This window comes from Variovorax sp. Soil_C_19 (genome assembly GCF_057657255.1).
Window position 1 is genome coordinate 55,207 of sequence record NZ_JBDGIV010000005.1, and the last position, 54,205, is coordinate 109,411.

Sequence of the window (54,205 nt, forward strand, 5' to 3'; positions counted from 1 at the left end):
GTACTTCATCATGGTGACGCTCGCCTTCGCGCAGATGGCTTTCTTCGTGTTCCACGACACCGCAGTCGGCGGCGGCAGCGACGGCATCTACCTGTACGTGCGGCCCGCCATCGGCCCGCTCGACATGGAGAACCGCACGGTGCTGTTCTATGTGGTGCTCGGCGCGCTGGTGTTCACCTACGGGCTGCTCGCGCTCTTGAAGCGCTCGCGCTTCGGCGCGGCGCTCGCGGGCATCCGCGTGAACGAGCAGCGCATGCGCGCGGCGGGCTTTCCGGTCTATGGCTACAAGCTCGCGGCTTTCGTGCTCGCGGGCGCGCTGGCCGGGCTCGCGGGCTTTTTGCTCGCGTCGCGCGACGGCGTGGTCAACCCCGAACTCATGGCGTGGCACAACTCCGGCGAGGTGCTGCTGATGGTGATCCTCGGCGGCCTGGGCCACCTGCGCGGCGCGGTGATCGGCGCGGTGGCCTTCACGCTGCTCAAGGAGGTCTTCTCCACCCATGCAGTGATGGGTCCGCTCGCGGACCACTGGCAGCTCACGCTGGGCATCGCCATCATCGTGTTCGTCGCGCTGCTGCCCAAGGGGCTGATCGGGCTGGCGAAGCGGCTGTCGCCGAAGGGGGGCGCATGACACGCGTTCTGACTTCGACTTTGACTTTCTCCCTCCCCTTCCGGGGGAGGGCCGGGGTGGGGGCAAGCGGCGTGTCCGTCGAGCGCCCTGCCCGCCCCCATCCCAGCCTTCCCCCGAAAGGGGAAGGAGCCAGACCATGAGCAACACCCACGCACTGCTTTCGGTCGAAGGACTGACCCGCCGCTTTGGCGGCCTCACCGCCGTGAACGCCGTCACGCTCGACCTGCACGTCGGCGAGGTGCATGCCGTGATCGGCACCAACGGTGCCGGCAAGTCGACGCTGATCAACATGCTCTCGGGCGAGATCGAGGCCTCCGAAGGGCGCATCGCACTCGACGGCCACGACATCACACGGCGTGCGCAGTGGCGCCGCGCGCGCGCCGGCGTGGGCCGCAGCTACCAGCGCACGACCATCTTCCCGGAGTTCAGCGTGCACGAGAACTGCCGCCTCGCGGCGCAGGCCGCCACCGCGCGGCCGTGGACGCTGTGGGAATCCTTCGGGCGCTGCGCGGCCAGCAATGCCGCCGCCGACGCGGCGCTCGAGGCCGCGGGCCTCACGGCCGAGGCGTCGCGCATCGCGGGCACGCTGAGCCATGGCGCGCAGCGTCAACTCGAAGTGGCCATGTGCCTGGCCACCCGGCCGCGCGTGCTGCTGCTCGACGAGCCGCTCGCCGGCATGGGCGCCGAGGAAACCGACCGCATGCTCACGCTGCTCGCGCGGCTCAAGGCCACGCATGCGATCCTGCTCGTCGAGCACGACATGGATGCGGTGTTCCGCATTGCCGACCGCATCACCGTGATGGTGAACGGCACCGTCATCGCCACGGGCGAACCCGCGTCGATCCGCGAGAACCCTGAAGTGCGCACCGCGTACCTCGGCGAGGAACACTGATGCCCCCACGCTCATCACTTCGTGTATTCGCTGCCCCCCGAGGGGGCGCTGGCCTCCCTTGGGGCGGCCCGGCGGAAGGCCACTGAGATGCTCACCGTCCGCGACATCAACACCTACTACGGCAACAGCCACATCCTGCGTGGCGTGCATGCCGCCATTCCCAAGGCCGCCTCGGTCGGCCTGCTGGGGCGCAACGGCATGGGCAAGACCACGCTGATCCGCACCGTCATGGGTTACGTGCGCCCCGCCTCGGGCGAGGTGCAGATCGACGGCCGCACCGTCACCGGGCTGCCGCCCGAGAAGATCGCACGGCTCGGCATCGGCTACGTGCCCGAGGGCCGCGGCATCTTCCCGAACCTCTCAGTGCGCGAGAACCTCGTGATGAGCGAGCGTGCCGGCATCGACGGCAGCCGCGCCTGGACCTTCGAGCGCGTGATGGCGACCTTCCCCAGGCTCGCCGAACGGCTTTCGCACGGCGGCCAGCAGCTCTCGGGCGGCGAGCAGCAGATGCTCTCGATCGGCCGCGCGCTCATGACCAACCCGCGCCTGCTGATCCTCGACGAGGCCACCGAAGGGCTCGCCCCGCTGATCGTGGCCGAGATCTGGCGCGTGATCGCCGAGATCCGCACCACCGGCATCGCCACGCTGATCGTCGACCGCGACTACCGCAAGGTGCTCGCACATACCGACCTGGCCGTGGTGATGGAGAAGGGGCGCATCGTGCGGCACGGGGCCTCGGCGGATCTGCTGGCGGAGCCGGGGGTGCTCGAAGAGCTGCTGGGGGTGTGAGCGCGCTGCAGCGCGGCGCCACGGTCAGCGCTGCGCCCTGACCCGCTCAAGCTCGGCCTGCGCCTCGCGCAGCTTGTCTTCGCGGCGCGCGATCTTGTCGGCATCGCCTTTTCGCTGGGCCTCGCGCAGGTCGCGCTCGCGCTGCGCCACCTTTTGCTCGTGGCTGCGCACGCGCTGCCGGTGCTCGGCGGCCAGCTTCTCGTCGGTGCAGTTGCGGCGCACCTCGGCAAGCGCACGTTCCAACCCGCGCACGCGTCGGGGCTGGCCTTCGGCCTTGGCCGCTTCGATGTCGGCCGCGATGGCCTCGCGCTTGTCCGCGCAGGTCGCGCCGGCGCCCGGTTGTGCGACGGCCACGCTCGATGCCAGTGCGGCGATGACGGCGGCAAGGGCCAGTGGTGACAGCTTCATGGGGACTCCTGCGTGAGTGGTGATTCGATGATGATGCCGGTGAACGCAAGCTCCACTCTAGGCGCTTCGGCGCGCGATACCTGCTGTTGGCCCTGATTCGCGCAACCGCCAGCACCGGCACACTCGAGCGCCATGACCGACCACGACTTCCTCCTCGACCCGGACCAGATCGCCCCGCCCCGCACGGTGCGCATCGACTTCGACGATGGCTCGTTCGCGCTGCGTTCGCCGATGGCGCTGCAGCCGTATGCGCGCTGCGTGGGCGAATGGCTCGAGCGCTGGGCGCTCGAGACGCCCGATGCGCTCGCGCTGGCCGAGCGCGACGAGGCGGGCGAAGGCGGCTGGCGCCGGCTCGACTATCGCGCGCTGCGGCAGGCCGTGGGCGCGGTGGCGCAGGGCCTGCTCGACCTCGCGCTGCCCGACGACCGGCCGATCGTGATTCTCTCGGACAACGCGATCGACCACGCGGTGCTGATGCTCGCGGCGATGCACATCGGGCGCACCGCCTGTTCGCTGTCGAGCGCCTACTCGCGCATGGCGAAAGATCCGTCTCGGCTGCACGGCGTGCTGCAGGCGCTCGGTCCGTCGCTGGTCTATGCGTCCGATGCCGAAGTCTATGGCGCGGCACTCGCGGGGTGCGGCGTCGAGGCGGTCGCGGTGTTCAGCCGCCATGCCGAGGCCCATCCGGGCGCCATCGCGTTCGACCGCCTGCTGGCCAGCGCTGAAACGCCTGCGGTGATGCAGGCCTTCGAGGCCATCCAGCCCGACACGCACGCCAAGTACCTGCTCACCTCGGGTTCCACGGGGCGGCCCAAGGTGGTGATCAACACGCACCGCATGCTCTGCGCCAACCAGCAGATGATGGCGCAGACCTGGCGCTTCCTCGCAAAGGAGCCGCCGGTGCTGGTCGACTGGCTGCCCTGGAGCCACACCTTCGGCGCCAACCACAACCTGAACATGGTGCTGTGCCACGGCGGCGCGCTCTACATCGACGAGGGCCGGCCCGCGCCGGGCCTCGTCGACAGGACCGTGCGCAACCTGCGCGAGGTGAAGCCCACGCTGCTGTTCAACGTGCCGCGCGGCTTCGACATGCTGCTGCCCTTTCTCGAGGCCGACGACGCGCTCGCGGCCGAGGTGTTCTCCCGGCTGCGGCTCGCGTTCTATGCCGCTGCGGCGCTGGCACCGTCGACCTGGCAGCGGCTCGAAGCGGTGGCACGGCGCGTGCGGCCCGAGCGCCCGCTCTGGCTCACCACCTCGTGGGGCGCCACCGAGACCTCGCCGGCCATTACCTCCGCGCACTGGAAGCTGGACGGTGCCGGCTGCATCGGCGCGCCGCTGCCGGGGCTCGAGCTGAAGTTCGTGCCCAACGGGCAGAAGCTCGAGATGCGCGTGAAGGGCGTGTCGGTGTTCCCGGGCTACCGCGGCGCGCCGCGCGAGACGGCCGAGGCCTTCGACGGCGAAGGCTACTACCGCATCGGCGACGCAGGCTTCCTGGCCGACCCGGCGGCGCCTTCGCGCGGCGTGGTCTTCAACGGCCGCGTGGCCGAGGACTTCAAGCTCTCGAGCGGCACCTGGGTTTCGGTGGGCACGCTGCGCGTGCGGCTGGTTTCGCTGCTCGCGCCGCATGTGCAGGACGTGGTGCTCACGGGCCACGACCGCGACGAGATCGGCATGCTGGTGTTCCCTGCGCCACAAGCCGCATCGCTCGAACATGGCGCGCTGCAGGCGCGCATTGCCAAGGTGCTGCGCGCGCTGCGCAACGAAGGCGCGGGCTCGTCCCAATGCCCGGCACGCGCGCTGGTGCTGGCCGAGCCGCCGAGCCTCGATGCGGGCGAGATCACCGACAAGGGCTACATCAACCAGCGCGCGGTGCTCGCGCGCCGTGCGGCCGAGGTGGCACGGCTGCATGCGGCGGGCGACGGCGATGCCGAGGTGGTGCGACGCGACGCCTAGCGCCGCGGTGCGGCGGGCGCCTTTTTCTCCGCCTTCGGCGCCTCGGTGCCGAACAGCTTTTCGACCTGCTGCCCCAGGCGTGCACCGATCGCGGTGCCCACGCCCGGCAGCACCGCGGAGCCGACCGCCGCGCCGGCCAGCGCGCCGCCGGTCAGCGAAACCTCCGGGTCGCTCGCGGTGCCGCCGATCTTGAGCGGCACGCCGACCACGCCGTCGACGATGTCGACCGCGACCGCACCGTCGAGCTTGCGGTTGAAGAAGCGCAGTTGGCCGCTCGCGGTGAGCACGCCGGACCGCGCCTTGAGGTTGGTGTAGCGCAGCACGGTGCCGTCCTCGCCGCCCTGGGTGTCGAGCGTGCCGGTCAGTTCGTCGAGCGGCGTGGTGCCGCCGCGGCTGACGCCGGCTGTGCTCACCGCCTTGGCGAGATCGAGCCCGACGAGCGTCGCGGGCCGCACCGCGAAAGTGGTGCGTGTGTGCAGGCTGCGCAGCAGCGCACCGAGTTCGCCCGCCTCGGCCTCGAGCATGGAGCGGCCGTAGACCTTGCCGGCGACGGCCGCGCGGCGGTCGAAGGCCTTCAGCAGGCCCTCGAGGTCGATGTCGCTCGCCTCGAGATCGGCCGACACGCGCAGTGCGTCGTTCGGGCGCACCTCGAACACCGAGACGCCGTTCCAGCTTCCGCCGCCCGCGTCGATGCGGGTGCGCCAGCGGTCCTGCCCGGGCTCGCGCTCGAGCTGCAGGCGCGCGGGCGGCGACGCGCCGGCGCGTTCGACGCGCGCCTCGCGCGGGCGCCACTGGCCGTCGAACGCGATCTCGCCGTCGTAGGCCAATGCGATGCCGCGCCGGTCGATCCAGACCACGTCGCGCCAGCGGACCTTCTCGATCGGAAGCGGCGCGAGCGTCCAGGGCGCAGGCAGCGTGAAGGCGCCGCCGCCCTCGCTCGGCCTCGGCCCCTTGCCTCGGAACGCATAAAGCGATTCACGCGGCAGCACCAGGCTTTCGACCTCGAGCGCGTCGACGGCGACCACCCGCTGCAGCAGCTCGCGCAGCCTCAGTTGCAGCGTGACACGGCGCAGCGTGACCGGGCGCGGCTGCACCGTGGCCACATCCGAAAGCACCAGCACGGGGCTGGGCCAGAGCGACCAGTGCGCACCGCCCACCTGAAGGCCGACGCCGAACCGCTTTTCGAACGCCTCGGCGATACGCTCGGCGGCTTGTTCGTCGCTCGGCAGGCGCGAGGCGACGAGCCACACCAGCGCCCCGGCGCCGAGCAGCAGGGCCGCGGCGATGCCGAGCAGCCAGGGGCGAACTGAGCGTTTCATCGCGGCAACTTAGCACGCCAAGGCGACACGCCTTGTCAGCCGCCGTCGCTATAGTTTTGCGATTCCCCGTAGCCGAAAGAACCGAATGCGCATCTGGAAGAAAGACATCTCCGTCGAGGCACTGACCCGCAACCATGTCGGCACCGCCGTGGCGGCCCTCGGCATCGAGTTCCTGGAGGTGGGCGACGACTTCATCCGCGCCCGCGTGCCGGTGGACGAACGCACCCGCCAGCCCTACGGCATCCTGCACGGCGGGGTGTCGGTGGTGCTTGCCGAGACGCTGGGCTCGTGCGGCGCGCACTACAGCGCGCCCGAGGGCGACCGCGCCGTGGGCCTGGACATCAACGCCAACCACATCCGCTCGGCCACCAGCGGCTGGGTCACGGGCACGGCCCGGCCGGTGCACCGCGGGCGCTCCACCCAGGTGTGGCAGATCGACCTGACGAACGAGGCGGGCGAACTGACCTGCGTGTCGCGGATCACGATGGCGGTGCTGCAGCCGCGCTGAGCCCGCGGGCACGCGCCCGGCGGCCGCGCGGCGTCCTTCTTGCTTCTGCTTGTCTGCCCCACAATCACGCCCCATCGACAAGAGGAGAAGAAGCAATGTCAATGTTCAACTGGACTGAAAAGCCGGTGTCCACACTGGCCGAGGGCGCGGTCATCGCGCCCGACGAACGCCTGCCCTGGCTGCAGACCGGCGCCATGGGCGTGCAGCACGTCATCGCGATGTTCGGCGCCACGGTGCTGGCGCCGATCCTGATGGGCTTCAACCCCAACATCGCGATCCTGATGAGCGGCATCGGCACGCTGATCTTCTATTTCGTGACCGGCGGCAAAGTGCCCAGCTACCTGGGCTCGAGCTTCGCGTTCATCGGCGTGGTGATCGCGGCGAGCGGCTACGCGGGCAAGGCCCCGAACGCCAACATCGCGGTGGCGCTCGGCGGCATCGTGGCTTGCGGGGTGGTCTACATCGCGATCGGCGCGATCGTGCAGGCCATCGGCACGGGCTGGATCGAGCGCTTCATGCCGCCGGTGGTGACCGGCGCGGTGGTGGCTGTGATCGGGCTCAACCTGGCCAACGTGCCGATCAAGAATATGGCGGCCGGCAACTTCGACGCCTGGATGCAGGCCGTCACCTTCCTTTGCGTGGGCCTGGTGGCGGTGTTCGCGCGCGGCATGCTGCAGCGGCTGCTGATCCTGGTCGGGCTGATCCTCGCGACCGTGGTTTACGCGGTGCTGACCAACGGCATGGGCCTCGGCAAGCCGGTCGACCTCAGCGGCATCGCCAATGCGGCCTGGTTCGGCCTGCCGACCTTCACCGCGCCGGTGTTCACCGCCAACGCGATGCTGCTGATCGCGCCGGTGGCGATCATCCTGGTGGCCGAGAACCTCGGGCACCTGAAAGCGGTCACCGCCATGACCGGCCGCAACCTCGACCCCTACATGGGCCGCGCGTTCATCGGCGACGGCATCGCGACGGTGGTGAGCGGCGCCGCTGGCGGCACGGGCGTGACCACCTATGCCGAGAACATCGGCGTGATGGCGGCCACGCGCATCTACTCGACGGCGGTGTTCGTGGTGGCGGCGCTGATCGCGCTGGTGCTGGGCTTCAGCCCCAAGTTCGGCGCGCTGATCCAGGCGATCCCGCTGCCGGTGATGGGCGGCGTGAGCATCGTGGTGTTCGGCCTGATCGCCATTGCGGGCGCCAAGATCTGGGTCGACAACAAGGTCGACTTCTCGCAGAACAAGAACCTGATCGTGGCCGCGATCACGCTGATCATCGGCACTGGCGACTTCACGCTGAAGTTCGGCGACTTCGCGCTTGGCGGCATCGGAACCGCTACCTTCGGCGCGATCATCCTCTACGCACTCCTCGGGCGATCGCGCAACGCCTGAATGTGGAAGCCCCCCCGAAGCGCCTGCGGCGCCGCCCCCCACTGGGGGGCGCACCCAGCGGCCGGGCAAAGCCCGATCCGCGGGTGCCCGCGCGGGGGCCGCTGCTCCCTTTGCGCCGCGAAAGAAAGTGCAACGCGGTGCAAGAGATGTTGTCCGGGCGGCCCCATGAAGGCCTGGGCGATGGGCCGGAAGCCTTCGCCCGTTAGACTTCAACGCTTTTCGCACCGACGTTTTCCAATGGCCGATGTCTCCGCCGCGCGCACCAAGGCGGTTTTCGAATTCAAGAGCGCCACGCTGCCGCTCATCGCAGTGATCCTCAAGACGTCCGACCTGGGCGTGCTGGCCGAGGCGCTCGATGCGCAGCTGGCGGATTCCCCCGACTTCTTCGACCAGGAGCCGGTGGTCATCGACCTTTCGCTGCTCCAGGAAGAGGAACAAGGCGGCGCCCCGGCGCACGTCATCGACTTTGCCGCGCTGCGCAACCTGCTGGCACGCCACCAGACGCAGCCGATCGCAGTGCGCGGCGGTAGCGACGCGCACAACGCGGCCGCACGTGCCGCCGGCCTCTCGCTGACCACCATGCCGGTGGCGCCGGCGCCGCGCAGCCCTGCACCGCCTGCCCCCGCCAATGCCCCCGCGAGCGCGGCGCCGCAGATCGTGCGCGAAGTGCCGGTGCCCGCCAACGGCACGCTGCTGATCGACAAGCCGCTGCGCTCGGGCCAGCAGGTGTACGCGCGCGGCGGCGACGTGGTGGTCACGGCAGTCGTGAGCTTCGGCGCGGAAGTCATTGCGGACGGCAACGTGCACGTCTATGCGCCCCTGCGCGGCAAGGCCATTGCGGGTGCGCGCGGCAACACCGAGGCGCGGATCTTCTCGACCTGCATGGAGGCGCAGCTCGTCGCCATTGCGGGCATTTACCGCACCAACGAAGTGCCGCTGCCCGAGTCGGTGCTCGGCAAGCCGGCGCAGGTGCGGCTGGACGGCAAGAAGCTGGCGATCGACGCGATTCCGTAAACCGGACACGCGCGCCGACAATCGACAAGCAAACGAACGAACAACCGAATCGAAATAGAAGGAATGGGAATGGCCAAAATTGTGGTGGTGACCTCGGGCAAGGGCGGCGTCGGCAAGACCACGACGAGCGCCAGCTTCGCGTCGGGCTTGGCGCTCGCAGGCAAGAAGACGGCCGTGATCGACTTCGACGTGGGCCTGCGCAACCTCGACCTGATCATGGGCTGCGAGCGGCGCGTGGTGTACGACCTCATCAACGTGATCCAGGGCGAGGCCAACCTGAGCCAGGCGCTGATCAAGGACAAGCAGTGCGACAACCTGTTCGTGCTCGCGGCCTCGCAGACGCGCGACAAGGAAGCGCTCACGCAGGAAGGCGTCGAGAAGGTGCTGACCGATCTGGCCGCGATGGACTTCGACTACATCGTCTGCGATTCACCCGCGGGCATCGAGACCGGCGCCATGATGGCCATGCACTTCGCCGACGAGGCGCTCGTGGTGACCAACCCCGAGGTTTCCTCGGTGCGCGACTCCGACCGCATTCTGGGCATGCTCAGCAGCAAGACCAAGCGCGCGAAGGACGGCGGCGATCCCATCAAGGAGCACCTGCTGATCACCCGCTACAACCCCAACCGCGTGGCCGGCGGCCAGATGCTCTCGCTCGAGGACATCCAGGACATCCTGCGCATCAAGCTGATCGGCGTCATTCCCGAGTCGGAAAGCGTGCTGCAGGCCTCGAATCAGGGCGTGCCCGCGATCCACGACAAGGACACCGACGTGGCCCAGGCCTACAGCGACGTGGTGGCGCGCTTCCTCGGCGAGGACCGCCCGATGCGCTTCATCGATGCGGAAAAGCCGGGCTTCTTCAAGCGAATTTTCGGAGGCAAGTAGGCCATGTCCTTTTTCTCGTTCCTGCTCGGCGAAAAGAAGAAGACGGCCAGCGTCGCCAAGGAGCGGCTGCAGATCATCCTCGCGCACGAGCGGTCCAGCCTCAGCGGCAAGCGGCGCCCCGACTACCTGCCCGACCTCCAGCGCGAGCTGATGGCGGTGATCTCGAAGTACGTGTCGATCAATGCCGAAGACATCAAGGTCCACCTGGAGAAGCAGGACGACCTCGAAGTGCTCGACATCAAGATCGAACTGCCCGATCCCTCGCCCACCACGGCGCGCTGAGATCGGTCAGGCGCGCGACACGAAACGCGCCACCTGGTGCACCACCGCCTCGTCCTTGAGGATGCGGCGGTGCCCCAGCCCCTCCGTCGCGACGAGTTGCGCCCCCGCGATCGCATCGCGGTAGGCCTCGGCGTCGGCGAAGCGGTTCACGCGGTCGTCGCGGTCATGCACGATCAGCGTCGGCTGCGCGATGCGCGGGCCGACCGCTGCGGGCTCGAGCTGCTGCATCAACACGCCTTCGCGTGCTTCGAACAGCCGCTGCATGGCCGATCGCGTGGCCTCGCTGAGGCCGAAGGTGTGCGCGAAGTAGCGCGTGTACGCACGCGGTGACGCGGGCGGCGCCAGCAGCACCAATCGCTCGACGGCCACGCCTTGTGCCGCCGCGAGGCCGAGCGCATTGGCACCCAGCGAATGCGCCACCGCGGCGCGCAGCGCATGGCCATCGGCCGCAAGTCGGGCCACCGCATAGGCGATGGCGCGCGCGAACTGCGGCGAGTTGCTCATCGTGCCCGCGCTCCTGCCGTGCGCGGGCAATTCGACCAGCACGGGGCGCAGGCCCGCAGCGGCCACCGCATCGGCGAGTGCCAGCAGTTGCCCCGCATGGCCGCCCCAGCCATGCACCAGCAGCACCAACGGTGCCGATTCGGCCGCCGAATCCTGTGCGGCCAGATGATAGATACCAAGGCTGGCGTTTTCGAAGCGCCAGGCCTCGCGCCGCCAGCCGGCACCGGGCGCCTGGCCGCGGTAGAGCCACTTGGGTGGCAGCGGCGTGCCGAAGAGGCGGTAGGCGGCGCGCACGCCGAGCGCAGGCCAGAGCCGCTGCGACGCGGTCAGGCCGAAGCGCAAAGCGCGCATGGTGCGGCTCGGTCGGTAGTAGTTCGACTGCGCGGCATGCGCGGCCGCCGAAGGGGTGCTGGTGCTCGTCATGCAAGGGGCTCCGCTTCAGTACCAGACCCAGTCGTCGTTGCTGCGCGGCAGGCTCCGCAGCGCATCGCGGACGGCTTCGGTGCCGATGGCGCCGGCATAGACGGCAAGGCAAAGGGCAATGATCAGCATGGTGCTTCTCCTTTTTATCGCACAATCGTGCGAAATTTGATCAGACAAAGACGGAACGAAAGCACCCTGCCCTGCGGCTCAGGCGCGGTAGCTGGAAAGAAGCCGCTGCCAGGTTCGCCTGGCGCGGTCTGCGGCCTGTGCATCGCGCAGGAAGCGCGCATCGTGCAGCAGGCCGATGACGATGGCGTTGAGTTCGCTGACCACCTGCGCGGCATCGGTGTCGGCGCGCAGCTCGCCGGTGTCCACGGCCTGCAGCACCGTGCGCCGCAGCGCTGCGCGCCAGCGCGTGATCTCGTCGAACAGCAGGTCGCGTAGTTCGCCTTCGCGGTCGTCGAACTCGAACGCACCGGCGGTGTAGATGCACCCGGTCTCGGCCTCGATGTCGCGGGTGCGCGCGATCCAGCGCTCGACGATGTCCTCGAGCCGCGCGAGGCCCTTGCGCTTCTGCATGGCCGGCACGAACACGTCGGCCAGGAAGCGGCGGCCGTATTCCTCGATCACGGCCTTCTGCAGCGCCTCGCGCGATCCCACGCGCGAGAACACGCCGCTCTTGGACAGGGCCAGCCGGTTCGCAACCGCCTGCAGCGTGATCGCCTCGAGTCCCTCGGCCAGCGCGAGGTCCATCGCTGCGCCGACAATGGCGGTGCGGGTCAGTTCGGCCTTCTGGGTTTTTGCGTCCATGGCCGCACTTTAGCACAGTCGTGCGAAACTTCAATATCTGCGTCGAAACCGCTCCAGAAGGCCTTCAAGGACGAATTCGGGGGTACGCTGGCATTACTCGGGAAAAGAAGCATGCAGCTTCACACAGTGAGCGTACATTCGGACTAATTCCTTTGGCTTTCCGGAACGGATCAGCAATGGCATCTATCCAGCAGCAGCAGCAGATACAGCAGGCAAGGGCCAAGAGGGCCGCTAATGCCGCCGAACAGCGCGAACGACTCCGGCGGGCGCTGCCCGCCACGGTGGAACTGCTGCAGAGCCGCCAGGCCGACCGCATCGACGACAGCGACATCGACGCCTACGTGAACCTGAACTGGCTCGAATGGCATGGCGGCGGACTGCGGCTCACGATCACGGGGCGCAACGTCTGCGCCCAGTCGCTGCCCGTCGTGGCGGCCTGAGCGCCCACCGCGGGCACCACTCCCAATAAAAAACCGCCGCAGGATGCCTGCGGCGGTTTGGGTGCGTGGGGTGCGCGAAGGGCGGCGCCGCGGGACCTGTCTTTTCGTTATCGGTTGCCCACGATGATCTGGGCGATCAAGCCGGTCGCGATGGCCGCGAGCACGTAGTCGCCGCCCACCCCCACCCACTGGTAGCCGCGCGGCGGCTGCTGCAGGCGGTAGGCGCGCCAGTCGTCCACCACGTAGTTGCGGCCGCGGTACTGGGACGGCACGCGCCCGCCGCGGCGCCACTCGGCGTGCGGATGCGGATGGCCGGGGCGGTCGAAGTGACGGCCCGGCCGGTTGTCGTCGCGGTCCCAGCCACGGCTACCGCGACGGTTGTCGTGCCGGTCATTGCCATGGCCGCGGTCGCGCTGCTCATAGCGGTTGTGGCCGTCGCGGCGATCGCGGTCATGCCCACGGTCCTGCGCGAAGGCACTTCCCGCTGCCATGCACATCGCGAGTGCCGCCGCTGCAACGGTGGCCATGCGCTTTGAATTGATGATCATCTGGAACTCCTTCATGCGTTGTTGACTGACGAGTCCATTCTCGGCGGCGCTTGTGTCTGGCCGGAGCGCATCCGGTCGCGGCGAGGTGAAATACGGTAAGCGCAGGTATCCGGGCGGCGTGTTGTCCTTCACCGAAGCCGTTTAAGCTCGCGCGCGCACCCATCTCACACACATGCAGCGACGACACCTTCTCCACTTGATGGCCGGCGTGCCCGCCGCCGCCCTGCTCTCCGCCTGCGGCAAGCGCAAGGTTTCCTCTGCCGCGCTCAAGTCCGATGCGCGGGTGCTGGCGATCGGCGACAGTCTGACCTTCGGCCACGGCGCTCCGCCGCAAGCCGGCTGGCCCGCCAAACTGGCCGAGCTCACGGGCTGGCAGGTCGAGAACGCGGGGGTCAACGGCGACACCTCCGCCGGTGCGCTCGAGCGCCTGCCGGCGCTGCTGGCCGGCGAGGCCTACGACGCGATCCTCATCGGCATCGGTGGCAACGACATGCTGCGCGGCGTGCCGCCCGCGGCGACGCGCGACAACCTCGCGGCGCTCGTCGAGCAGGCGCGCGCACACACGCCCCATGTGGCGCTGCTCGCCACGCCCGCGCCCGACGCGATGCGCGCGGCGATCGGCTCGCTGAGCGACGCGCCGTTCTACGCGGAGGTCGCGCAGGCGCAGCAGGCGCTGCTCATTGCCGACGTGTATTCGGAGGTGCTGTCCGATCCGTCGCTGCGCTCCGACCGCATCCATGCCAACGCAGAAGGCTATGCGCGCATTGCGCAGCAGCTCGCAGAGCGGCTCGCGGCGGCGGGCTGGCGCTGAGCCGCCGCGGCTTCAGCCCGCCTGCAGCAGGTCGACGTAGGCCCCCTCGACGAGCTGGCCGGCATCGATGCCCAGCTGCGCCATGAGCACGTGCGCCTCCGTGATGCCGGCTTCGTCGGGCTCGCCGTCCTCGAGCACCACTTCCAGTTCGAGGAACTCGCCGAGGCCTTCGACACGGTCGAGGTGCACGCGCGTGCGGCCCACGATGAACAGCCGGCGCTGCTTGCGTACGCGGCCGGCTTGGCCCCAAGCGAGCGTGAGCGATTCGCGCAGCGCATCGGGCGTGCTGGTGGGCGAGATCAGGTAGAACGACGCCTTCGGGCCGCTGCCGTTCGCGCGGCGGTAGAAGATCAGCTCCGCGCGATCGGACGCGAAGGTTCGCAGCTTGAGCCGGTCGCCGCTGTCGTGGCAAAAGAAGAAGGTGTCGTCCTGCGCGATCTCGACCGGGCCCTCGTTGGCCAGCCGCGCGGCCAGCAGCGTCACGCGCTCGATGCTGTCGATGCGTGCCTTGACCTCGATGTTCCTCGCCATCAAGGGGCCGTGCCCTGCGGGCCGACCGGCGGCGGTGCGGCATGGCCGCTCGAACCCGGCGCGAGCTTGCGGCCGAAGGCCTCGCCCACGCGGCGCACCGGCCGGCTGGCTTTTTCCGAGACGTTGTTGACGCCGCGCCGCGTGGCGTTCTCGGCGCGGTCGATGCCGCGGCCGGCGGCGTTGGTGCCGCGCTGCACGCCTTTGACCACCTTGCTGCCCTGCGGCGGCGGCTTGAGCGTCTGTGCGCGCTGCGCACGGGGCGGGTTGTCGGCGCTCTGTGCCTGCGCAACCATTGCGGGCAGCAGAAGCAACAACGCGACGCCCGCGGTGGCCAGCGCGCAGGCCTGGCTGCGGATCTTCGATGGGGTCTTGGTCGTCGTCATGAGGAACCTCCTTGTTCGTCGGCCGGCTCGACGGCGCCGGCGCGCGCCATGCGTACGCTCTTCCAGTACACGTCGTCGCCGCCGTTCATGCGGTTGAGCACGCGCGCCAGCACGAAGAGCAGGTCGCTGAGCCGGTTGAGGTACTGGCGCGGCGCGTCGTTGAGCTGTTCCACGGCGCCGAGCGCCACCACGGCGCGCTCCGCCCTGCGCGCCACCGTGCGGCACACATGCGCGAGCGACGCCGCACGCGTGCCCGCGGGCAAGATGAATTCGGCCAGCCGCGGCAGCACGGCGTTGTGCTCGGCGAGCGCGTTGTCGAGCTGCAGCAATGCATCGGGCTTGAGCAGCGTGAAGCCCGGCATCGAGAGCTCGCCGCCGAGATTGAAGAGCTGGTGCTGCACGTCGACGAGCAGCTCGCGCACAGGCTCTGGCATGGGCTCGCAGAGCAGCACGCCGATCTGCGAGTTGAGCTCGTCCACGTCGCCCATCGCATGCACGCGCAGATGGCCCTTGGGCACGCGCGTGTTGTCGCCGAGGCCGGTGGTGCCGTCGTCACCGGTTCGGGTGGCGATCTGCGAGAGTCGGTTGCCCATGGGTGTTCCTGTCGTTCGTTGGATGGATGTGGGGTCTACGCGAGGGTCGCGGCATCGATCTTGCCGGCCAGCCACTGCAGTCCCGCAAGATGCTGCTGGTCGTGGCTGCACAGGTAGTGCACGAGGCTGCGCAGCGTGAGCGGCCCGTAGCCTTCGAACACCGCGGTGCGCGCGAGCTGTGCGTCGCTCAGGTCCGAGACGATCGCCATCGTGCGCGCTCGGGCAACGCGGAACTCGGCCAGCACGGCCTGCGCATCGGCGCTTGCGTAGGCGCGCGCGATCGCGAGCGGCTCGCTGTCGATCGATGCCAGCAGCGGATGTGCTTCGTCGAGCGTGCGGCGAAAGCGCACGTGGTAGCCCTCGAGCTCGATGTCGCGCACGTGGCAGAGCTGCTCGATCGCCGTGAAGGCTTCGCTCGGAACGCCGTCCCACGACGCCGGCGCCCAGTGCCGGAAGCCCTCCGGGATGCCCGCAAAGTGGGCTTCGAGTTGCGAAGGGAAAGCAGCGAGCGCTGCGAGTGTCGTGGGGTTCATGGCGCGTTCCGAAGCGCATTATGGTGCGTGCTCCGTAAAATGGCCGGTCCTGCCCCCAGGCCCCTTTCCAGATCCAGGAGACCGCGATGAACGCCCCGACCACCCCCTCGCACCTGCTGCCGGCGCTTCATCTGCGCGACGTGCCCGAGCGCATGATCGAGGCGCTGAAGACGCGCTTCGGCGCCAACTGCTCCACCGCCATGGCGGTGCGCACGCAGCACGGGCGCGACGAGTCCTCGTTCGATGCACCGCCACCTTCGGCCGTGGTGTTCGCGGAGAGCACGCGGGACGTGGCCGACGCGGTCAAGCTCGCGGGAGAGCACAGCGTGCCGGTCATTCCGTTCGGCGTGGGCTCTTCGCTCGAAGGGCACCTGCTCGCGGTCCAGGGCGGCATCAGCATCGACGTCTCGCGCATGAACCGCGTGCTGTCGATCAATGCCGACGACCTCACGGTGACCGTGCAGCCAGGCGTCACGCGCAAGCAGCTCAACGAAGAGATCAAGAGCACGGGCCTGTTCTTTCCCATCGACCCGGGCGCCGACGCCTCGATCGGCGGCATGACGGCCACGCGCGCGAGCGGCACGAACGCGGTGCGCTACGGCACCATGCGCGAGAACGTGCTCGCGCTCGAAGTGGTCACGGCCAGCGGCGAGGTGATCCGCACCGGCACGCGCGCCAAGAAATCGTCGGCCGGCTACGACCTGACGCGCCTGATGGTGGGCAGCGAAGGCACGTTGGGCGTGGTGACCGAGGTCACGCTGCGCATCTATCCGCTGCCCGAGGCGGTGTCGGCCGCGATCTGCTCGTTCCCGAGCATCGAGGCCGCGGTGCGCACCACCATCGAGACCATCCAGCTCGGCGTGCCGATCGCGCGCGTGGAGCTGATCGACGTGAACACGGTGCGCATGGTCAATGCCTACGCCAAGCTGGGCCTGCGCGAGGAACCGATGCTGCTGATGGAGTTCCACGGCTCGCCCGCGGGCGTGAAGGAACAGGCCGAGACGGTGCAGGAGCTCGCGAGCGGCCACGGCGGCAATGCCTTCGAATGGGCCAGCACCCCCGAGGAGCGCACCCGCCTCTGGACAGCGCGGCACAACAGCTATTTCGCGGCCGTGCAGTCGCGCCCCGGCTGCCGCGTGATCTCCACCGACACCTGCGTGCCGATCTCGCGCCTGGCCGACTGCCTGCTCGACTCGGTGGCCGAAGCCGATGCGAGCGGCATCCCCTACTTCCTCGTCGGCCATGTGGGCGACGGCAACTTCCACTTCGGCTACCTGCTCGACCCGAACATTCCCGAGGAACGCGTGAAGGCCGAGGCGCTGAACCATTCGCTGGTCAGCCGCGCGCTCGCGCTCGAAGGCACCTGCACCGGCGAGCACGGCGTGGGGCTGCACAAGATGGACTTCCTCGTGACCGAAGCCGGCGTGGGCGCGATCGACATGATGCGCACGATCAAGCGTGCCCTCGATCCGAAGAACATCATGAACCCCGGGAAGATCTTCAGCCTCTGATCCCCGGGGCCTGCGCGCTTACCTGCGGCGTCGCGCCGGCGCCGGCTGCTCGGCCGGCACATAGGTCTGCGACGGCGCAGCGCCACCGTCCACGCCGAGCCGGCCACCGCCACCAAGTCCTTGGCCGCGCACGGTTTGCGCCTTGTAGTTGCGCAGCGACCGGACCATCTGGTTGAACGCGTCCATGAAGGCCGCCGCGATCACCTTGCCCTGCGCGGTGTTGGTGTAGCCGCCGAGGCCGCCCGCGCCGCGGTAGCCCGCAAGGCCACCAAAGCCGCCGAAGTCGGTCTTGGACGCGCTGCCTTCCGAGGCGGCCACCTGCACGCCCGAGCGGTTGTCGATCAGCGTCAAGAGCGCCGAGGCTTCCTTGGTCTGCAGGCTGCCGCCGACGGTGGCCAGCGCGCGGCCGCGGCCACCGCCGACCAAGCCTCCGAGCGCTCCGCCAATGCCGCCGGCATCGCTGTTGTTGAACACGATTTCAGGCGAGAGCCCGTAATCGGAAGCGACCATCTGCCCGCGGCCGAAGTTGCTGCCGCCGCGCATCTCGCCCGACTGCATGAGCGCGCGCTCACGCGTCATGGCGCCCATGCCCGCGGCGCCGCGCTCCACCACCACGAAGCAGTTCGACTGCTGCACCAGCAGGCGCAGCAGGTTGGCCGTGGGCGGCAGCTTGTACTGCCCCGTCACCACCGTGTACCAGCCCGCATTGACGTTCTCGATCAGCGAGACGGTGCCGAGCGGCGATTCGCAGCGCTCGAGCTGTCCGCTCTCGCCCGAAGTGGCCGTGCCCGCCGCGCTGCCGGTGGCCATGGTCTTGGCCGACTGGCTGCCCATCTGCATGTCGGTGGTCACGCAACCGCTCAGAACCAGCGCGGCCACGGCCATGCCGGTGAACCTGGTGAACTTCATGATGGATTCCTCTCTCTCCGTGAGCCGGATACAGCTGTAAGCGGTCAAGAATACGGGCGAGAAAGGTCCCCGGGCAATCCGGCGAAAGGCCGGCGGCCTGGCGCCAAACGCCTATGTCGTTCGGCGGATGCGCTCGATGAGTCCGTTCAGCGCGTCGAGGGAGCCGAAATGGATCGCCAGCTCGCCGCTCTCCTCGATCTTGCCGCCGCGCTTGCTGCGCTTCTTGATGCGCACTTCGACCTCGGCGGTCAGCAGGTCGGCCAGTTCTTCTTCGACCCGCTGCAGGTCGCGCGACTTCTCGGCGTCGTTGCTGCGGCGCGATGGCGTGAGCGTGAATTCGGCGGCCAGCTTCTTCACCAGTGCCTCGGCCTCGCGGACCGACATCTTCTTGGCCGCAATCTGGTTGGCGGCGGTGATCTGCGTGCCGCGGTCGAGCGAGAGCAGCGCGCGCGCATGCCCCATGTCGATGTCGCCGGCCATGAGCATCTGCTGTGCGGGCTCGGCGAGGTTCAGCAGACGCAGCAGGTTGCTGGCCGCGCTGCGCGAGCGCCCCACGGCTTGCGCCGCCTGCTCGTGAGTGAGTCCAAACTCTGCAACTAAGCGTTGCAGGCCTTGCGCTTCCTCCAGCGGGTTGAGGTCTTCGCGCTGGATGTTCTCGATCAGCGACATGGCCGCCGCGGCCTCGTTGGGCACGTCGCGCACCAGCACCGGCACGCGGTCGAGGCCCGCGAGCTTGGCCGCGCGGAAGCGGCGCTCGCCCGCGATGATCTCGTATTCGGCGTTCTTGGCCGCGGCCGAATCCGCATCGAGGCGGCGCACCAGGATGGGCTGCATGATGCCCTGGGCCTTGATGCTTTCCGCCAGTTCGTAGAGCGCGCCTTCGTCCATGCGGGTGCGCGGCTGGTAGACGCCGGCGACCATCTGGTCGAGCATCAGCGTGTGCGGGGCCTGTGCGGCGCCGCCCTCGCCCGCGCCGTTGGTGTCGGCGGACGAAGGCGCAGCCGTCGGGCCGAGCAGTGCTTCGAGGCCGCGTCCGAGTCCCTTGGGTTTCTTGGTCGCCATCAGTGCGTGTCTTTCGAGAGGTCGTTCAGGAGTTGCCGGCCCTCGGGCCAGTCGCCCAGGCCGGATTCAGCATTCAGGTGACCGCCGTGGCCGGCATCGACGAAGCGTGCGCCCCAGTCGGCCGCCATCTGGCGCGAGCGCGAGACATCGCTATACGGATCGTCATCGGCTGCGATCAGCACGGCCTTGAACGGCAGCGGCTGGCGCATGATCGGCGCCCAGCCCGGAATCAGCTGGCGCAGGTCGTCGCGCTCGACGTCGCCCGGTGCCACCAGCAGCGCACCGCGCACCTTGTGCGTGTTGCGCGAATGGGCGGCCCAGGCGGCCACGAGGATGCAGCCCAGGCTGTGCGCGGCAAAGACCACCGCGCCAGGAGCGGCCAGCACTTCTTCCTCGAGCCGCGCCGACCAGTCGCCGCGCAGCGGCCGCATCCACTCGTGCTGCTCGACGCGGCGGTCGCCATGAAGCGATTCCCAGCGCGTCTGCCAATGGCCCGGCCCGCTGTTCTGCCAGCCGGGCAGCAGCAGGACGCGGGGCCCCGCGGCAGCTTCGTCGTTCAAGTCCATGCCGGAGCTCACGCGCTCTTCTCGCTGGCGGCATCGGACGCAGCCGCGGGTGCGAGCACATCCTCGGGCAAGGAGAGCGGCGCCGATGCCGGGGATGTGGCGGCAGCCGGCGGTGCGGGAGCGATCGAGGCAAAGGCGCTCGCGGGCGGCATCTTCTGCACCAGCTCGCTGGCGAAGGCGACAAAAGCCTGGCTCCCGCGCGCCGCGGGGTCGAACACCACGCCCGGCAGGCCGTAGCTCGGCGCCTCGGCCAGGCGCACGTTGCGCGGGATCACGGTGTCGAACACCTTGTCGCCGAAATGCGCCTTGAGCTGCTCGCTCACCTGCTGCTGCAGCGTGATGCGCGGATCGAACATCACGCGCAGGAGCCCGATGATCTGCAGGTTCTTGTTGAGGTTGGCGTGCACCTGCTTGATGGTGTTGACGAGATCGGTCAGCCCTTCGAGCGCGAAGTACTCGCACTGCATCGGCACGATCACGCCGTGCGCCGCGCACAGGCCGTTGAGCGTGAGCAGGCTGAGGCTAGGCGGACAGTCGATCAGCACGAAGTCGTATTCAGCGCCCACGGCTGCCAGCGCCGTACGCAGCCGCTTCTCACGCCGGTCGAGCGCCACCATCTCGACCTCGGCGCCGGCCAGTTCGCGGTTGGCGCCCAGCACGTCGTAGCCGCAGCCGCCTTCCACCAGCTTGTCGGCCTTGACGCGCGCCTCGGCGACCGACGCCGACTCGAGCAGCACGTCGTACACCGTGAGCTCGAGCTGGCGCTTGTCGATGCCCGAGCCCATGGTGGCGTTGCCCTGGGGATCGAGGTCGATCATCAGCACCCGTTGCCCTACCTTGGCGAGCCCGGCCGCGAGGTTGACCGTGGTGGTGGTCTTGCCGACGCCGCCCTTCTGGTTGGCAATGCAAAAAATCTTGGCCATCGGATCAGCGGGAAATGGCGAGCTTGATGCCGAAGGCGATCAGGAAGATCCCCGCGAGCTTCTCGAGCGCGCCGGAGATGCGCGGATTGGCACGGATGCGCTCGGCCAGGAAGTGGGTGAGCAGCGTCGAGGTCAGGCCGTACAGGAAGGTCAGCACGGCGATCGTGAGCGCCATGGCGCCGAAAGTGACCACGCCCTGGTGGCGCGCAGGGTCCACGAACAGCGGGAAGAAGGCCATGTAGAACACGATGGCCTTGGGATTCAGCAGCGTGATCGCGAACGCCTGGCGCAGGAAATGGCTCGGGCGGATGTGGAGGATCGGCGCGGAGCCGGGCTTGGCCAACAGCATCCGGGCACCCAGCCATGCAAGGTAGGCCGCGCCAAGCCATTGCACCGCTGTGAACGCCGCCGGGTAGGTGGCCAGTACGGCCGACACGCCAGCCACCGCAGCCCACATCAGGCACTGGTCGCCGAGGATCACGCCCATGGTGGCGGCCAGCCCGCCCTTGATTCCGCCCTTGCTGGTCGAGGTGATCAGCGCGAGGTTGCCCGGGCCGGGAATCAACAGAAAGAGGACGATGGCGGCGACGAATGCGCCGTAGTCAGCGATGCCGAACATGGGAATTGCCTCGAAGAAAGAGAACCAGGGGAGGCGTCGAGTCTAAGGCAGTGCGCCGCGGCGAAGCCCGTCTGTGCCCGGCTTTTGCGACAGCCGGTCCGCCTTTTCGCAGTTCAATCCGCCTGCTTGCGCGCCCAGACGATGCAGCGCTCGCCCTCGAGACCCGGCACCGTCAGTTGTTCCACGTGAAACACAGCGACCTTCGGCGGCAAGGTGGCCAGCTCTTCGGCCGGCACCTTGCCCTTCATCGCGAGCCAGAGGCCTTCCGGTGTGAGCAGGTGCATCGAGCCACTGAAGAAATCCGGCAGCGAGGCAAACGCGCGGCTGCTGATGAGTTCATAACTGCCCGACAACGATTCGACGCGCGCATGCAGCCCGCGCAGATTCCGGATCTCGAGCTCGGCCGCAACCTGTTGTACGAAGGCCGCCTTCTTGGCCACCGCATCGAGGCAGGTGACTTCAAGGTCGCGCCGCAGGATTGCGATCACCACGCCCGGGAGCCCACCGCCCGAACCCACGTCGAGTAGCCTGCCCTGCCCTGCCCACTCGCGTTGCAGCGGCGCCACCGCCGCGATGCTGTCGAGCAGATGATGGGTCAGCACGCTTGACGGGTCGCGCAGCGCCGTCAGGTTGTAGACCTTGTTCCACTTGAGCATGAGGCTGCCGTATGCCAGCAGTTGCTCGGCCTGGGCTTGCGACAGGCTCGTGCCCAGGGCGGCTGCGCCATCACGCAGCGTGTCGATCGGCGCGCTCATCCGGCGGGTGTTTCCACTGCAGCATCGGCGGCGGCATCGCGGCTGAACGCCTTGTGCCCTCCTTTTCGCAGATGAATCATCAGCAGGGAAATTGCCGCGGGCGTCACGCCCGAGATGCGGGACGCCTGGCCCAGGGTCTCGGGCCGGTGCTTGGCGAGCTTGTCGCGCACTTCAAAACTCAATGCCTGGACCTGACCGTAATCGAAGTCGGCCGGCAGGCGCAGGTTCTCGAAGTGCGCCGCACGTTCGACCTCGTCGTGCTGCCGCTCGATGTAGCCTGAATACTTGGCCGAGATCTCGATCTGCTCGATTTCGCTGTCGCCTAGCGCCATTTCCGCGCCGTACTTTCCGCCGTCGAGCGACATCAAGGTCTCGTAGCTCACATCGGGCCGGCGCAGCAGGTCGGCCAGGTTGTATTCGCGCTCAATCGCCTTGCCGAGCACACGCTCCGACTCGGCCGCGGGCAGGTTGCGCGGATTCACCCAAATCGACTTGAGCCGCTGTGTTTCACGTGAAACAGCATCCCGCTTGCGGCTGAAAGCGTCCCACCGCGCGTCATCGACAAGGCCCAGCTTGCGGCCGGTCTCAGTGAGCCGCATGTCGGCGTTGTCCTCGCGCAGCTGCAGTCGGAACTCGGCGCGGCTCGTGAACATGCGGTACGGCTCGGTCACACCCTTGGTGATCAGGTCGTCAACCAGCACGCCGAGGTAGGCCTCGTCGCGGCGCGGCAGCCAGGGCAATTCGCCTCGGCACTGCAATGCGGCATTGACGCCGGCAAACAGACCCTGTGCAGCGGCTTCCTCGTAACCGGTAGTGCCGTTGATCTGGCCCGCAAAGAACAAGCCCTGGATCGACCGCGTCTCAAAGCTGCTCTTGAGTTCACGCGGATCGAAGTAGTCGTATTCGATGGCATAGCCGGGACGCAGGATGTGGGCGTTCTCCAGCCCGGGCATCGAACGCACGAGCTGGTATTGGATGTCGAACGGCAGGCTCGTCGAGATGCCGTTGGGGTAGTACTCGTTCGTGGTCAGCCCTTCGGGCTCGAGAAAGATCTGGTGGCTTTCCTTGTCCGCAAATCGGTTGATCTTGTCTTCCACGCTCGGGCAGTAGCGCGGGCCGACACCGTCGATCTTGCCGGTGAACATCGGGCTGCGGTCGAACCCCGAGCGAATGATCTCGTGCGTGCGCGCGTTGGTGTGGGTGATCCAGCACGCCATCTGCTGCGGATGCATGTCGGTTCGGCCCATGAAGCTGAACACGGGCATCGGCCCTGCCCCGCCCGGCATGCCGTCGCCGGGTTGTTCGGTGCACTTCGAGAAATCGATGGTCCGGCCGTCGAGGCGCGGTGGCGTGCCGGTCTTGAGCCGGCCCTGCGGCAGCTTGAGTTCCTTGAGCCGCGCCGACAGACTGACCGCCGGCGGATCGCCTGCGCGCCCGGCCTGGTAGTTGTCGAGCCCCACATGGATGCGGCCATCGAGAAAGGTGCCCGCGGTCAGCACCACAGCGCGTGCGCGAAAGGCGATGCCAACCTGGGTGACGGCACCGACAACGCGATCGCCCTCGACCATGAGGTCGTCGACGGCCTGCTGGAACAGGCTCAGGTTGGGCTGGTTCTCGAGCCGGTGGCGGATCGCCGCCTTGTAGAGAACGCGGTCAGCCTGCGCCCGCGTGGCGCGTACGGCGGGACCTTTGCTCGAATTGAGGATCCGGAACTGGATGCCGGCCTCGTCGGTGGCGATGGCCATGGCCCCGCCGAGTGCGTCGACCTCCTTGACCAGATGGCCCTTGCCGATTCCGCCGATCGAGGGGTTGCAGCTCATCTGCCCCAAGGTCTCTATGTTGTGGGAAAGCAGCAGGGTCTTGGCGCCCATGCGGGCGGACGCAAGCGCGGCCTCGGTGCCGGCGTGGCCACCGCCAACGACGATCACATCGAATTCTTCGGGGTACAGCATGAAGGGGGGCGCACCACTGACGCGTGCGCTGCGCAAAGGGGGCATCGATTTTAATCGGGGGTGCCGGTCTGCGCGCGGTGTACGGGCAATTGGGGGGCGGCCGAAGTGCTTGGACCGAAAAGGCGCCGACGCCTTTGCTGTCAATGCGGTGATGCTATCAAATTTATAGCATTGGCCTGGTCAGGCGGCGCGACGGTGCAGTGGCAATTCCCAATCCGCCTGGGTCACGAGCAGAACCCGCACCACACGGTGGGCGGGGCTCTGCAATAACTGGCCAAGCGACAGCATGCGTGGCCAACGCGGTACCAGCCGGTGCGTCAATCGATGGCCTTCTTGACCGCACCGACCCCCAGCACCGCGAGCACCACGAACAGCAGGGCCAGTGCGAGGAACAGGCCAAACAGCAGCTTCGCGATACCGGCCGCACCCGCCGCGATGCCACCGAAGCCCAACAGGGCCGCGACGAGCGAGATGACGGCAAAAATGATGGCGTACTTCAACATCTGTTTCTCCTTGGGCAGGCGCTGTGCCCGCCATGCGGCGAAGCTTAAAGAACGCATGTGCGCACGACCGATAGTCGGCCTGCGCGTGAGCCCGTAGGACAAAAACGCGCCACAGGCGCGCCCGGGACGCGCATGACGCAAACCCGCTAGCATCGCGCGGTCATCGGTTCTTTCACATTCATCATTCCAAGCTGGAGATTCCTCGCATGAAGCTGTACTACTCGCCCGGCGCCTGTTCGCTCTCACCCCACATCGCGCTGAAGGAGGCGGGCATTGCCTTCGAACCGGTGCTCGCGAGCACCAAGAGCCACAAGCTGCAGGATGGCACCGACTACTACGGGATCAATCCGCTGGGCTATGTGCCGATGCTCGAACTCGACGACGGCACGCGCCTGCGCGAAGGTCCGGCGATCGTCCAGTACATCGCCGACCTCGCGCCCACCAAGAACCTCGCGCCGGCCGCCGGCACCCTGCAGCGCTACCGACTGCAGGAATGGCTGACCTTCATCGGCACCGAGATGCACAAGGGCTTCAGCCCGCTGTTCAACGCCGCGATGCCCGAGGAAGCCAAGACGATCTTCAAGGACAAGCTCAAGTCGCGCTACCAATGGCTCGACGGACAGCTCGCAGACCGCCAATACCTCATGGGCGAGCACTTCAGCGTGGCCGATGCCTACCTGTTCACCGTCACCAACTGGACCAAACCGACCAGCGTCGACATCTCGGACTTCGCGAACCTCCAGGCCTGGCACGCACGCGTCGGTGCGCGCCCGGCGGTGCAGGAAGCGATGAAGGCAGAAGGCCTGCTGAAGTAAGCCGAAGCGCCCGGAAGCATGCGCGCGCTCTCGATCCCGGGTCAGGGGCGCCAGGCGGCACCGGCGCGCACCGCCCCACCTAGCAGCATTCGGACAACCGTGCGAAAGCACGGATTCGGGTTGCAGGTTTAGCCTCGCGCCTGTTTCCACTCTTCCGGTTGATATCCCATGCCCACCCTCTTCGACCTCGTGCAAGCCGGCGACCTGCAGCTCGCCAACCGCATCGTGATGGCGCCGCTCACGCGCAACCGGTCGCCCAATGCGATCCCGACAGAGATGGCCGCGACCTACTACGCGCAGCGCGCCTCGGCCGGCCTGCTCATCACCGAGGCCACGGCGATCAGCCACCAGGGCCAGGGCTACGCGGACGTGCCCGGTCTCTACGGCACCGAGCAGCTCGACGGATGGAAGCGCGTGACCGAGGCCGTGCACGCCAAGGGCGGCAAGATCGTGGTGCAGCTCTGGCATGTTGGCCGCGTCTCGCACACCGAACTGCAGCCCGATGGCGGCAAGCCGGTCGCGCCGTCGGCCATCACCGCCAAGACGAAGACGGTGCTGATCAAGGACGGCGTGCCGACATTCGTCGAAACCTCCGAGCCGCGTGCGCTCGATGCCGAAGAAATCCCCGGCATCGTTCACGCCTATGCCGCGGCCGCGCGCAACGCTGTCGAAACCGCTGGCTTCGACGGCGTGGAACTGCACGGCGCCAACGGCTACCTGCTCGACCAGTTCCTGAAGGACGGCAGCAACAAGCGCACCGACGACTACGGCGGCAGCATCGAGAACCGTGCCCGCCTGCTGCTCGAAGCCACGCGCGCGGTGGTCGACGCGGTCGGTGGCGGCCGCACCGGCATCCGGCTGTCGCCCGTGACGCCGGCCAACAACGCGCACGATGCCGATCCGCAGCCGCTCTTCACCTACGTGGTGCAGCAGCTCGCGCCACTCGGCCTGGCCTACATCCACGTCATCGAAGGTGCCACTGGCGGCCCGCGCGAGATCGAGGACCGCCCGTTCGACTACGAGGCGCTCAAGGCCGCCTACCGCGCGGCCGGCGGCAAGGCCGCCTGGATGGTCAACAACGGCTACGACAAGCCGCTCGCGGAACAGGCCGTGAAGGAAGGCGACGACCTCGTGGCCTTCGGCAAGCCCTTCATCGCCAACCCCGACCTCGTGCGCCGCCTGCGCGAGAACGCAGCGCTCAATGCCGTCGACAAGGCCACGATGTACGGTGGCGGCGCCAAGGGCTACATCGACTATCCGACGCTCGACTGACGCGGCGGCTCCGCACGCACACCCCATGCGCAGGCTTGCCGTACCCCAGGACCTCGAAGCGGTCTTCGACATCTACATGCACGAGCGCGTCGTGCCCTTCCTGGGCTACGACCCGATGCCGCTCGACCCGTTCCGCCCGATCTTCGACGAGTTGGTCGGCTGCGGCTGCTTCTACGTGTACGAAGCGGACGGTCGCATCGCGGGCTTCTACCGCGCCACGCGCTACCGGGACGCGCCAGCCACGTGGCCTGCTTCGGCACGCTCGCGGTCGACCCGGCGCTACACGGCCGAGGCATTGCACAGGCCATGGTGCGCGATGCTATCAAGCAACTCGAGGCAGAGGGAGTGAAGCGCATCGAGCTCTATGCCGAGGCCGACAACACGGGGGCCTTGCGTTTCTACGAGAAGCTCGGCTTCGAGCGCGAAGGCGTGCTGCGCAAGTTCTACAAGCGCGCGGGCGAAGCCGACTACGTCGACGATCACCTGCTCGCACTGCTGATCGATTGACGCGGCTTCCAGCGCCGCAGCAGCAGCGCGTTGGCCATCACGCTCACGCTCGAGAGCGCCATCGCAGCGCCGGCCACCACCGGGCTGAGCCAGCCGATTGCGGCCAACGGAATGCCGGCCACGTTGTAGGCAAAGGCCCAGAACAGGTTCTGCCGGATCTTCGCGACGGTGCGCGCCGAGAGTTCGAGCGCTTCGCCCACGAGCGCCAGGTCGCCGCGCATCAGCGTGATGCCCGCGGCTTCCATCGCCACGTCGGTGCCGCCGCCGGAGGGTGCCATTGCCATGCCCACGTCGGCCGCAGCCAGTGCGGGGGCATCGTTGGCGCCGTCTCCGACCATCGCGACCACATGGCCGTCGCGCTTCAGCGCAGCGACCTGCGCGGCCTTGTCGCCGGGCAGCACTTCGGCACGCACATCGGCCGCCTCGATGCCGAGCCGCGCGGCCATGGCTTCGGCCGCGCGCCGGTTGTCGCCCGAGATCATCACCACGCGCAGGCCGCGCGCGCGCAGCGTGCGAACGGCTTCGGCGGCCTCCGGCTTGGGCTCGTCGGCAAAGGCGAGCAGCGCCTCGACCTGGGCCGCGCCGGCCGCGTCGAAGCGCAGCAATGCCGACACGGTCGCACCTTGCGCATGCAGGCCTTCGATCTGCGCGGCATCGGGCTTCGCCCCGAGTTCCGCGCACCAGCGCAGGCTCGCGATGGCCCATTGCTCATCGCTGCCCGCGCCACCGACCTCACCGCGCACGCCGCGTCCCGGCATCGCCTGCATCGCGCCGAGCGGCGGCGCCTGCACACCGCGCTCGGCCGCGGCAGCGAGCACCGCACGCGCCAGTGGATGCTCGCTGCCGCCCTGCAGACTGGCGGCCGTGGCCAGCAATGCGGCCTCGGTGAGCTGGCTGCCCGCTCCCGCCGGCAGCAGCGCCGTGAGCACAGGCCGCCCAATGGTCAGCGTGCCGGTCTTGTCGAAGGCGATGGTGTCGACACGGTGGGCGACTTCGAGCGCGCGCGCATCCTTCACGAGGATGCCGCGCCGCGCCGCCACGCCGGTGCCGGCCATCACCGCCACCGGCGTGGCAAGGCCGAGGGCACACGGGCAGGCGATTACCAGCACTGCCACCGCATGGACCAGCGCCGCCTCGATGCCAGCGCCCATCCACAGCCAGCTCCCCAGGGTGGCGAGCGCAATCACGAGCACCACCGGCACGAACACGGCCGCGACCTTGTCCACCAGGCGCTGGATCGGCGCCTTCGCGGCCTGCGCATCCTCGACCAGCCGGATGATGCGCGCGAGCACGCTTTCGGCGCCCACCGCGCTGGCCTCCACCACCAGGCGCCCCTCGCCGTTGACCGAACCGCCCGTGAGCGCCTGGCCCGGCCCCTTCGGCACCGGCAGCGGCTCGCCGGTGAGCATCGACTCGTCGACCTCGGAATGGCCTTCGACCACGCACGCATCCGCCGGCACACGCTCGCCGGGCCGCACGGCGAGCCGGTCGCCCGCCATGAGTTCGGCCACGGGCACGTCGCTCTCGCCGCGCGGGCCGACGAGATGCGCCACCTCCGGGCGCAATTGCTGCAAGGCACGGATCGCCGAGGTCGCCTGGCGCTTGGCGCGCGCCTCGAGCCATTTGCCGAGCAGGACCAGCGTGATCACCATGGCCGAAGCCTCGAAATACAGGTGCGGCATCGCGCCGTGCCCTGCGTGCGCCCCCGTGGCGGCGCGCCACCAGAGCCAGAGCGACAAGCCGAAGGCCGCGCTGGTGCCGAGCGCCACCAGCAGATCCATGTTGCCGGTGCCTGCGCGCGCGGCATGCCAGCCCGCGCGGTAGAAGCGCGCACCGAGCCAGAACTGCACCGGCGCGGCCAGCAGCAATTGCAGCCACGGCGGCAGCATCCAGTCGTGGCCCCAGGGCTGGCCGAGCATCGGTGCCATCAGCGGGATCGAGAGCAGCAGGCCGATCGCGACCGGCCCGAAGCCCTGCCAGCGCGACGGCTCGGCCGCCGCGGCATCGACCTCGTCGGCGCTGCGCGGCTCGTAGCCGGCAGTGCGGATCGCGCGGCGCAGGCGTGCCTCGAGGTCTTCGGTGCCCGCCGCCACGATGCGGGCCGATTCGGTCGCGAGGTTCACGCTGACTTCCTGCACGCCCGGCACGCTCTTGAGCGCGCGCTCGACGCGCATGACGCAGGAGGCGCAGGTCATGCCGCCGACGAAAAGCTGGCTGGTGCGCATGGCCAAGCGGGAATCGTTTTGCAGAGTTTCCATGCGCCAAGGCTAAAGCCTCACATCATGGCAAGGTCAAGCAGTCGGCGTGCAGTGCCCCTTCGCTGGACATTGACATCGTGAGAGGGTTCAAACTGAGGCTTCTTCGATTCGGTCCATCTTCAATCATTCACAGGAGCCAAAACGATGAGTCAGAAATTCCAGGTCTCGGGCATGAGCTGCGGTCATTGCGTGAGCGCGGTGCAGAACGCGGTGCAGACGGTCGACCCCGAGGCACAGGTCACGGTCGATCTCGAAACCGGCCATGTCGACGTGCTCAGCCAACAACCGCGCGCGGACCTCGTGGCGGCCATCGAAAACGCGGGCTACGCGGTGAAATGAACATGGGGGCGAGCGTCTCCATTGGCGAAGCCGCACAGCGCTCGGGCGTTTCTGCGCGCATGGTGCGGCACTACGAAGGCCTCGGCCTCCTGCCCGCCGTGGCGCGCACCGAAAGCGGCTACCGCCAGTACGACGACACCGACATCCACACGCTGCGCTTCATCAAGCGTTCGCGCGACCTCGGTTTCTCGATGGAGGAAATCGCGGAACTGGTGGGGCTGTGGCACAACCGGCGCCGCGCCAGCGCGAGCGTCAAGCGCATCGCGCAGAAGCACCTCGGCGAACTCGAGCAGCGCATTGCCGACATGCAGGCGATGCGCAACACGCTCGCCCATCTGGTGCACTGCTGCCACGGCGATGCGCGGCCCGAGTGCCCGATCCTCGACGACCTCGCACACTGAGGAGCGCAGCGCCAAGGGTGCACCAGTGAGCGGTGTAGTGACGTTCAGGCCCCCCTGACCAGCGCCATCACCTTCGCGGTGTCGAGGGTGCGCGCCTTTTCCTGGATCGCGGGCAGGTACTGGGTCTGCAGGCTCTTGCCTTCCTGCACCACGCCCGCAAACGTGTCCTTGAGCATCTGCGTCGACAGCGTGCGGCCGCCCGCGTAATAGCGCTTGGCCACATGGCCCAGCGCATAGGTGGACGCGAAGCTCATCCCCGAACTCACGGCCTGGTTGCCGATGCCACGCAGCAGTCCACCGCCCATCTTGCCGAGCAGGCCGCCGAGCAGCTTGCGCCCGGCCTGTTCGAGGTACTGCGAGGTCAGGCCCACGCCCACCGTCGCGATGAAATCCTTGATGTGGCCGCTGTCGAGGTCATAGCCGTGTGCCTTGCCGATGCGGTAGACCAGCTTCATCTGCAGCGGAATGATCGCCATGGTCGACAGCGTCTCGGGCAGCAGTTCGAGTGCGCCGTTGAGGATGGCTGCATTGAGGATGGATTTGTCGAGCTCGGCGCCATCCACCGTGCTGGTTGCGGCCGCCGCGGCGCCGGTGGCTACCGGCACGGCCGCGATCTCTTCGGCCTGCCTCGAGAACTGGACGGCAGAGGCATCGAGCCCGAGCGAGGTGCGCAGGTCGGCGAGGAACATGCGCTCCGCCTCCGACTGCGTGCCGTCCGCGTCGCACACGCAGACGGCCATCTCGTAGGCCAGCTGCTTCGACTCGCTGCTCTGGAGATCGCCGGCCGCCCCGGCCAGCGACACGCGCTTCATCAGCACGTCCTGGTAGAGCGTCGGCAGGTTCACGCCGTCGGCCTGCGACAGGCCTTCGGCGATGCGCTTGATCTCGGCGCGTTCGCGCTCGTGTTTCTCGCCGTCGACGAAAGCGGCCAGCAGGCTGAGGGTCACGATGGCCCTGGTTTCGGAGGTGGTCACGTTCGGTATTTCCGCAGGTTGAAGGACAAGGTTCGTTCGGCAAAGTCCCCTAAGGTTCCACCGCCGGTTCTCCCCACAAAGCTTGGGCAACTCTGTGGATAAACAACGCACTACTTTGTAAGACGAAGGTAAGTGTTTGATTTTTAAGGCGAATCAACAGTCTGCTCAATTAAACAGCAACCGGTTTCTTTGCACCAAAGTTGTCTTTGGCAGATTTTCGCCACGCTGTCAAAGGACAACCCTGGGGAGATTTTCGGCACAAGCAGGTGGTTATCCACAGGGGCGGGCCGCGCCGCAATGTTGTTCCTTTTGGCGCGACACCACGGAAGCGCAGCTGCGCACAGTGACGCAGGTGTGACAAGTGCCTGTCACACAACGGGAAAAGAGGCCTGTCCACAGGAGGGGGCCTCCCTTACCTACTACTACTAATTTGAATAAGAGAATTAAGAAAGAGATACAGCGCCAGCGCCTCGCGCAAGAAAAAAGCCGCGAAGGGCCCCGCCGTGTTCGCGGCGCCACGCGCACAACGCGGCCGCTCCCGCGCTGCGTTGCCTCGCTAACATCCGGGGATGAGTTTCAAACCGCGGATCCTGATCGCCGAGGACGAATCGGGCATTGCCGACACGCTGCAGTACGTGCTCCAGAGCGACGGCTTCACGCCCGTGTGCTGCGCTACGGCTGAAGAGACCATCGCGCAGTTCGCCAAAGAGCCGCCAGCGCTCGCGATCCTCGACGTCGGCCTGCCCGATCTCAACGGTTTCGAACTCTTCAAGCGGCTGCGTGCGCTGAACCAGTCGCAGGGCGGTGCCGAAGTGCCTATGCTGTTCCTGACCGCGAGAAGCGACGAGATCGACCGCGTGGTGGGGCTCGAACTCGGCGCCGACGACTACATTGCCAAGCCCTTCTCGCCGCGCGAACTGGTGGCCCGGGTGCGCACCATTCTTCGGCGCAGCGCAAGAACGAGCGCTGGAGGGGTAGCAGCACCGGCCGGCGGGCTCCCCCATCAAAACGCGCCCGCGGCGCCTTCAGCGCCGTCGCAGACCCCTGCAATGCCGTTCTTGCTCGACATCGAACGCATGCAGATACGCTATTACGGGCGCCTGCTCGAACTCTCGCGCTACGAATACGGTCTGCTGCGCTTGCTCGTGCAGCGTCCGGGCCGGGTCTTCACGCGCGACGAACTGCTGCAGCTGGTCTGGGACGATGCGAGCGAGAGCTTCGACCGCACCGTCGATGCGCACGTGAAGACGCTGCGCGCCAAGCTCAAGGCGATCGCGCCCGAGGTGGAGCCGATCCGCACGCTGCGCGGCACCGGTTATGCGCTGAACGAGGAACTCCCATCAGCCGCATGAGATCGGCTTCGGCATGTTTTCTCGCGGAACACCGCGGAACCGGCTTTGCCGGGCTGCTGGTGTTGCCCCCGGTGAGGGGGTGGGCGAAGCGACACGCAGTGCGCGAAGACTGGGGGAGAGCCTGATGTCTCGTCGAACGCGGATCTTCATCGGGATCTTGCTGATCTACACGGCGGGCATCGCGTTCCTGCTGTACCGCGTGGTCGCCGACATCGATCCGCGCTACCGCGAATCGGCCGAGGAATCGCTGGTCGAGATCTCACAGCTGCTCGCGAGCCTGGTCGAGCAAGACGTGATCGCCGGCGCCATCAACACCGCGCGCCTCGAGCCGCTGTTTCGCAGCGTCTATGCGCGCGAGTTCTCGGCGCAGATCTACAACCTGCACAAGAACCGCGTCGAGCTGCGTGTCTACGTCACCGACCGCAGCGGGCGCGTGATGTTCGATTCGCTCGGCCGACACCTGGGCGAGGACTATTCCAACTGGAGCGACGTGCGGCGCACGCTCGGCGGCATCTACGGCGCGCGCACGACGCGCGACGTCGAGGCCGATCCGCGCACCTCGGTGATGTACGTGGGCGCGCCGATCCGCTGGAACAACGAGATCGTCGGCATGGTCAGCGTCGGCAAGCCGGTGCAGAGCTTCGGCCAGTTCGTCGACGACGCACGCGCCCGCACGCTGTGGGTCGGCGTGGGCTCGGGCTTGGCGCTGCTGGTGCTGGCGGTGATCGTCTCGGTCTGGCTGGTGCGGCCTTTCGGGCTGATCTCCGACTATTGGGCCTGGGTGCGCGCGCAGCGCAGTCTGAGCATCGGGCGCATGGCGCGCCGCGCGGTGGATGCGGTGCGCACCGGCTTCAGCGAGATGCGCGACACCCTGACGGGCCGCAACTACGTGGCGGACTATGTGCAGAACTTCACGCACGAAGTGAAGAGCCCGCTGTCGGCGATCCGCGGCGCGGCCGAGCTGCTGCAGGAGCCTTCGATGCCGCACGCGGAGCGCGAGCGGTTCCTGCGGAACATCGCGCGCGAGACGCAGCGCATCCAGGAGATCGTCGACCGCATGATGGAACTCACCGCGCTTGAAGCGCGGCGCGGGCTCGACCGTACCGAGCCGGTGGCGCTGGCCTTGCTGATCGATGACATCGCCAGCAGCGCCCAGCCTGCGGCGGCCAGGCGCAACATTCGCGTGCGCGTCGACATCCGCGCCGAGGCCACCGCCGAAGGCGATCCGTTCCTGCTGCGCCGCGCGATCAGCAACCTGCTGGACAACGCGATCGACTTTTCGCCCACCGACAGCGAGGTGCTGCTCACGCTCGAGACCACCTCGAAACTCGCGCGCGTGACCGTGCGCGACCGCGGGCCGGGCATTCCCGACTACGCGAAAGAGAAGGTCTTCCAGAAGTTCTATTCGCTCGCGCGGCCGCACAGCCGCAAAAAGAGCACCGGCCTCGGGCTGGCCTTCGTGAAGGAGATCGCCGCGCTGCACGGTGGTCGCATCGAGCTCGGCAATGCCGCGCGCGGCGGCGCGGTGGCTACGCTCACGCTGCCGCTCATGTCAGCGCACTGAGGCGAGCTTTTCTTACTGGCCGGTCAGTGCACCGTAGGCCGCCCGCGTTGAGGGGCTCACGGCACCGAGCAATTGTTCGTAAGAGGTCTTGTGCCGCGCCAGCATGCGCGCCGAGGCCACCGCCTTCGACTTGCAGAACCAGTGGCAGGTGTGTTGCATCAGGAACAGTTCGGCCGACATGGTGAAGGCCTTGGCCTTGGGCGTGCGGCCCGCCTCGTTGCGCATCGTCTCGGCGATGCCGCGGGCGTGGATGACGAGTGCTTCGCGCATGTCGAAGGTCGCGGCCGGGAACAGCGTGTGGGCGAACGGAATGGCGAGCGGCAGCTTGCTCACGCGTGCATCGGCCGGCTCGACCCGCGCGAAGGCAGCGGCGAAGCGGTCGAATTCGCCCGAGAGCTTCTGCTCGGTCGCGTCGAGCATGCGCCAGATCTGCTCGCGCCGCGCGGGATCGTCTTCGCCGAGGCAGCGCAGGTAGCCGTCGGTGAGCGTTTCCATGAGTCGCTCGATCTGGAAATTGCCGAGATGGCTGGCGAGCAGCACGATGCGCTGGCGCTGTTCACGGGACTTGAGCAAGTGGCCGCCGATGGCGATCAATGCCACCAGGATGAGTATTTCCATGGATGCAGGCAGAAGGAGAAAAAAGAGGCAGCAGCGGGAGAAGCGGACGGCGCCAAGTGTAGAGACCCGGCAACGTGCTTTCTCCCGCCACCCTCCCCTGCCTGTTACCGGAAGAACTCGAGGATGCGGTTGCGCTCCTCCGGTGGTGGCGGCGGACCGAGCGGCATGAGCTCTTGCGGCGGCATGGGCGCCTCGACGGGTTCGATGCCCAGGCTCGCGATGTTGTGACCCGGCGTGAACTCGTCGAAATACCATTCGCCGTCGATGTTGGCCACGCCTGCGGGTTCGGGAATGCGGCTCACGGGCACGCCCTTGAGCGCCGACTGCATGTAGCCGATCCAGATCGGCAGGCTCAGGCTGCCGCCGGTCTCGCCGCGCACGCCGAGTTGGCGCGGCGTGTCGTAGCCGATCCAGGCGATGCCCACGTTGGTCGGCTGGAAGCCCGCGAACCAGGTGTCGAACGAATCGTTGGTCGTGCCGGTCTTGCCGAACAGGTCGTCGCGCTTGAGAGCCTGGTGCGCGCGTGCCGCGGTGCCGCCGCGCACCACGCTCTGCAGCAGCGAATCCATGATGAAGGCGTTGCGCTCGGGGATTGCGCGGCGGCTTTCGTCGAGCACGGGCGGTTCGGTCTCGACCAGCACCTTGTCGCGCAGGTCGGTGATGCGCGTCACGAGGTACGGGTTGACCTTGTAGCCGCCATTGGCGAACACCGAGTAGGCCGTGGCCATCTGCATCGGCGTGACCGAGCCGGCGCCGAGCGCCATCGGCAGGTAGGCGGGGTGCTTGTCGCGGTCGAAGCCGAAGCGCGTGATCCACTCCTGCGCGTAAGGTGCGCCGATCGACTGCAGGATGCGGACGGTGACGAGGTTCTTCGACTTCATGAGTGCGGTGCGCAGCGGCATCGGGCCTTCGAAACCGCCATCGTAGTTCTTCGGCTCCCAAGCTTGCTGGCCGTTGGGACCGGCCTCGAAGTACAGCGGCGCGTCGTTCACGATGGTGGCGGGCGTGAAACCCTTCTCGAGCGCGGCCGAATAGATGAAGGGCTTGAAGCTCGATCCCGGCTGGCGCCAGGCCTGCGTGACGTGGTTGAACTTGTTCTTGCCGAAGTCGAAGCCGCCGACCAGCGACTTGATCGCGCCGGTGCGCGGATCCATCGAGATGAAGGCGCCTTCCACTTCGGGCAGCTGGGTGATTTCCCAGGTGTTCTTCGGCGTCTTCGCGACGCGGATCACCGCGCCGCGGCGGATCTTGATGTGCGGCGGCGCCTTGGCCGCGAGCCCCGACTGCGCGGGCCGCAATCCTTCGCCGGTGATCTGCACCGCCTCGCCGTTGGCGCGCACGGCCTCGATCTCCTTGCTGCCGGCCTTCAGCACCACGGCAGCCATCACGTCGCCGTTGTCGGGGTGCTCGGCCAGCGCGTCGTCGACGGCTTCGTCAAGCTGCTGCGGATCGTCGGGCAGGTCGACGAAGCGTTCGGGGCCGCGGTAGGGCTGGCGCCGCTCGTAGTCCATGATGCCCTTGCGCAGCGCCTTGTAGGCCGCAGCCTGGTCGGCCGCCACGAGCGAGGTGTAGACCTTCATGCCACTGGTGTAGATGCTGTCGCCGTACTGCGCGTACATCGTCTGGCGCACCGTCTCGGCCACATGTTCGGCATGCAGCCGGTTCGGGTCGGCCGCGTCGCGCAGTTGCAGCTCTTCGCTCTTGGCAGCGGCCGCCTGCTCGGCGGTGATGAAGCCGGTCTCCTGCATGCGGTCGATCACGTAGAGCTGGCGCGCACGCGCGCGGCGCGGATTGACCACCGGGTTGTTGGCGCCCGGTGCCTTCGGCAGGCCTGCGAGCATCGCCGCCTCGGCGGTGGTGACGTTCTGCAGCGGCTTGCCGAAATAGGCCTCGGCGGCAGCCGCGAAGCCATAGGCCCGATTGCCGAGGTAGATCTGGTTCAGGTAGATCTCGAGGATCTGGTCCTTGGTGAGTTGCTGTTCGAGCCGCAGTGCAAGCAGGATTTCGTAGGTTTTGCGCGTCAGCGTGCGTTCCGAACTCAGGTAGACGTTGCGCGCCACCTGCATCGTGATGGTCGAGGCGCCCTGCTGGCGTCCGCCCTTGAGGCTCGCGACCGCGGCGCGCATGAAGCCGATGTAGTCGACGCCGCCATGCTCGTAGAAGCGCGCGTCCTCCACGGCGAGCACGGCGTCCTTCATGACCTGGGGAATGCTTGCGAAAGGCGTGAGCGTGCGGCGCTCTTCGCCGAATTCGCCGATCAGCGTGCCTTCGGCGGTGTACACGCGCAGCGGCAGCTTGGGCCGGTAGTCGGCGAGTTCGGAAATGTCGGGCAGCCGCGGGTAGATGACCGCAACGGTCACGACGGCGGCCACGAGCAGCACCATCGCTGCACCGCCGGCCGTGATGGCGCTCCACCGCGCGATGCGCCGCAGCCGCTGCGAGCGGGCCGCGTCGGCGGTGGAAGAAGAGGAATCGTCCATGGGGAAATCAGAAGTGAGAAAAAACAGTCAGTTGCATTGGTTACACCGAAGGCGCCGCCTCTGGTGAGACTGGCGCCGGTGCACGGTGGTTCCCGGCCGACAGTGCGTACCAGTCGACCTTGCGTGTGGCGAGCATCAGGATGGCGAGCATGCCGAATGTCAGCAGGGCGCCGAGCAGCAGCGCATTGCTTTCCGACGCCAGCAGCCCGTAGAGCGCGCCATAGAGTACCGCGACATAGGCCCCGAAACCCACGCCGCGCTGCCAGCTTTGCAGCACGGCGCTGAAATAGACAGCAAGCAGCAGCACGCTCGCGCCGGCCGCGCCGGCATAGGCCATCCAGAACGCGAACTTCTCCGACAACGCCAGCAGCAGCAGGAAGAACAGCGCGATCGACAGGCCAACCAGCCCGTACTGCACCGGATGCATGCGCTGGCGGCGGAACAGTTCGAACATGAAGGCCGCCATGATCACCAGTCCGATGAAGAGCGCACCGTACTTGCCGGCGCGCGTGCTCATCGAATACACGTTGACCGGCTGCGCGAGCGAAACGTCGAAGCTCTGGATCGACAGCGCCTGCTTCCAGCTGCCGGCGCCGAGTGCCGCGCGCACCTCTTCGCGCGCCGAAGTCACGAGCGACGATACACGCCAGCGCGCATCGAAGCCTTGCGGCGTCACTTGCCGCTCGGTGGCCAGGAACCGGCCGCCGAAGCTCGGATGCGCCCAGGGTGAGCGCAGGTGCGCGGTGGTCTCGTCGGCGATCGGCACCAACGCGAGCGTGTCCTGGCCCACCAGGCCAAGCTTCATCTCGAAGGGCATCGGCGCCTTGGCTTCCCAGGCGGCGAGCGCCGCGCCGGACAGCGGTGCATGGATGCCGCGGGCCAGTGCGGCATCGCCCGCGATGCCAGGCACGCGCTGCCGAAAGCGCAGTGCTTCGCCGGTCATCGCGATCGTCGGCGAGCCGTCGAGGCCGCGCAGGTCGCTGGCGGCGAAGACGACGACCGGGGCCTTGAATTCGATCTTCGATGCGGTCTCGCTGTGCGCCACGGAGGCCGGATCGAAAGCCGTGAAGGCGCCCGTCAACGTGGCGTCGAGCGTATAGAAAGGAATCTTGAAGATGCCGCGGTAGCGTTCCTGCGGCGCCATCGATCCTTCGATGTGCAGCTTGTCGGGAAACACCACGTGCGCCCTCTCCTTGCTGCGCGCTTCCTGGCTGATCACCGTGCCCTTCGCATCGCGCAGCGGCTCCAGCCAGCGCTCGACGTACGGCACCAGCAGCAGCGGGCCGACGACGGTCTGCGGGCCCGCATAGGTGGCGGCAAGCTCGTTGGCCGCCTCGCGCTGGCTTTGGCCGCGCTCGCGGTTGAGCGAATCGATCCGCGCGAGCGGAATGCACAGCAGCAGCGTGAGCAACAGCAACCCCGCCACCTTCACGAGCATCGAGCCCTGCAGGCTCTTCAGCAATTGGGACATGGAACTTCTCCTCTTGGTCAATGGAGCCGCGATGCTCGCGGTGCCCTCCGAAGGCGGTGTGAAGCGAAGCCGCAGGTGGACTTCACATGGACTTCACACAAGGCTGCATCGCGCATTCCGGACTTCAAGAAGCCTTCCCATTGCCTTCTCGGGCGACGCCGACAGTGGCGGCTGTGCAAGTTCGCACGGACACCGACACCCTCGCCATGGACGCCCAAACCACCCCCCGACCCGGCCGCTGGCTCTGGCTCGCGACCCTCAGCCTGGCGACCGCCGGCTTCGTCGCGCTGACCCTGCATCCGGTGCATGCGCAGGAAGCACCCGGGCCGCGCTCGAAGACCGAGAGCCCGTATTTCTTCGTGAAAAGCGACGATCCCGCGCTCGACCGCCTGCCGCTCAAGGCGACCGAGGTGGCGGTGAAGATCTCGGGCGTCATCGCCGATGTCACGGTGACCCAGACCTACCGCAACGAAGGCCAGCGCGCGATCGAGGCGAAGTACGTCTTTCCGGGATCGAGCAAGGCTGCGGTCAGCGGCCTCAACGTGCGCCTGGCCGACCGGCTGATCACCGCGCAGATCCGCGAAAAGCAGCAGGCGCAGATCGAATACGACAGCGCAAAGAAGGAGGGCAAGACCGCCGCGCTGCTCGAGCAGCACCTGCCCAACGTGTTCCAGATGAACGTCGCCAACATCCTGCCGGGCGACGACGTGAAGGTGGAACTGCGCTACACCGAATTGCTGGTACCGCAGTCGGGCAACTATGCGTTCGTTTTCCCCACGGTCGTGGGCCCGCGCTACAACAGCCCGCAGTCGGAGAACGCGCAGGCCGGCTGGGCTGCGCAGCCCACGTTGCGCGCAGGCGTGGCGCCCGCCACCCGCTTCAGCCTCAAGGCCAGCATCGAGACGCCAATGGGCCTGAAGGAAGTGCGTTCGCCGACCCACGCCATCGCGGTGACGAAGAGCGATGCGGACCGGCACGCCGACGTTGTGCTCGCGGCCGACGGCCGCCCTGCGGACAACCGCGACTTCGTGCTCGACTACCGCCTCGCCGGCGACAGGATCGAGTCGGGCCTGATGCTCTACAAGGGACAGGGCACGGACGACGGCAGCGAGAACTTCTTCCTTGCGATGATCGAGCCGCCGAAGGCGGTGGCCGCGAGCGCGATCTCGCCGCGCGACTACATCTTCGTGGTCGACATCTCGGGGTCGATGCACGGCTTTCCGCTCGACACCGCCAAGACGGTGCTCGAACGGCTGATCGGCGGCCTGCGGCCGAGCGACACCTTCAATGTGCTGCTGTTCTCGGGCAGCAACAAGATGCTCTCGCCCCAGTCGGTGCCGGCCACGCGCGCCAACATCGCGCAGGCGCTCGAAACCATCCAGAACTACCGCGGCAGCGGCAGCACCGAACTGATTCCCGCGCTGAAGCGTGTCTACGCCGAGCCCAAGGAAGAGAACGTGTCGCGCACCGTGGTGCTCGTGACCGACGGCTACGTCACGGTGGAGCGCGAGGCCTTCGAACTCGTGCGCAGGAATCTCTCTAAGGCCAATGTCTTCGCGTTCGGCATCGGCTCGTCGGTGAACCGCAGCCTCATGGAAGGCATCGCGCGCGCCGGCATGGGCGAGCCCTTCATCATCACCGACCCGGTGCAGGCGCCCGAGCAGGCCGCACGCTTCAAGCGCATGGTCGAGTCGCCGGTGCTCACCAACGTGAAGCTCAGCTTCGGCGGGCTCGACGTGTACGACGTCGAACCGCAGGCGCTGCCCGATGTGCTCGGCGAGCGCCCGGTGATCGTGTTCGGCAAATGGCGCGGCAAACCGCGCGGCCGCGTCATCGTCGAGGGCCAGGGCGCGGGCGGCCCCTACCGCAGTGAACTCGCCATCGATCCGGACATGCGGCAGGACAGCGCGGCCCTGCGCACGCTGTGGGCGCGCCACCGCATCCAGAGCCTGAGCGACCAGGAAGCGCTCGAGGGCGGCAGCGCCTTCAAGCAACGCATCACCGATCTCGGCCTCCGGTACAGCCTGCTCACGCAGTACACGAGCTTCATTGCCGTCGACAAGGTGGTGCGCAACCTTGCGCCGCAGAACGGCGTCGAGGTGAAGCAGCCGTTGCCGCTGCCGCAAGGCGTGAGCGAGCTCGCACTCGGCGCCGAGGTGCCGAGCACGCCCGAGCCCGAGACGCTGGGCGCGGTCGCGCTCGTGCTGTCGATGCTCGCCATGCTGCGCCGCCGGGCCCGCCGCAGCGACCCGCGTCGCTTCACCCACTGAACGCGGAAAGAGAGAAGAGTCGAAATGGCACTTGCTGTACTCGCCCAACGCCATCCCCGCGTCGTGGACTGGGGCATCCACATCGACCGCGTGCCGGCCGCGGGCTGGCTCGCGCTGCAGTTCGCCGCGCTCACGCCCACCTGGGCCTGGATGGTCCGGCGCATGCGCGACGGCTCCGACGATCCACTCGGCCTGCTGTCGCTGGCCGCACTGGCCGCGCTGGCCTGGCAATGCCGGCGCGAACTGCGTGCGGCACCGCGGCTGGGATGGCTCGCACTCGCGGGCGCAGGAACCGTGCTTGCGACGCTGTTGCACACCGGCCTGGGCGCGCTGCCCGCGCTGCCGCCGCTCGCGGCGGGCCTGGTGGCGGTGCTCGCGTTGGCCTGCGGGCTGCTGGCGTTCCTGCCGCGGCGCGTGGCCGCGCTGCCTGTCGCGGGGCTGGCGGTGCTGGCGCTGCCGCTCTTGTCCTCTCTGCAGTTCTACGCGGGCTATCCGCTGCGCGTGGTCACCGCCGAGGCGAGCCGCTGGCTCTTGGCGCCGGGCTTCGAGGTGGCGCGCGAAGGCAGCAGCCTGTTGGTCGACGGTCGGCTGGTGATCGTCGATGCGCCCTGCTCGGGCGTGCAGATGGTGTGGCTCGGCTATCTCACCGCCTGCGCCGTCGCGCTGTGGGCACGCCGTAGCGACCGCGCCTTCCTGCGCCGGCTGCCGGCGGTCGGCCTGCTGGTGCTGGCCGGCAACATCGCGCGCAACAGCGTGCTGGTCGCGTTCGAGGGCGCCCAGCAGCCGCTCGCGCCCTGGGCCCACGAGGCGCTCGGGCTGGCCGTGCTGGCCGCGGTGTGTGCGGGCATCGTGCGCCTGATGGCGCTCGAACGCACCACAGCCGGCGCGTTCGAAGTGTCGACTCCGGGATTGATCACCACCCAGGGAGGACGTCATGTCGACACGGTTCTTTGAGGCGCTGTTCGCGAACCGCTTCGTCAACCGCATCGGCCACAAGGCCGCCTTCGCGGCCGCGATGCTGGCCTGCCTCGCCTGGTCGACGGCTGACGCGCTGCGCGCGCCCTCGCCGCCGGTGGCAGCCGCGGCACCGGTCGAATGGCCGCGCGAGTGGGACGGCGCACCGCTCAGGCCGATGGCGCTCGGCGAGGTCGAGCAGCGCTTTGCCGAGCGCTTTCCGGGCGCGATCGGCCGCATGACCGACGGCCGGCAGGTGATCGTCATGCGCGCGGTGAACACGCCCACGCGCATGCTCCATCCCGCGGCCGACTGCTACCGCGCGCTGGGCTACCGCATCGAACAGGCGCGCCTCGAGCGCGATGCCGAGGCGCGTTTGTGGCGCTGTTTTGTTGCGCAACGGCACGGCACACAAAAGATCCGCGTCTGCGAGCGCATAGTCGATGCCGAAGGCACGGCTTTCACGGACACTTCAGCCTGGTACTGGGCGGCGGCCAGCGGACGGTCGGCCGGTCCATGGCAAGCGGTGACGGTAGCGAGACCCCTGTGAGAGTTGTGTGAACAAGACCCTGCGTTCTCTGATTTACGGGCTGCTGGCCCTGGTGTTGACGGCTCTGATGGCGATCTTCCTGATCGTCCGGTTCGCGCTGGCGCCCGCGGCGGGCGAGTGGCAGGAAACGCTCGAGCTCGGCCCGCTGCGCTTCGATGTCGGCGTGCCCACGGCGGTGCGCCTGGCCACCTCCCCCTGGCTCGCGCCGCGGCTCGACGGGCGCTCGCTCGACACCCGCTTCGGCCGCATCGACCTGGCCTGGAAGGGCGCCGCGGGCGCGGTCGAACTGCGCTGCGCCCCTTGCCGCGCGCAGGTTCCGGCGCTCGGCGCGCAGCCGATCCAGGTCGAATCGCTGGTCGCCACGGTGCGCCGTGACGGGAACACGCTGGCGGGCACGATCGAAGCCCTGCCGCGCGGCGCCGCCGCGGGCACGGACGCCACGCTGCGCGGTAGCTGGGACGGCCGGCTGGCGCTCAAAAACCTGCAGTTCGGCGCCGACATCCAGGCCGCGCCGATCGCGCGCTGGTACGCGGTGCTGGCGCCCGACCTCGCCGAGCTGCAGCGCGCGCGCATCGGCGGCACGCTGGCGGTGCGCGGCCAGCTGATGCTGCCCGAGGCGAGCTTCACCGTCCAGCCGACCGTGAGCCAGTTCAGCGTCGACGGGCTGGGCACCGAGGCCATGCTGGACGCGCGCACCAGCTGCGGCCCGCCGTCCAGGCTGACCAAGGACAGCTGGCTCGCGCGCGCCGTCATCGCGGCCGAAGACCAGCGCTTCTTCACCCATCCGGGCTACGACCTGACCGAGATCGTCGCCTCGGTCCACGACAACCAGAAGGAAGGGCAGCGTCCGCGCGGCGGCAGCACCCTCACACAGCAACTCGCCAAGATGCTGGTGACCGGCGGCGAGCGCACTGCCGAGCGCAAACTGCGCGAGTTGCTCTATGCGGTCGAGATGGAGCAAACGCTGGGCAAGGCGCGCATCCTCCAGCTGTACCTCGACAACGCGCCCTGGGGCGGCAACCTCTGCGGCGCCGAGGCGGCCTCGCGGCGGTATTTCAAGCGCCCGGCGCGCCAGCTCGATCCCGCGCAGGCGGTGTGGCTCGCGGCCATGCTGCACAAGCCGCAGGCCGTGCTCGAGCAATGGCGGCGCGACGGGCAGATCGATCCCGAGCGCGTCAAATGGGTCGCGGAGGGCGTGCGCGGCATCAGCCGCAACCAGCGCGAGGCCCTGCTGAAGAGGGTGGCGAGCGCGAAGTTCGCGGCGCCGGAGGCCACGCCATGAACAACGACGACGTCGAGGCCATCGAGCGCGCCACGGTGGCCGCCGTGTCGCCCCAGGCCGTCGAGGAGCTCGATGGCTGGCTGCTGGCCTTCGACGAAGGCAGCGTCAAGCGTGCCAAGTCGGCTGTGCCGCTTCACCATGAGGCCGCCCTTGCGCCCCTGCTCGATCGCATCGAGGCACGCTACGACCGCCGCCAGCACGTGCCCATGCTGCGGCTCGCGGACGCTGCCTGCTTCGACAACTTGCGCGCCGAACTCGAGCGCCGCCACTACGTGGGTGATTCGCCGACCTGCGTGCAGATCGGTATGGCCAGGCGCATGCGCGAAGTCGCCGCGGCGGACGCGCGGCTGGCCGACGTCGACGCGACGCCCGACGCGGCCTGGGCGGCGCTGTTCCTTGGCGAAGGCTTCGATCCGGTGGACGGTGCCCATCGCGTGCGGGCGCTCGCGCGTGCGAGCGGCTCGCTCTACGCCAGCGTGCGCGAAGGCGGCCGCACCGTCGCGGCCGGTGCGATGGCATTCGGCCATGGCTGGGCCAGCGTGCACGGCATGCGAACCGAGCCTTCGCAGCGCGGTCGCGGCCTGGCCGGGCGCGTGCTCGCGGGGCTCGCGCAGGCGGCGCTCGCGCGTGGCCACGAGCGCGTGTTCCTGCAGGTCGATGCGCAGAACCCAGCGGCCCATGCGCTCTATCGGCGTGCCGGGTTCTCGACGCTCTGGCAGTACCGCTATTGGCAGCGGCGGCAGTGGCCGCGACATCCCCACGCGTGACGCGGTCGGGGCATTGGTGCCACGATGCGGCATGACGAGCGCCAACCACCCCCATCACCCGACAGAGCCCGTGGCCACGCCGCGCGGCATCGACCACATCGTGGCCGGTGTGTCCGCCAGCGATGGCGATGGCGTCAAACTCACGCGCGTGCTGCAGCAGCCGATGCAGCAGCGGCTCGATCCGTACCTGATGCTCGACGCCTTCGGCAGCGACAACCCGGGCGACTACATCGGCGGTTTTCCGAGTCACCCGCACCGCGGCTTCGAAACCGTCACCTACATGATCGCGGGCCGCATGCGGCACCGCGACAGCGCCGGCCACGAGGGTCTGTTGCAGAACGGCGGCGTGCAGTGGATGACCGCGGGACGCGGCCTGGTCCACAGCGAACTGCCCGAGCAGCAGGAAGGGCTCATGGAAGGCTTCCAGCTCTGGCTCAACCTGCCGGCCAAGGACAAGATGCGCGAGCCTTGGTATCGCGACATCCAGAGCGAGGAGATCCCCGAATACACCACCACCGACGGGGTGTGCGTGCGCGTGATCGCGGGCGAGAGCCACGGCATCGAGGGCGCCGTGCGGCGCGAGCACACGGAGCCGCTCTACCTCGACATCACGCTGCCGCCGGGCGCAGAGTTCGCGCAGCCGCTGCCCGACGACCGCAATGCGCTGGTGTATGTCTACCGCGAATCGCTCTGGATCGCGGGCAGCGAGGTGCCCACGCGGCGCATGGCGATTCTCGCCAACGACCCCGGCAGCGACGGCGTGGTGCTGCGCGCGGGCAGCACCAACCACAGCCCGGCGCGCGCGCTGCTGATAGCGGGAAAGCCGCTCGGCGAACCGATCGCGCAGTACGGACCGTTCGTGATGAACACGCCCGAGCAGGTGAAGCAGGCCGTGGAAGATTTCCAACACGGCAGGTTCTGACGCTGTAGTCGCCGGCCTACTCAGGATTGGCAGCCCAGCGGCGTGACAGCGGCCATTTGGCGCCTAGATTCGGCGCCATGCCCTCCAGCAAGACCCCGTCGCGCGGGAGCCCCGATGTCCGCAAGGGCCAGGCTCCCGCCAAACTGCAGCGCGAACAGTTCCACGCGCGCTTCATGCAGCCGTTCCAGGACCCGGCGTTTCAGGCCGAGGGCGACGCGCTGCAGCGCATCGAGCACATCGCCTGGCAGGCCTACGACGAGGGGCGCAAGGCTCCCGTCACGCGCAAGGCCGGCCCCGGCTACGCGGACCCAGACTACGAGCTCTCGGTCGACTGGCTCGAGGCCAAGGCGCGCATCGATGCCGCACAGGCGGCCTGGGGCCAGCCGCAGACGCGCTCGCGCGTGCTGCTGGTGAACGGTTCGCCGCGCAACGACGGCACCTGCCCCGGCGAGATCTCCAAGACCTGGCGTCTCGTGCAGCTGGCGCGCGAAGTGCTCGAAGGCTGCGGCATCGAGGCCGACGTGCTCGACCTGAGCCTCCTTACCTCCGAGTTCGGGCGCCATATCCATCCGTGCAAGGGCTGCGTCTCGACGGCGATGCCGCTGTGCCATTGGCCCTGCAGCTGCTATCCGAACCATTCGATGCGCCAGACCGGCGACTGGATGAACGAGATCTACGAGCGCTGGGTGGCTGCTCATGGCGTGATCCTGTTCACGCCCACGCACTGGTACCAGTCGACCAGCCCGCTCAAGCTCATGACCGACCGGCTGGTCTGCGCCGACGGCGGCAATCCCGATCCCACGAGCACCCACGGCAAAAAACCCGAGGAGGCCAAGGCGCTCGAACTCGAAGGCTGGGGCTATCCCAAGCACCTGAGCGGACGCGTCTACGGCCTGGTGGTGCACGGCGACGTCGCCGGCATCGAGAGCGTGCGCCGCAACCTGTCGGACTGGCTCGACTGGATGGGCCTCGTCGATGCCGGCGCGCTCGCCCGGCTCGACCGCTACATCGGCTACTACGCGCCCTATGCCACCAGCCACGATGCCCTAGATGCCGACGCCGATGTGCAGGAAGAGGTGCGCAACGTGGCCCGCGCCGTGGCGCTTGCGGTCGGGGAGCTTCGCTCGGGCAAGCTGCAGCCGCCCGACAGGGGACTCAAGTCACCGCGGCCCAAGTGAGCGGCGCCGCACCGGGCCGTGCCACGGACGTTCATGCTTCTTTACGCAGGCTCACGGTCGGCTCACGCGGGCGATACAGAGCGCTTCCACACTAGCTTCCATCTGCTGCCCTGTGGCGGCAGACTTCTTCGAAAGGAAGCACTCTCATGATCTCTCTTCGCCAACGCATCGTCTGGGCCAGCCTGCTCGGTTCGGCCGCCTTCGCCTCTTCGGGCGCCTTTGCGCAGAACCCGGCGGCACCCGCCACCGTGTCGAGCCCGCCCGCCGCCACGGCCCAGGCCGACGGCGCTGCCCCCAAGGCACAACACAAGCGCATGAACCGCGCCGAGCGCATCGAACGCATGCAGGCCCGTCGCGCGCAGCATCTCGCGGCGCTGAAGGAGAAGCTCAAGCTCAGCGGCGCCCAGGAAAGCGCGTGGGCCAGCTTCACGTCGGCGACGCAGCCGCCGGCCGGCGCCCGCCCGCAACGCATGGACCGCGCCGAACTCGCGAAGCTCACCACGCCCGAGCGGCTGGAGCGCATGCAGGCGCGCCATGCCGAGCGCAGCGCCAGGTTCGCGAAGCGCGCCGAAGCTACCAAGTCGTTCTATGCCGCGCTGACGCCCGACCAGCAGAAGACCTTCGACGCCGAGACGGTCCGCATGCATGCGCACAAGGGCCATCGCGGTCACCATGGCCACGCCGCGGCGCCCGCCAAGAGCTGACCGCGCCAACGAGAAAAGCCCGCGGCACTTCGTGTGCCGCGGGCTTTTTTTCTGCCGTCGGCGATGCCCCGCTTATTTGGGCGTGCCGGTCCTGTCCGTCGGATTCGTCGGCACGTCCGGGCGCTCGCCGGTCTGGCCGAACTGGGGTTTGCTGTGACGCCCCGTCATGCTCGCCTGTGCACGCGACACGTCGCCGCTGGGTTGAGGCATGGCATTCGGCCGGCCGTTCACCACGGTGGTGGCTTCGCCCTTCGGCACCGAATTGTTGAAGTTGTTGCGGTTGTGCGCACGGGCTTCGGCCTTCACCGCTTCGCGCGACGCGGGCATGCTGCCGTCGGGGCGCTGCGGTGGATTGGCCACGCCGGCGGGCGTCTGCGTGCTGGCCTGGCCGCCGAGCGCCGGGTCCGGATGGGCGGGAATCGACGTCGTCTGCGCCATCGCGCCACCGGCCACGGCCATCAGGCCGGCCAGTGCCGTCGCTCGGAGGATTCGTTCGTTCATGGTGTGTTCCTTGGAGATGAAAGGTTGGCGATAAGCGGGCCTTTTGTACGACCCTGAATTCACCGTAGGAGGCTCTTCGCAGGCGCTGTGTCGGGGCGCGGCAGCCCGCGATGTAGGAGCGGGCCGTGGCGGCGCGAAAGGCAGCAGACCGGCCGTGAAGAAGGTGGCGCGTTCCTACAGTCAGGCGCTGTGCGGCCACGTACAACCGTAGGACCGATGTCATCCGCACCCATTCCCCTCGCCACCGCGGCGCCGACCACGCTCAAGGTCATGACGGTGAACACCCACAAGGGGTTCACCGCGCTGAACCGCAAGTTCATCCTGCCTGAGTTGCGCGATGCGGTACGCACCGTGGGTGCCGACGTGGTGTTCCTCCAGGAAGTGCTCGGCACGCATTCGCGCCACTCGCGCAAGGTGAGCAACTGGCCCGAAGCGCCCCACTACGAGTTTCTTGCCGACACGATGTGGCCGCAGTTCGCCTACGGACGCAATGCGGTGTACCCGCGCGGGCACCACGGCAATGCGGTGCTCTCGAAATTCCCGATCGTGCATTACCGCAACCACGACGTCTCCGTGGCGGGGCCCGAGAAGCGCGGCCTGCTGCACTGCGTGCTGCGCCTGCCAGGGCGCACCGTCGACGTGCACGCGATTTGCGCGCACCTCGGTCTCGCCGAGTCGCACCGGCAGCAGCAGCTCGAACTGCTCTGCCACATCGTGCGCGACGAGGTGCCGGCCGATGCGCCGCTGATCGTGGCGGGCGACTTCAACGACTGGCGCGGCCGCGCGCACCGGGTACTCGAAGCGGGTGCGTCGCTGCGCGAGGTGTTCGTGGCGGCGAACGGCGCGGCGGCGAAGACCTTTCCGTCGCGCTTTCCGCTGCTGCCGCTCGACCGCATCTACGTGCGCAACGCCGGCGTGCATGCCCCCGTGGTGCTGCCGCGCAAACCCTGGTCGCACCTGTCGGACCATGCCCCGCTCGTGGCGACGATCGACCTATGACCCGCCGAGTGACTTGCCATGAGCGATAGAGCGCGCTGGATCGGCGGCAACCGCATCGCGCTGCTCGAGAACGGCGAGGAGTTCTATCCGCGCGTGTTCGAGGCCATCCGACAGGCGAAGCGCGAGGTCATCGTCGAGACCTTCATCCTGTTCGAGGACAAGGTCGGACTCGCGCTGCATGTGGCCATGCGCACGGCGGCGCAGCGCGGCGTCAAGGTCGACCTGATGGTCGACGGTTTCGGCTCGCCCGACCTCTCGCGCGAGTTCATCGAGGAATTGAGCTCGGTCGGCGTCAAGGTGCGGATGTTCGATCCGGGCCACCGCGTCATGGGGCAACGGCTCAATGTGTTCCGCCGCATGCACCGCAAGATCGTGGTGATCGACGGCGAGACCGCGTTCGTCGGCGGCATCAACTATTCGGCCGACCATCTGCTCGACTTCGGCCCCAAGGCCAAGCAGGACTACGCGGTGGAGCTCGGCGGGCCGATCGTCGCGCAGATCCACCATTTCGTGCTGCGCGCGATCGCGCTCGGCGACAAGGGGCCGCGGTGGTTCCGCCGGCGCCTCCAGCAGGCGCCGCCGGTTGGCCAAAAGCCGGTCGGCGAGGTCGAGGCCATGTTCGTCACGCGCGACAACCGCCGCCACACCAACGACATCGAGCGGCAGTACCTGGCCGCGATCCGCGCGGCGCGCCAGCGCATCGTGATCGCCAATGCGTATTTCTTTCCAGGCTACCGGGTCATCAAGGAACTGCGGCGCGCGGCGCGGCGCGGCGTGGACGTGCGGCTCATCCTGCAGGGCGAGCCCGACATGCCGATCGTCAAGACCGCCGCGAGCATGCTCTACCACCACCTGCTGCATGCGGGCGTGCAGATCCACGAGTACTGCGACCGGCCGCTGCATGCGAAGGTCGCGCTGATGGACGACCGTTGGGCCACCGTGGGGTCGAGCAACCTCGATCCGCTGAGCCTTTCGCTCAATCTCGAGGCGAACGTGATCGTGCGCGACAAGGCCTTCAACCAGCTGCTCTGGGAACGCATGGACCGGCTCATGCGCGAGAGCTGCAAGCGCATCGGCGAAGCCGACCTCGAGGACGTATGGAGCGGCTGGCGGCTGGTGCGCAGCTTCTTCATCTTCCACTTCCTGCGCTGGTATCCGTCGTGGCTCGGCTGGCTGCCGCGGCAGGTGCCGCGGCTCACGCTGGCGGAGGCCACCGACTTGGCCGAGAAGCGCGAGGCGCAGCGTGCCGAGGCCGGCGAGGCCGGCGCCAAGCAGACGACGGAGGCGGCGTGACCCCCGCCCCCGGCGGGCACGCTCTAGGCCGCGACCGGGTCGGCGCGCAGCGCGCTTGGTGGCCGTGGCTGCGCCGCATCGGGGTTTGGGCCTTCTTCGGGCTGATCGCCTGGCTGCTCGTGAGCCAGGCGCGCTCCATCGACTGGCAGGAAGTGTTCGATGCCATGCGCGCGCTGCCCGCGACGGCGCTGCTGCTGGCCGGAGGGCTCGCGGCGAGCAGCTTCGCGGTCTACAGCACGTACGACCTGCTGGGCCGGCATCTCACGCGCCACCCGCTCGGCACCGGGACGGTGATGGGCGTGACCTTCATCAGCTACGCGTTCAACCTCAATCTCGGATCGCTCGTGGGCGGCGTGGCCTTCCGCTACCGGCTTTACTCGCGGCTCGGGCTGTCGAACGGCATCATCACGCGCGTGCTCGGCTTCAGCATGCTGACCAACTGGTTCGGCTACCTTGTGGTCGCGGGTGCCGCCTTCTGCTTCTGGCCGCTGGTGCTGCCGCCCGAATGGCGCATCGACAACATGGGCCTGCGCGTGCTCGGCGCGGTGCTGCTGGTGGTGGCGGCCGCGTACCTGCTGCTTTGCGCCTTCGCGAGCGGCCATGAGCTTCGGCTGCGGCGCCATTCGTTCAAGGTGCCGACCTTCCGCATGGCGCTGCTGCAGCTTGCGCTGTCGTCACTCAATTGGTCGCTGATCGCCAGCGTGATCTGGGTCCTGCTGCAGGGCCAAGTGGCCTACCACGCGGTGCTCGCGGTGCTGCTAGTGGCGGCAGTGGCGGGCGTGGTCACACACGTGCCAGCGGGGCTCGGTGTGCTCGAGGCCGTGTTTCTCGCGCTGCTGTCGAGCGAGGTGCCCGAGAGCCGGCTGCTCGGCGTGCTGCTGGTCTATCGCGGGCTCTACTACCTGCTGCCGCTGGCCGTGGCCACGGTCGCATACTTCGCCACCGAGTTGCGCGCCCGGCACTGGCGCAAGCGCGGCCGTCAGTCGCGTGACGGCACCAACGTGACCAGCGTGATCTCGGACGGCGCTCCGAAGCGCTTCGGCGGCCCCCAGTAGCCTGTGCCGCGGCTCACGTAGATCCACATGTCGTGCAGCCGGTGCAGCCCCGCGGTGAAGGGCTGCTGCATCGGAACGAACAGATTCCATGGAAAGAACTGGCCGCCGTGCGTGTGGCCCGAGAGCTGCAGCTGGAAGCCGGCCGTCGCTGCCGATGGCGCGCTGCGCGGCTGGTGCGCGAGCAGCACGCGCGTGTGCACCAGCGGCGGCGCGTCGAAGAGCGCAAGGTGCGGGTCGCTGGCATGCGCCGCATCGAAGTGCCCGGCGGTGAAGTCGGTCACGCCTGCGAGCACCAGCTGGCTCTCGAACAGTTCTTCGTCGGTCTGTGCGCCGCGCACGTTGCGCGTCTGCAGCACCACGTGTTCATTGAGCAGCACCTTCAGCCCGAGCCGCCGCAGCTCGTCGATCCACGCGTGCGCGCCGGCGTAGTACTCGTGGTTGCCCGTGACCACGAAGGTACCGTGCCTGGCCCGCAGCCCCGCGAGCGGCGCGATGTGCTCGCGCAGTTCGGCCACGCTGCCGTCCACCAGGTCACCGGTGATCGCCACCGCATCGGCGCCGAGCCGGTTCACTGCATCGACGATGCGCTGGATGTAGCCGTTGCGGATCGTCGGGCCCACGTGGATGTCGCTGATCTGCGCAATCGTGAAGCCTTCGAGCGCGGCCGGCAGCCCGCGGATCGGCACCTCGACCTGCTTCACCTTCGCGGTGCGGCGGGCATTGAGAAAGCCGATCGCCGACGCCAGCGTGCCGAGCGCCAGCACCGCCAGCGCGCTCCACGGCAGCACCGCGTGCCAGGGCAGCGCGAGTCCGCCGAGCGCGCTTGCGACCCAGGCGAGCAGCAGCAGCACATCGCGTAGCAGCGTCAGCACGAAGGTCGACGAGAACCAGCCCATGCTGATGAGCCCGGTCCAACGAAGCGCCTGGCCGACGCTCGCGCTGCGCTCGGCGCGCCGCGAAACGAAAGGCAACGGGATGGTCAGCGCCGAAACGGCTAGCGCCGCCAGTGCCAAGGGCCAGGCGGGCGTGAGCATGGCCAGCGCCGGCAGCAGGCGCAGCGCCATGTAGACATGCAGGAGCGCGGTCAGGACGCTCAAGGGACGTATCGGCATCGGGGCAATGAAGACGGGGCACTGCCCGGGATGCGGTATCTGCAAGTCGCATGCCGTGGATTCAAGGCGCCTGCGGGCGCGCCTGCAGCTATTTTTTCTATAGCGCTGGGCGCCCGGATAGCGGGCGCTGACGCCCCCCGGTGTCCGATATCTTAGACGGGGCGTGGTGCCGCGAAGGCAGGAAGCGCTTATCGTGCGGCGGCCGTGGTCTGCGCGAGTGCCTGGTTTTGGGGCTCCGGCGGCAGCACCGAGGCCATGTCGAAGTTCGACGGCCACAGGAAGACCGCGCGAGCCGGCACGCCTGCGATCACGGTCAGGGTCTGCGTCAGCGTCAGGCCCCCGAGTGTGACGTTCACGTCATAGGCGCCGGGATTGAGACGCGCAAGCATGTAGGGTCCTTGCGACTGCGCCTGCATCACTGCGCGCCCGGAGTATTTCTCGCGCACTTCGACCTTCGCGCGTGCCGGGAACTGGCCTTTCTGGCTGCTCTGGTTGATGCCGAACTCGAGGGTGGCCGCCCAGCGTGGCGCCACCATCTGCATGAACGCGGCCTCGGCCTTGCTCGTGCCGCCGCACATGTATTCGACGCCGCCCTGCGCCATCCGGATAGGCGGGTTCGAGAACGCGTGGGCCGACGACGCCATCGCGCCCAGGAAGAATGCTGCTGCTGTGCCGCCCATAACCAAGGCAGCCGCAGGCCGCCGGAGACGCATAAGGTTCATTGCTTCGATGTCCTCGATCAAGGGTGACGTGAATCCGTCGAGGATTTTGCTTAGCAAGAGTCGGGCTAGACATAGCGTTTACGAGGAACGACCCTCGCCGACCGATTGAGAGCTATTGTTTTAATAGCTGGTGACGCCCGTGTGACGGGCGTTAGAACCTTTTTTGACAGCCGTCTATGTGAAAACCCTGAGACGCACGCGTCGGCCCATTTCGGGGCGCTTCAGGTGACCCGCGCCTACACCGGTGCACCGGCATGGCGGGCGATAAGAGGAAGTCCAGACACGAAAAAGGAGCTTCCAATGAACATCGGATCGAAGATCGACGCCATCAAGACGAAGGATGCGCAGCGTCCCGGCCTCCCCGGCGAGCACCTCGCCGCGCTCGGCGCGGGCCTGTTGCTGCTGATGACCGTGGGCCGCAGCCGTTCGCTGCCGAAACGCTTGCTGGCCGGTGCCGCCGGCGGCGCGCTGGTCGGCCGTGCGGCGAGCGGCACCGGCGGGCTGGCACGCGTGGCGCGGCTGCTGCAGGGCGGGATGGGCGTGCGCGGGGCGATGCGCATGCGCTGAGGGGTGTCGGCGCGCGGTGCGCCGACCTGACCACTCACACGTCGATATTCGCCGCCCGCAGCGCGTTCTGCTCGATGAACTCGCGCCGCGGCTCGACCTCGTCGCCCATCAGCATCGTGAACACGCGGTCGGCTTCGATCGCGTCGTCGATCTGCACGCGCAGCAGGCGCCGCACGGTCGGGTCCATGGTGGTTTCCCACAGCTGCTCGGGGTTCATCTCGCCCAGGCCCTTGTAGCGCTGGCGCGCGGTGGCGTGCTCGGCCTGGCCGATCAGCCATTTCATCGCCACGCGGAAATCGGCCACCTTCTCTTCTTTGGCACGCTCGCCCTCGCCGCGGCGCACGATGGCACCCTCGGGGCTCAGCAGGTTGCGGAAGGTGTTGGCGGCCTCGGCGAGCGCGGCGTAGTCGGCACCGTGCACGAAGTCCTGCGTGAGCACGCTGCTCTTGATGTTGCCGTGGTGGCGGCGGCTGATGCGCAGCAGCGGCTTGTCGGTGCGGGTGTCGAACTCGCTGCTCACCTCGGCCGGCACGCCGGTGGTGTTGAGTTCGCGCAGCTTGGCCTGCAGCGCGACGGCCGACGCCTCGGCCGCAGCGGTGGTGTCGAGGTCGAGCGCCACGCCGTCGGCAATGGCGCGCAGCGCCTCGGCATCCATGAAGTTGCGCAGCCGCGCGATCACGGCCTCGGCCAGCTGGTGCTTGCGCGCCAGCTCGGCCAGGGTGTCGCCGGAGAGCGTGGTCGAATTGGGCCCGCCCGTTTCGACGCTGGCATCCTTGAGCGCGACCTTGAGCAGGAAGGCGTCGAGCGCGGGGCCGTCCTTCAGGTATTGCTCTTCC

General features: G+C 68.3%; 58 protein-coding genes (2 of these 58 running past the window's edge). 32 read left to right on the forward strand and 26 right to left on the reverse strand.

Annotation, left to right across the window (positions count from 1 at the left end):
- The 3 genes from AC3A6R_RS12430 to AC3A6R_RS12440 all read left to right on the forward strand — a co-directional run.
- Window positions 1-628: the 3' portion of a branched-chain amino acid ABC transporter permease gene (locus AC3A6R_RS12430; protein ID WP_487864456.1), read on the forward strand. 362 nt of this gene lie to the left of the window's left edge; 628 of the gene's 990 nt are visible here — the last part of the coding sequence; its start codon lies off the left edge, out of view; its stop codon occupies window positions 626-628.
- A gap of 136 nt (window positions 629-764) precedes the next feature.
- Window positions 765-1,520, forward strand: a complete 756-nt coding sequence (locus AC3A6R_RS12435; protein ID WP_487860701.1) for an ABC transporter ATP-binding protein — start codon at window positions 765-767, stop codon at window positions 1,518-1,520.
- 87 nt (window positions 1,521-1,607) lie between these two features.
- Window positions 1,608-2,309, forward strand: coding sequence for an ABC transporter ATP-binding protein (locus AC3A6R_RS12440; RefSeq protein WP_487860702.1), 702 nt, complete (start codon window positions 1,608-1,610; stop codon window positions 2,307-2,309).
- Between the two features lie 24 nt (window positions 2,310-2,333).
- Here the strand turns inward: AC3A6R_RS12440 and AC3A6R_RS12445 are convergent, their stop codons facing one another.
- On the reverse strand, window positions 2,334-2,717 hold the full coding sequence (locus AC3A6R_RS12445; protein ID WP_487864457.1) for a DUF1090 domain-containing protein: 384 nt from the start codon (window positions 2,715-2,717) through the stop codon (window positions 2,334-2,336).
- A gap of 132 nt (window positions 2,718-2,849) precedes the next feature.
- On the opposite strand from AC3A6R_RS12445, the gene AC3A6R_RS12450 reads away from it, so the two are divergent.
- Entirely contained in the window at window positions 2,850-4,670 is a 1,821-nt protein-coding gene (locus tag AC3A6R_RS12450) for a feruloyl-CoA synthase (RefSeq protein WP_487864458.1), read from the forward strand.
- Here AC3A6R_RS12450 and AC3A6R_RS12455 read toward each other — a convergent pair.
- Window positions 4,667-5,989: an AsmA family protein gene (locus AC3A6R_RS12455; RefSeq protein WP_487864459.1), complete on the reverse strand. Its 1,323-nt coding sequence runs from the start codon at window positions 5,987-5,989 to the stop codon at window positions 4,667-4,669. The two genes, AC3A6R_RS12450 and AC3A6R_RS12455, sit on opposite strands and share 4 nt — an antisense overlap.
- A gap of 85 nt (window positions 5,990-6,074) precedes the next feature.
- Between AC3A6R_RS12455 and AC3A6R_RS12460 the strand changes: the two genes are divergently transcribed.
- From AC3A6R_RS12460 to minE, 5 genes are all read left to right on the forward strand, one after another.
- A complete protein-coding gene (locus tag AC3A6R_RS12460; protein ID WP_487864460.1) occupies window positions 6,075-6,497 on the forward strand; it encodes a hotdog fold thioesterase in 423 nt (140 codons plus the stop codon).
- A 101-nt stretch (window positions 6,498-6,598) separates the two neighbouring features.
- Window positions 6,599-7,885, forward strand: a complete 1,287-nt coding sequence (locus tag AC3A6R_RS12465; RefSeq protein WP_487864679.1) for a solute carrier family 23 protein — start codon at window positions 6,599-6,601, stop codon at window positions 7,883-7,885.
- A 237-nt stretch (window positions 7,886-8,122) separates the two neighbouring features.
- Window positions 8,123-8,899: a septum site-determining protein MinC gene (minC, locus tag AC3A6R_RS12470; RefSeq protein ID WP_487860708.1), complete on the forward strand. Its 777-nt coding sequence runs from the start codon at window positions 8,123-8,125 to the stop codon at window positions 8,897-8,899.
- 69 nt (window positions 8,900-8,968) lie between these two features.
- Window positions 8,969-9,784, forward strand: a complete 816-nt coding sequence (gene minD, locus AC3A6R_RS12475; protein WP_487860709.1) for a septum site-determining protein MinD — start codon at window positions 8,969-8,971, stop codon at window positions 9,782-9,784.
- Between the two features lie 3 nt (window positions 9,785-9,787).
- A complete protein-coding gene (gene minE, locus AC3A6R_RS12480; RefSeq protein ID WP_487860710.1) occupies window positions 9,788-10,066 on the forward strand; it encodes a cell division topological specificity factor MinE in 279 nt (92 codons plus the stop codon).
- 6 nt (window positions 10,067-10,072) lie between these two features.
- Here the strand turns inward: minE and AC3A6R_RS12485 are convergent, their stop codons facing one another.
- Together AC3A6R_RS12485 and AC3A6R_RS12490 are read right to left on the reverse strand one after the other, a co-directional pair.
- The gene (locus AC3A6R_RS12485) at window positions 10,073-10,993 is read right to left on the reverse strand and encodes an alpha/beta fold hydrolase (RefSeq protein ID WP_487860711.1); all 921 of its coding nucleotides are present in this window, start codon (window positions 10,991-10,993) and stop codon (window positions 10,073-10,075) included.
- 207 nt (window positions 10,994-11,200) lie between these two features.
- Window positions 11,201-11,803, reverse strand: coding sequence for a TetR/AcrR family transcriptional regulator (locus tag AC3A6R_RS12490; protein ID WP_487860712.1), 603 nt, complete (start codon window positions 11,801-11,803; stop codon window positions 11,201-11,203).
- A gap of 176 nt (window positions 11,804-11,979) precedes the next feature.
- On the opposite strand from AC3A6R_RS12490, the gene AC3A6R_RS12495 reads away from it, so the two are divergent.
- Entirely contained in the window at window positions 11,980-12,243 is a 264-nt protein-coding gene (locus AC3A6R_RS12495; RefSeq protein WP_487860713.1) for a hypothetical protein, read from the forward strand.
- A 107-nt stretch (window positions 12,244-12,350) separates the two neighbouring features.
- On the opposite strand, the gene AC3A6R_RS12500 is transcribed toward AC3A6R_RS12495, so the two are convergent.
- A complete protein-coding gene (locus AC3A6R_RS12500) occupies window positions 12,351-12,791 on the reverse strand; it encodes an RcnB family protein (protein WP_487860714.1) in 441 nt (146 codons plus the stop codon).
- 172 nt (window positions 12,792-12,963) lie between these two features.
- On the opposite strand from AC3A6R_RS12500, the gene AC3A6R_RS12505 reads away from it, so the two are divergent.
- Window positions 12,964-13,602 (forward strand): GDSL-type esterase/lipase family protein, encoded by a 639-nt coding sequence (locus AC3A6R_RS12505; RefSeq protein WP_487860715.1) that lies wholly within the window; start codon window positions 12,964-12,966, stop codon window positions 13,600-13,602.
- A 12-nt stretch (window positions 13,603-13,614) separates the two neighbouring features.
- On the opposite strand, the gene AC3A6R_RS12510 is transcribed toward AC3A6R_RS12505, so the two are convergent.
- From AC3A6R_RS12510 to AC3A6R_RS12525, 4 genes are read right to left on the reverse strand one after another with little or no spacing between them, the layout of a single operon-like run.
- Window positions 13,615-14,133: a class IV adenylate cyclase gene (locus tag AC3A6R_RS12510; RefSeq protein WP_487860716.1), complete on the reverse strand. Its 519-nt coding sequence runs from the start codon at window positions 14,131-14,133 to the stop codon at window positions 13,615-13,617.
- A complete protein-coding gene (locus AC3A6R_RS12515; RefSeq protein WP_487860717.1) occupies window positions 14,133-14,516 on the reverse strand; it encodes a hypothetical protein in 384 nt (127 codons plus the stop codon). Before AC3A6R_RS12515 ends, AC3A6R_RS12510 begins: the two co-directional genes overlap by 1 nt.
- Complete coding sequence (locus AC3A6R_RS12520; RefSeq protein ID WP_487864461.1) at window positions 14,513-15,109, reverse strand: cob(I)yrinic acid a,c-diamide adenosyltransferase; 597 nt, start codon at window positions 15,107-15,109, stop codon at window positions 14,513-14,515. Before AC3A6R_RS12520 ends, AC3A6R_RS12515 begins: the two co-directional genes overlap by 4 nt.
- A 35-nt stretch (window positions 15,110-15,144) precedes the next feature.
- A complete protein-coding gene (locus tag AC3A6R_RS12525; RefSeq protein ID WP_487864462.1) occupies window positions 15,145-15,642 on the reverse strand; it encodes a DinB family protein in 498 nt (165 codons plus the stop codon).
- An 86-nt stretch (window positions 15,643-15,728) separates the two neighbouring features.
- Here AC3A6R_RS12525 and AC3A6R_RS12530 point away from each other — a divergent pair, with 86 nt between their 5' ends.
- Window positions 15,729-17,153, forward strand: a complete 1,425-nt coding sequence (locus AC3A6R_RS12530; protein ID WP_487860720.1) for an FAD-binding oxidoreductase — start codon at window positions 15,729-15,731, stop codon at window positions 17,151-17,153.
- 18 nt (window positions 17,154-17,171) lie between these two features.
- On the opposite strand, the gene AC3A6R_RS12535 is transcribed toward AC3A6R_RS12530, so the two are convergent.
- The 8 genes from AC3A6R_RS12535 to AC3A6R_RS12570 all read right to left on the reverse strand — a co-directional run bounded on the left by AC3A6R_RS12535 (window position 17,172) and on the right by AC3A6R_RS12570 (window position 24,442).
- Window positions 17,172-18,062 carry a CsgG/HfaB family protein gene (locus AC3A6R_RS12535; RefSeq protein WP_487864463.1) on the reverse strand — a complete coding sequence of 297 codons (891 nt, stop codon included), beginning with the start codon at window positions 18,060-18,062 and terminating at the stop codon, window positions 17,172-17,174.
- Window positions 18,063-18,173: 111 nt separating this feature from the next.
- Window positions 18,174-19,124, reverse strand: coding sequence for a ParB/RepB/Spo0J family partition protein (locus tag AC3A6R_RS12540; RefSeq protein ID WP_487860722.1), 951 nt, complete (start codon window positions 19,122-19,124; stop codon window positions 18,174-18,176).
- Entirely contained in the window at window positions 19,124-19,690 is a 567-nt protein-coding gene (locus AC3A6R_RS12545; RefSeq protein WP_487860723.1) for an RBBP9/YdeN family alpha/beta hydrolase, read from the reverse strand. Before AC3A6R_RS12545 ends, AC3A6R_RS12540 begins: the two co-directional genes overlap by 1 nt.
- Before the next feature lie 8 nt (window positions 19,691-19,698).
- Window positions 19,699-20,613, reverse strand: a complete 915-nt coding sequence (locus AC3A6R_RS12550) for a ParA family protein (RefSeq protein WP_487860724.1) — start codon at window positions 20,611-20,613, stop codon at window positions 19,699-19,701.
- A gap of 4 nt (window positions 20,614-20,617) precedes the next feature.
- Complete coding sequence (locus AC3A6R_RS12555; protein WP_487860725.1) at window positions 20,618-21,232, reverse strand: LysE family transporter; 615 nt, start codon at window positions 21,230-21,232, stop codon at window positions 20,618-20,620.
- Between the two features lie 113 nt (window positions 21,233-21,345).
- Window positions 21,346-21,987 carry a 16S rRNA (guanine(527)-N(7))-methyltransferase RsmG gene (gene rsmG / locus AC3A6R_RS12560; protein WP_487864464.1) on the reverse strand — a complete coding sequence of 214 codons (642 nt, stop codon included), beginning with the start codon at window positions 21,985-21,987 and terminating at the stop codon, window positions 21,346-21,348.
- The gene (mnmG, locus tag AC3A6R_RS12565; RefSeq protein ID WP_487864465.1) at window positions 21,984-23,939 is read right to left on the reverse strand and encodes a tRNA uridine-5-carboxymethylaminomethyl(34) synthesis enzyme MnmG; all 1,956 of its coding nucleotides are present in this window, start codon (window positions 23,937-23,939) and stop codon (window positions 21,984-21,986) included. The genes rsmG and mnmG overlap by 4 nt, the downstream gene beginning before the upstream one ends.
- 317 nt (window positions 23,940-24,256) lie before the next feature.
- Window positions 24,257-24,442 carry a DUF1328 family protein gene (locus AC3A6R_RS12570; protein ID WP_280814496.1) on the reverse strand — a complete coding sequence of 62 codons (186 nt, stop codon included), beginning with the start codon at window positions 24,440-24,442 and terminating at the stop codon, window positions 24,257-24,259.
- 206 nt (window positions 24,443-24,648) lie between these two features.
- Between AC3A6R_RS12570 and gstA the strand changes: the two genes are divergently transcribed.
- The 4 genes from gstA to AC3A6R_RS12590 all read left to right on the forward strand — a co-directional run bounded on the left by gstA (window position 24,649) and on the right by AC3A6R_RS12590 (window position 27,036).
- A complete protein-coding gene (gene gstA / locus AC3A6R_RS12575) occupies window positions 24,649-25,257 on the forward strand; it encodes a glutathione transferase GstA (protein WP_487860727.1) in 609 nt (202 codons plus the stop codon).
- Between the two features lie 168 nt (window positions 25,258-25,425).
- Window positions 25,426-26,529 (forward strand): alkene reductase, encoded by a 1,104-nt coding sequence (locus AC3A6R_RS12580; protein WP_487864466.1) that lies wholly within the window; start codon window positions 25,426-25,428, stop codon window positions 26,527-26,529.
- Between the two features lie 25 nt (window positions 26,530-26,554).
- Window positions 26,555-26,878: a GNAT family N-acetyltransferase gene (locus AC3A6R_RS12585; protein WP_487864689.1), complete on the forward strand. Its 324-nt coding sequence runs from the start codon at window positions 26,555-26,557 to the stop codon at window positions 26,876-26,878.
- A complete protein-coding gene (locus tag AC3A6R_RS12590; protein WP_487864467.1) occupies window positions 26,773-27,036 on the forward strand; it encodes a GNAT family N-acetyltransferase in 264 nt (87 codons plus the stop codon). Before AC3A6R_RS12585 ends, AC3A6R_RS12590 begins: the two co-directional genes overlap by 106 nt.
- Here AC3A6R_RS12590 and AC3A6R_RS12595 read toward each other — a convergent pair.
- The gene (locus AC3A6R_RS12595) at window positions 27,009-29,294 is read right to left on the reverse strand and encodes a heavy metal translocating P-type ATPase (RefSeq protein ID WP_487864468.1); all 2,286 of its coding nucleotides are present in this window, start codon (window positions 29,292-29,294) and stop codon (window positions 27,009-27,011) included. The genes AC3A6R_RS12590 and AC3A6R_RS12595 overlap by 28 nt on opposite strands.
- A gap of 144 nt (window positions 29,295-29,438) precedes the next feature.
- Between AC3A6R_RS12595 and AC3A6R_RS12600 the strand changes: the two genes are divergently transcribed.
- On the forward strand, window positions 29,439-29,633 hold the full coding sequence (locus AC3A6R_RS12600; protein WP_487860731.1) for a heavy-metal-associated domain-containing protein: 195 nt from the start codon (window positions 29,439-29,441) through the stop codon (window positions 29,631-29,633).
- Between the two features lie 2 nt (window positions 29,634-29,635).
- The gene (gene cueR, locus AC3A6R_RS12605; protein ID WP_487864469.1) at window positions 29,636-30,034 is read left to right on the forward strand and encodes a Cu(I)-responsive transcriptional regulator; all 399 of its coding nucleotides are present in this window, start codon (window positions 29,636-29,638) and stop codon (window positions 30,032-30,034) included.
- Window positions 30,035-30,078: 44 nt separating this feature from the next.
- On the opposite strand, the gene AC3A6R_RS12610 is transcribed toward cueR, so the two are convergent.
- Window positions 30,079-31,008 (reverse strand): YcjF family protein, encoded by a 930-nt coding sequence (locus AC3A6R_RS12610; RefSeq protein WP_487860733.1) that lies wholly within the window; start codon window positions 31,006-31,008, stop codon window positions 30,079-30,081.
- A 569-nt stretch (window positions 31,009-31,577) separates the two neighbouring features.
- Between AC3A6R_RS12610 and creB the strand changes: the two genes are divergently transcribed.
- Both creB and creC read left to right on the forward strand, forming a co-directional pair.
- Window positions 31,578-32,360: a two-component system response regulator CreB gene (creB, locus tag AC3A6R_RS12615; protein ID WP_487864470.1), complete on the forward strand. Its 783-nt coding sequence runs from the start codon at window positions 31,578-31,580 to the stop codon at window positions 32,358-32,360.
- A gap of 124 nt (window positions 32,361-32,484) precedes the next feature.
- Entirely contained in the window at window positions 32,485-33,924 is a 1,440-nt protein-coding gene (creC, locus tag AC3A6R_RS12620) for a two-component system sensor histidine kinase CreC (protein ID WP_487864471.1), read from the forward strand.
- Between the two features lie 12 nt (window positions 33,925-33,936).
- On the opposite strand, the gene AC3A6R_RS12625 is transcribed toward creC, so the two are convergent.
- The 3 genes from AC3A6R_RS12625 to creD all read right to left on the reverse strand — a co-directional run bounded on the left by AC3A6R_RS12625 (window position 33,937) and on the right by creD (window position 38,493).
- The gene (locus AC3A6R_RS12625; RefSeq protein ID WP_487860736.1) at window positions 33,937-34,542 is read right to left on the reverse strand and encodes a hypothetical protein; all 606 of its coding nucleotides are present in this window, start codon (window positions 34,540-34,542) and stop codon (window positions 33,937-33,939) included.
- A 104-nt stretch (window positions 34,543-34,646) separates the two neighbouring features.
- Complete coding sequence (locus AC3A6R_RS12630) at window positions 34,647-37,022, reverse strand: penicillin-binding protein 1A (protein ID WP_487864472.1); 2,376 nt, start codon at window positions 37,020-37,022, stop codon at window positions 34,647-34,649.
- A gap of 40 nt (window positions 37,023-37,062) precedes the next feature.
- Complete coding sequence (gene creD / locus AC3A6R_RS12635; RefSeq protein WP_487864473.1) at window positions 37,063-38,493, reverse strand: cell envelope integrity protein CreD; 1,431 nt, start codon at window positions 38,491-38,493, stop codon at window positions 37,063-37,065.
- Between the two features lie 206 nt (window positions 38,494-38,699).
- Here creD and AC3A6R_RS12640 point away from each other — a divergent pair, with 206 nt between their 5' ends.
- The 8 genes from AC3A6R_RS12640 to AC3A6R_RS12675 all read left to right on the forward strand — a co-directional run bounded on the left by AC3A6R_RS12640 (window position 38,700) and on the right by AC3A6R_RS12675 (window position 47,120).
- Complete coding sequence (locus AC3A6R_RS12640; RefSeq protein ID WP_487864474.1) at window positions 38,700-40,763, forward strand: VIT and vWA domain-containing protein; 2,064 nt, start codon at window positions 38,700-38,702, stop codon at window positions 40,761-40,763.
- 24 nt (window positions 40,764-40,787) lie between these two features.
- Window positions 40,788-41,717: an exosortase Q gene (xrtQ, locus tag AC3A6R_RS12645; protein WP_487864475.1), complete on the forward strand. Its 930-nt coding sequence runs from the start codon at window positions 40,788-40,790 to the stop codon at window positions 41,715-41,717.
- A complete protein-coding gene (locus AC3A6R_RS12650) occupies window positions 41,698-42,267 on the forward strand; it encodes a hypothetical protein (RefSeq protein WP_487864476.1) in 570 nt (189 codons plus the stop codon). The genes xrtQ and AC3A6R_RS12650 overlap by 20 nt, the downstream gene beginning before the upstream one ends.
- Before the next feature lie 7 nt (window positions 42,268-42,274).
- Window positions 42,275-43,549, forward strand: a complete 1,275-nt coding sequence (locus tag AC3A6R_RS12655) for a biosynthetic peptidoglycan transglycosylase (protein WP_487864477.1) — start codon at window positions 42,275-42,277, stop codon at window positions 43,547-43,549.
- Window positions 43,546-44,316 carry a GNAT family N-acetyltransferase gene (locus AC3A6R_RS12660; RefSeq protein WP_487864478.1) on the forward strand — a complete coding sequence of 257 codons (771 nt, stop codon included), beginning with the start codon at window positions 43,546-43,548 and terminating at the stop codon, window positions 44,314-44,316. The genes AC3A6R_RS12655 and AC3A6R_RS12660 overlap by 4 nt, the downstream gene beginning before the upstream one ends.
- Before the next feature lie 31 nt (window positions 44,317-44,347).
- Entirely contained in the window at window positions 44,348-45,238 is an 891-nt protein-coding gene (locus AC3A6R_RS12665; protein WP_487864479.1) for a pirin family protein, read from the forward strand.
- Between the two features lie 77 nt (window positions 45,239-45,315).
- Window positions 45,316-46,416 (forward strand): flavodoxin family protein, encoded by a 1,101-nt coding sequence (locus AC3A6R_RS12670; protein WP_487864480.1) that lies wholly within the window; start codon window positions 45,316-45,318, stop codon window positions 46,414-46,416.
- 146 nt (window positions 46,417-46,562) lie between these two features.
- Window positions 46,563-47,120 carry a Spy/CpxP family protein refolding chaperone gene (locus AC3A6R_RS12675; protein WP_487864481.1) on the forward strand — a complete coding sequence of 186 codons (558 nt, stop codon included), beginning with the start codon at window positions 46,563-46,565 and terminating at the stop codon, window positions 47,118-47,120.
- Window positions 47,121-47,192: 72 nt separating this feature from the next.
- On the opposite strand, the gene AC3A6R_RS12680 is transcribed toward AC3A6R_RS12675, so the two are convergent.
- Window positions 47,193-47,621, reverse strand: a complete 429-nt coding sequence (locus AC3A6R_RS12680; protein ID WP_487860747.1) for a serine/threonine protein kinase — start codon at window positions 47,619-47,621, stop codon at window positions 47,193-47,195.
- 216 nt (window positions 47,622-47,837) lie between these two features.
- Between AC3A6R_RS12680 and AC3A6R_RS12685 the strand changes: the two genes are divergently transcribed.
- From AC3A6R_RS12685 to AC3A6R_RS12695, 3 genes are read left to right on the forward strand one after another with little or no spacing between them, the layout of a single operon-like run.
- Window positions 47,838-48,620, forward strand: a complete 783-nt coding sequence (locus tag AC3A6R_RS12685; RefSeq protein WP_487860748.1) for an endonuclease/exonuclease/phosphatase family protein — start codon at window positions 47,838-47,840, stop codon at window positions 48,618-48,620.
- Between the two features lie 18 nt (window positions 48,621-48,638).
- Entirely contained in the window at window positions 48,639-49,913 is a 1,275-nt protein-coding gene (clsB, locus tag AC3A6R_RS12690) for a cardiolipin synthase ClsB (RefSeq protein WP_487864482.1), read from the forward strand.
- Entirely contained in the window at window positions 49,910-50,968 is a 1,059-nt protein-coding gene (locus tag AC3A6R_RS12695; protein WP_487864483.1) for a lysylphosphatidylglycerol synthase domain-containing protein, read from the forward strand. Before clsB ends, AC3A6R_RS12695 begins: the two co-directional genes overlap by 4 nt.
- On the opposite strand, the gene AC3A6R_RS12700 is transcribed toward AC3A6R_RS12695, so the two are convergent.
- Complete coding sequence (locus AC3A6R_RS12700; RefSeq protein ID WP_487864484.1) at window positions 50,893-52,080, reverse strand: metallophosphoesterase; 1,188 nt, start codon at window positions 52,078-52,080, stop codon at window positions 50,893-50,895. The two genes, AC3A6R_RS12695 and AC3A6R_RS12700, sit on opposite strands and share 76 nt — an antisense overlap.
- Before the next feature lie 188 nt (window positions 52,081-52,268).
- Complete coding sequence (locus AC3A6R_RS12705) at window positions 52,269-52,823, reverse strand: hypothetical protein (protein ID WP_487860752.1); 555 nt, start codon at window positions 52,821-52,823, stop codon at window positions 52,269-52,271.
- Between the two features lie 279 nt (window positions 52,824-53,102).
- On the opposite strand from AC3A6R_RS12705, the gene AC3A6R_RS12710 reads away from it, so the two are divergent.
- Window positions 53,103-53,369 (forward strand): hypothetical protein, encoded by a 267-nt coding sequence (locus AC3A6R_RS12710; RefSeq protein ID WP_487864485.1) that lies wholly within the window; start codon window positions 53,103-53,105, stop codon window positions 53,367-53,369.
- A 34-nt stretch (window positions 53,370-53,403) separates the two neighbouring features.
- Here AC3A6R_RS12710 and gyrB read toward each other — a convergent pair whose 3' ends face one another.
- Window positions 53,404-54,205 carry the final stretch of a DNA topoisomerase (ATP-hydrolyzing) subunit B gene (gene gyrB, locus AC3A6R_RS12715; protein ID WP_487864486.1) on the reverse strand. The gene runs 1,823 nt beyond the window's last position, so only the last 802 of its 2,625 coding nucleotides appear in the window; its start codon lies beyond the right edge, outside the window — the gene reads right to left on this strand; it ends in the stop codon at window positions 53,404-53,406.

Coding starts and splice junctions, on each gene's coding strand:
- AC3A6R_RS12675 (WP_487864481.1), top strand. CDS start 46,563: ATGATCTCTCTTCGCCAACGCATCGTCTGGGCCAGCCTGCTCGGTTCG.
- AC3A6R_RS12445 (WP_487864457.1), bottom strand. CDS start 2,717: ATGAAGCTGTCACCACTGGCCCTTGCCGCCGTCATCGCCGCACTGGCA.
- AC3A6R_RS12535 (WP_487864463.1), bottom strand. CDS start 18,062: ATGAAGTTCACCAGGTTCACCGGCATGGCCGTGGCCGCGCTGGTTCTG.
- AC3A6R_RS12515 (WP_487860717.1), bottom strand. CDS start 14,516: ATGACGACGACCAAGACCCCATCGAAGATCCGCAGCCAGGCCTGCGCG.
- AC3A6R_RS12485 (WP_487860711.1), bottom strand. CDS start 10,993: ATGACGAGCACCAGCACCCCTTCGGCGGCCGCGCATGCCGCGCAGTCG.
- AC3A6R_RS12670 (WP_487864480.1), top strand. CDS start 45,316: ATGCCCTCCAGCAAGACCCCGTCGCGCGGGAGCCCCGATGTCCGCAAG.
- AC3A6R_RS12650 (WP_487864476.1), top strand. CDS start 41,698: ATGTCGACACGGTTCTTTGAGGCGCTGTTCGCGAACCGCTTCGTCAAC.
- AC3A6R_RS12665 (WP_487864479.1), top strand. CDS start 44,348: ATGACGAGCGCCAACCACCCCCATCACCCGACAGAGCCCGTGGCCACG.
- AC3A6R_RS12440 (WP_487860702.1), top strand. CDS start 1,608: ATGCTCACCGTCCGCGACATCAACACCTACTACGGCAACAGCCACATC.
- xrtQ (WP_487864475.1), top strand. CDS start 40,788: ATGGCACTTGCTGTACTCGCCCAACGCCATCCCCGCGTCGTGGACTGG.
- AC3A6R_RS12685 (WP_487860748.1), top strand. CDS start 47,838: ATGTCATCCGCACCCATTCCCCTCGCCACCGCGGCGCCGACCACGCTC.
- AC3A6R_RS12550 (WP_487860724.1), bottom strand. CDS start 20,613: ATGGCCAAGATTTTTTGCATTGCCAACCAGAAGGGCGGCGTCGGCAAG.
- AC3A6R_RS12490 (WP_487860712.1), bottom strand. CDS start 11,803: ATGGACGCAAAAACCCAGAAGGCCGAACTGACCCGCACCGCCATTGTC.
- AC3A6R_RS12600 (WP_487860731.1), top strand. CDS start 29,439: ATGAGTCAGAAATTCCAGGTCTCGGGCATGAGCTGCGGTCATTGCGTG.
- AC3A6R_RS12455 (WP_487864459.1), bottom strand. CDS start 5,989: ATGAAACGCTCAGTTCGCCCCTGGCTGCTCGGCATCGCCGCGGCCCTG.
- AC3A6R_RS12495 (WP_487860713.1), top strand. CDS start 11,980: ATGGCATCTATCCAGCAGCAGCAGCAGATACAGCAGGCAAGGGCCAAG.
- clsB (WP_487864482.1), top strand. CDS start 48,639: ATGAGCGATAGAGCGCGCTGGATCGGCGGCAACCGCATCGCGCTGCTC.
- AC3A6R_RS12660 (WP_487864478.1), top strand. CDS start 43,546: ATGAACAACGACGACGTCGAGGCCATCGAGCGCGCCACGGTGGCCGCC.
- gstA (WP_487860727.1), top strand. CDS start 24,649: ATGAAGCTGTACTACTCGCCCGGCGCCTGTTCGCTCTCACCCCACATC.
- AC3A6R_RS12630 (WP_487864472.1), bottom strand. CDS start 37,022: ATGGACGATTCCTCTTCTTCCACCGCCGACGCGGCCCGCTCGCAGCGG.
- AC3A6R_RS12525 (WP_487864462.1), bottom strand. CDS start 15,642: ATGAACCCCACGACACTCGCAGCGCTCGCTGCTTTCCCTTCGCAACTC.
- AC3A6R_RS12540 (WP_487860722.1), bottom strand. CDS start 19,124: ATGGCGACCAAGAAACCCAAGGGACTCGGACGCGGCCTCGAAGCACTG.
- AC3A6R_RS12640 (WP_487864474.1), top strand. CDS start 38,700: ATGGACGCCCAAACCACCCCCCGACCCGGCCGCTGGCTCTGGCTCGCG.
- AC3A6R_RS12570 (WP_280814496.1), bottom strand. CDS start 24,442: ATGTTGAAGTACGCCATCATTTTTGCCGTCATCTCGCTCGTCGCGGCC.
- rsmG (WP_487864464.1), bottom strand. CDS start 21,987: ATGAGCGCGCCGATCGACACGCTGCGTGATGGCGCAGCCGCCCTGGGC.
- AC3A6R_RS12505 (WP_487860715.1), top strand. CDS start 12,964: ATGCAGCGACGACACCTTCTCCACTTGATGGCCGGCGTGCCCGCCGCC.
- creC (WP_487864471.1), top strand. CDS start 32,485: ATGTCTCGTCGAACGCGGATCTTCATCGGGATCTTGCTGATCTACACG.
- AC3A6R_RS12545 (WP_487860723.1), bottom strand. CDS start 19,690: ATGGACTTGAACGACGAAGCTGCCGCGGGGCCCCGCGTCCTGCTGCTG.
- creD (WP_487864473.1), bottom strand. CDS start 38,493: ATGTCCCAATTGCTGAAGAGCCTGCAGGGCTCGATGCTCGTGAAGGTG.
- minD (WP_487860709.1), top strand. CDS start 8,969: ATGGCCAAAATTGTGGTGGTGACCTCGGGCAAGGGCGGCGTCGGCAAG.
- AC3A6R_RS12580 (WP_487864466.1), top strand. CDS start 25,426: ATGCCCACCCTCTTCGACCTCGTGCAAGCCGGCGACCTGCAGCTCGCC.
- AC3A6R_RS12520 (WP_487864461.1), bottom strand. CDS start 15,109: ATGGGCAACCGACTCTCGCAGATCGCCACCCGAACCGGTGACGACGGC.
- AC3A6R_RS12595 (WP_487864468.1), bottom strand. CDS start 29,294: ATGGAAACTCTGCAAAACGATTCCCGCTTGGCCATGCGCACCAGCCAG.
- AC3A6R_RS12555 (WP_487860725.1), bottom strand. CDS start 21,232: ATGTTCGGCATCGCTGACTACGGCGCATTCGTCGCCGCCATCGTCCTC.
- minE (WP_487860710.1), top strand. CDS start 9,788: ATGTCCTTTTTCTCGTTCCTGCTCGGCGAAAAGAAGAAGACGGCCAGC.
- AC3A6R_RS12465 (WP_487864679.1), top strand. CDS start 6,599: ATGTTCAACTGGACTGAAAAGCCGGTGTCCACACTGGCCGAGGGCGCG.
- mnmG (WP_487864465.1), bottom strand. CDS start 23,939: ATGCTGTACCCCGAAGAATTCGATGTGATCGTCGTTGGCGGTGGCCAC.
- AC3A6R_RS12625 (WP_487860736.1), bottom strand. CDS start 34,542: ATGGAAATACTCATCCTGGTGGCATTGATCGCCATCGGCGGCCACTTG.
- AC3A6R_RS12680 (WP_487860747.1), bottom strand. CDS start 47,621: ATGAACGAACGAATCCTCCGAGCGACGGCACTGGCCGGCCTGATGGCC.
- AC3A6R_RS12460 (WP_487864460.1), top strand. CDS start 6,075: ATGCGCATCTGGAAGAAAGACATCTCCGTCGAGGCACTGACCCGCAAC.
- AC3A6R_RS12700 (WP_487864484.1), bottom strand. CDS start 52,080: ATGCCGATACGTCCCTTGAGCGTCCTGACCGCGCTCCTGCATGTCTAC.
- AC3A6R_RS12500 (WP_487860714.1), bottom strand. CDS start 12,791: ATGATCATCAATTCAAAGCGCATGGCCACCGTTGCAGCGGCGGCACTC.
- AC3A6R_RS12510 (WP_487860716.1), bottom strand. CDS start 14,133: ATGGCGAGGAACATCGAGGTCAAGGCACGCATCGACAGCATCGAGCGC.
- minC (WP_487860708.1), top strand. CDS start 8,123: ATGGCCGATGTCTCCGCCGCGCGCACCAAGGCGGTTTTCGAATTCAAG.
- AC3A6R_RS12435 (WP_487860701.1), top strand. CDS start 765: ATGAGCAACACCCACGCACTGCTTTCGGTCGAAGGACTGACCCGCCGC.
- creB (WP_487864470.1), top strand. CDS start 31,578: ATGAGTTTCAAACCGCGGATCCTGATCGCCGAGGACGAATCGGGCATT.
- cueR (WP_487864469.1), top strand. CDS start 29,636: ATGGGGGCGAGCGTCTCCATTGGCGAAGCCGCACAGCGCTCGGGCGTT.
- AC3A6R_RS12450 (WP_487864458.1), top strand. CDS start 2,850: ATGACCGACCACGACTTCCTCCTCGACCCGGACCAGATCGCCCCGCCC.
- AC3A6R_RS12710 (WP_487864485.1), top strand. CDS start 53,103: ATGAACATCGGATCGAAGATCGACGCCATCAAGACGAAGGATGCGCAG.
- AC3A6R_RS12530 (WP_487860720.1), top strand. CDS start 15,729: ATGAACGCCCCGACCACCCCCTCGCACCTGCTGCCGGCGCTTCATCTG.
- AC3A6R_RS12585 (WP_487864689.1), top strand. CDS start 26,555: ATGCGCAGGCTTGCCGTACCCCAGGACCTCGAAGCGGTCTTCGACATC.